This window comes from Aquirufa echingensis, from assembly GCF_042714525.1.
GTDB classification, from domain to species: Bacteria; Bacteroidota; Bacteroidia; order Cytophagales; family Spirosomataceae; genus Aquirufa; species Aquirufa echingensis.
Genome location: NZ_JBBKYA010000001.1, coordinates 1 through 57,442 on the forward strand (window position 1 = coordinate 1; position 57,442 = coordinate 57,442).

Annotated in this window: 58 protein-coding genes (1 of these 58 cut by a window edge); 21 read left to right on the top strand and 37 right to left on the bottom strand. The window is 42.8% G+C overall.

The features are described from left to right. Positions 1 to 824 (top strand): IS3 family transposase (locus SKC38_RS00005; protein ID WP_377974053.1); only part of this gene is annotated, 824 nt, incomplete at its 5' end. Between the two features lie 176 nt (positions 825 to 1,000). Here SKC38_RS00005 and SKC38_RS00010 read toward each other — a convergent pair. The 3 genes from SKC38_RS00010 to SKC38_RS00020 form a co-directional block, all read right to left on the bottom strand. Then, complete coding sequence (locus tag SKC38_RS00010; RefSeq protein WP_377974054.1) at positions 1,001 to 1,660, bottom strand: acetyltransferase; 660 nt, start codon at positions 1,658 to 1,660, stop codon at positions 1,001 to 1,003. Between the two features lie 98 nt (positions 1,661 to 1,758). Then, positions 1,759 to 3,279: a 2,3-bisphosphoglycerate-independent phosphoglycerate mutase gene (gene gpmI, locus SKC38_RS00015; RefSeq protein WP_377974055.1), complete on the bottom strand. Its 1,521-nt coding sequence runs from the start codon at positions 3,277 to 3,279 to the stop codon at positions 1,759 to 1,761. Positions 3,280 to 3,318: 39 nt separating this feature from the next. After that, positions 3,319 to 4,005, bottom strand: a complete 687-nt coding sequence (locus tag SKC38_RS00020) for a Rossmann-fold NAD(P)-binding domain-containing protein (protein WP_377974056.1) — start codon at positions 4,003 to 4,005, stop codon at positions 3,319 to 3,321. Between the two features lie 33 nt (positions 4,006 to 4,038). On the opposite strand from SKC38_RS00020, the gene SKC38_RS00025 reads away from it, so the two are divergent. From SKC38_RS00025 to SKC38_RS00035, 3 genes are all read left to right on the top strand, one after another. Beyond that, positions 4,039 to 4,431, top strand: a complete 393-nt coding sequence (locus SKC38_RS00025; RefSeq protein ID WP_377974057.1) for a Dabb family protein — start codon at positions 4,039 to 4,041, stop codon at positions 4,429 to 4,431. Positions 4,432 to 4,483: 52 nt separating this feature from the next. Then, on the top strand, positions 4,484 to 4,732 hold the full coding sequence (locus tag SKC38_RS00030; RefSeq protein ID WP_377974058.1) for a hypothetical protein: 249 nt from the start codon (positions 4,484 to 4,486) through the stop codon (positions 4,730 to 4,732). 62 nt (positions 4,733 to 4,794) lie between these two features. Further along, positions 4,795 to 5,079, top strand: a complete 285-nt coding sequence (locus SKC38_RS00035; RefSeq protein ID WP_377974059.1) for a hypothetical protein — start codon at positions 4,795 to 4,797, stop codon at positions 5,077 to 5,079. Here SKC38_RS00035 and SKC38_RS00040 read toward each other — a convergent pair. Further along, the gene (locus SKC38_RS00040) at positions 5,076 to 5,741 is read right to left on the bottom strand and encodes a TVP38/TMEM64 family protein (protein WP_377974060.1); all 666 of its coding nucleotides are present in this window, start codon (positions 5,739 to 5,741) and stop codon (positions 5,076 to 5,078) included. The two genes, SKC38_RS00035 and SKC38_RS00040, sit on opposite strands and share 4 nt — an antisense overlap. 85 nt (positions 5,742 to 5,826) lie before the next feature. Between SKC38_RS00040 and hisH the strand changes: the two genes are divergently transcribed. From hisH to SKC38_RS00065, 5 genes are read left to right on the top strand one after another with little or no spacing between them, the layout of a single operon-like run. Continuing rightward, positions 5,827 to 6,414 (top strand): imidazole glycerol phosphate synthase subunit HisH, encoded by a 588-nt coding sequence (gene hisH / locus SKC38_RS00045; protein ID WP_377974061.1) that lies wholly within the window; start codon positions 5,827 to 5,829, stop codon positions 6,412 to 6,414. 3 nt (positions 6,415 to 6,417) lie between these two features. Next, a complete protein-coding gene (hisA, locus tag SKC38_RS00050; protein WP_377974062.1) occupies positions 6,418 to 7,152 on the top strand; it encodes a 1-(5-phosphoribosyl)-5-[(5-phosphoribosylamino)methylideneamino]imidazole-4-carboxamide isomerase in 735 nt (244 codons plus the stop codon). Continuing rightward, a complete protein-coding gene (gene hisF, locus SKC38_RS00055) occupies positions 7,146 to 7,901 on the top strand; it encodes an imidazole glycerol phosphate synthase subunit HisF (RefSeq protein WP_377974063.1) in 756 nt (251 codons plus the stop codon). Before hisA ends, hisF begins: the two co-directional genes overlap by 7 nt. Positions 7,902 to 7,914: 13 nt before the next feature. Continuing rightward, positions 7,915 to 8,511 (top strand): bifunctional phosphoribosyl-AMP cyclohydrolase/phosphoribosyl-ATP diphosphatase HisIE, encoded by a 597-nt coding sequence (hisIE, locus tag SKC38_RS00060; RefSeq protein WP_377974064.1) that lies wholly within the window; start codon positions 7,915 to 7,917, stop codon positions 8,509 to 8,511. A gap of 1 nt (position 8,512) precedes the next feature. Further along, a complete protein-coding gene (locus SKC38_RS00065) occupies positions 8,513 to 8,851 on the top strand; it encodes a phage holin family protein (protein ID WP_377974065.1) in 339 nt (112 codons plus the stop codon). Between the two features lie 82 nt (positions 8,852 to 8,933). Here the strand turns inward: SKC38_RS00065 and SKC38_RS00070 are convergent, their stop codons facing one another. Genes SKC38_RS00070 through SKC38_RS00085 form a run of 4 tightly spaced genes read right to left on the bottom strand, consistent with a single transcriptional unit; the run spans position 8,934 to position 12,092 of the window. After that, positions 8,934 to 9,311, bottom strand: a complete 378-nt coding sequence (locus SKC38_RS00070) for a SpoIIAA family protein (protein WP_377974066.1) — start codon at positions 9,309 to 9,311, stop codon at positions 8,934 to 8,936. Positions 9,312 to 9,314: 3 nt separating this feature from the next. Further along, a complete protein-coding gene (locus SKC38_RS00075; RefSeq protein ID WP_377974067.1) occupies positions 9,315 to 10,484 on the bottom strand; it encodes an MFS transporter in 1,170 nt (389 codons plus the stop codon). After that, the gene (locus tag SKC38_RS00080) at positions 10,474 to 11,580 is read right to left on the bottom strand and encodes an alpha/beta hydrolase (RefSeq protein ID WP_377974068.1); all 1,107 of its coding nucleotides are present in this window, start codon (positions 11,578 to 11,580) and stop codon (positions 10,474 to 10,476) included. Before SKC38_RS00080 ends, SKC38_RS00075 begins: the two co-directional genes overlap by 11 nt. Next, a complete protein-coding gene (locus tag SKC38_RS00085) occupies positions 11,580 to 12,092 on the bottom strand; it encodes a DUF3237 domain-containing protein (RefSeq protein WP_377974069.1) in 513 nt (170 codons plus the stop codon). The genes SKC38_RS00080 and SKC38_RS00085 overlap by 1 nt, the downstream gene beginning before the upstream one ends. 189 nt (positions 12,093 to 12,281) lie before the next feature. Between SKC38_RS00085 and SKC38_RS00090 the strand changes: the two genes are divergently transcribed. Both SKC38_RS00090 and SKC38_RS00095 read left to right on the top strand, forming a co-directional pair. Continuing rightward, complete coding sequence (locus SKC38_RS00090) at positions 12,282 to 12,557, top strand: Rdx family protein (protein ID WP_377974070.1); 276 nt, start codon at positions 12,282 to 12,284, stop codon at positions 12,555 to 12,557. Then, entirely contained in the window at positions 12,554 to 13,129 is a 576-nt protein-coding gene (locus SKC38_RS00095) for a molybdenum cofactor guanylyltransferase (protein WP_377974853.1), read from the top strand. Before SKC38_RS00090 ends, SKC38_RS00095 begins: the two co-directional genes overlap by 4 nt. Here the strand turns inward: SKC38_RS00095 and SKC38_RS00100 are convergent. From SKC38_RS00100 to nirB, 7 genes are read right to left on the bottom strand one after another with little or no spacing between them, the layout of a single operon-like run. Continuing rightward, complete coding sequence (locus tag SKC38_RS00100; RefSeq protein WP_377974071.1) at positions 13,098 to 14,534, bottom strand: rubredoxin; 1,437 nt, start codon at positions 14,532 to 14,534, stop codon at positions 13,098 to 13,100. The two genes, SKC38_RS00095 and SKC38_RS00100, sit on opposite strands and share 32 nt — an antisense overlap. After that, positions 14,531 to 15,019 carry a nitrate reductase associated protein gene (locus tag SKC38_RS00105; RefSeq protein WP_377974072.1) on the bottom strand — a complete coding sequence of 163 codons (489 nt, stop codon included), beginning with the start codon at positions 15,017 to 15,019 and terminating at the stop codon, positions 14,531 to 14,533. The genes SKC38_RS00100 and SKC38_RS00105 overlap by 4 nt, the downstream gene beginning before the upstream one ends. A gap of 4 nt (positions 15,020 to 15,023) precedes the next feature. Beyond that, positions 15,024 to 18,542, bottom strand: a complete 3,519-nt coding sequence (locus SKC38_RS00110) for a molybdopterin-dependent oxidoreductase (protein WP_377974073.1) — start codon at positions 18,540 to 18,542, stop codon at positions 15,024 to 15,026. A 10-nt stretch (positions 18,543 to 18,552) separates the two neighbouring features. Continuing rightward, positions 18,553 to 19,833 carry an MFS transporter gene (locus SKC38_RS00115; RefSeq protein WP_377974074.1) on the bottom strand — a complete coding sequence of 427 codons (1,281 nt, stop codon included), beginning with the start codon at positions 19,831 to 19,833 and terminating at the stop codon, positions 18,553 to 18,555. A 20-nt stretch (positions 19,834 to 19,853) separates the two neighbouring features. Beyond that, complete coding sequence (locus tag SKC38_RS00120; RefSeq protein ID WP_377974075.1) at positions 19,854 to 21,344, bottom strand: alginate export family protein; 1,491 nt, start codon at positions 21,342 to 21,344, stop codon at positions 19,854 to 19,856. Further along, the gene (nirD, locus tag SKC38_RS00125; RefSeq protein WP_377974076.1) at positions 21,331 to 21,687 is read right to left on the bottom strand and encodes a nitrite reductase small subunit NirD; all 357 of its coding nucleotides are present in this window, start codon (positions 21,685 to 21,687) and stop codon (positions 21,331 to 21,333) included. The genes SKC38_RS00120 and nirD overlap by 14 nt, the downstream gene beginning before the upstream one ends. A 7-nt stretch (positions 21,688 to 21,694) precedes the next feature. Next, entirely contained in the window at positions 21,695 to 24,190 is a 2,496-nt protein-coding gene (gene nirB / locus SKC38_RS00130; RefSeq protein WP_377974077.1) for a nitrite reductase large subunit NirB, read from the bottom strand. A gap of 384 nt (positions 24,191 to 24,574) precedes the next feature. Here nirB and cobA point away from each other — a divergent pair, with 384 nt between their 5' ends. The 3 genes from cobA to SKC38_RS00145 all read left to right on the top strand — a co-directional run bounded on the left by cobA (position 24,575) and on the right by SKC38_RS00145 (position 27,481). Then, positions 24,575 to 25,336 carry a uroporphyrinogen-III C-methyltransferase gene (gene cobA / locus SKC38_RS00135; protein WP_377974078.1) on the top strand — a complete coding sequence of 254 codons (762 nt, stop codon included), beginning with the start codon at positions 24,575 to 24,577 and terminating at the stop codon, positions 25,334 to 25,336. A gap of 3 nt (positions 25,337 to 25,339) precedes the next feature. Further along, the gene (locus tag SKC38_RS00140) at positions 25,340 to 25,891 is read left to right on the top strand and encodes an acyl-CoA thioesterase (RefSeq protein ID WP_377974079.1); all 552 of its coding nucleotides are present in this window, start codon (positions 25,340 to 25,342) and stop codon (positions 25,889 to 25,891) included. Positions 25,892 to 25,990: 99 nt separating this feature from the next. Further along, positions 25,991 to 27,481 (top strand): DUF1593 domain-containing protein, encoded by a 1,491-nt coding sequence (locus tag SKC38_RS00145; RefSeq protein WP_377974080.1) that lies wholly within the window; start codon positions 25,991 to 25,993, stop codon positions 27,479 to 27,481. Here SKC38_RS00145 and SKC38_RS00150 read toward each other — a convergent pair. After that, on the bottom strand, positions 27,478 to 27,960 hold the full coding sequence (locus SKC38_RS00150) for an asparaginase domain-containing protein (RefSeq protein ID WP_377974081.1): 483 nt from the start codon (positions 27,958 to 27,960) through the stop codon (positions 27,478 to 27,480). The genes SKC38_RS00145 and SKC38_RS00150 overlap by 4 nt on opposite strands. Before the next feature lie 34 nt (positions 27,961 to 27,994). Here SKC38_RS00150 and SKC38_RS00155 point away from each other — a divergent pair, with 34 nt between their 5' ends. After that, positions 27,995 to 28,555 carry a GNAT family N-acetyltransferase gene (locus SKC38_RS00155; RefSeq protein ID WP_377974082.1) on the top strand — a complete coding sequence of 187 codons (561 nt, stop codon included), beginning with the start codon at positions 27,995 to 27,997 and terminating at the stop codon, positions 28,553 to 28,555. Between the two features lie 123 nt (positions 28,556 to 28,678). Here SKC38_RS00155 and SKC38_RS00160 read toward each other — a convergent pair whose 3' ends face one another. The 11 genes from SKC38_RS00160 to SKC38_RS00210 form a co-directional block, all read right to left on the bottom strand. Then, positions 28,679 to 31,237 (bottom strand): TonB-dependent receptor, encoded by a 2,559-nt coding sequence (locus SKC38_RS00160; protein WP_377974083.1) that lies wholly within the window; start codon positions 31,235 to 31,237, stop codon positions 28,679 to 28,681. A gap of 250 nt (positions 31,238 to 31,487) precedes the next feature. Then, positions 31,488 to 32,210, bottom strand: coding sequence for a DUF2490 domain-containing protein (locus SKC38_RS00165; RefSeq protein WP_377974084.1), 723 nt, complete (start codon positions 32,208 to 32,210; stop codon positions 31,488 to 31,490). A gap of 26 nt (positions 32,211 to 32,236) precedes the next feature. Beyond that, complete coding sequence (locus SKC38_RS00170) at positions 32,237 to 33,151, bottom strand: formylglycine-generating enzyme family protein (RefSeq protein WP_377974085.1); 915 nt, start codon at positions 33,149 to 33,151, stop codon at positions 32,237 to 32,239. Positions 33,152 to 33,281: 130 nt separating this feature from the next. After that, positions 33,282 to 34,535 (bottom strand): YeiH family protein, encoded by a 1,254-nt coding sequence (locus SKC38_RS00175; RefSeq protein WP_377974086.1) that lies wholly within the window; start codon positions 34,533 to 34,535, stop codon positions 33,282 to 33,284. 108 nt (positions 34,536 to 34,643) lie between these two features. Then, positions 34,644 to 35,579, bottom strand: coding sequence for a 3-keto-disaccharide hydrolase (locus tag SKC38_RS00180; protein WP_377974087.1), 936 nt, complete (start codon positions 35,577 to 35,579; stop codon positions 34,644 to 34,646). A gap of 4 nt (positions 35,580 to 35,583) precedes the next feature. Further along, complete coding sequence (locus SKC38_RS00185; protein ID WP_377974088.1) at positions 35,584 to 36,852, bottom strand: MFS transporter; 1,269 nt, start codon at positions 36,850 to 36,852, stop codon at positions 35,584 to 35,586. Next, a complete protein-coding gene (locus SKC38_RS00190; RefSeq protein WP_377974089.1) occupies positions 36,852 to 37,610 on the bottom strand; it encodes an SDR family NAD(P)-dependent oxidoreductase in 759 nt (252 codons plus the stop codon). The genes SKC38_RS00185 and SKC38_RS00190 overlap by 1 nt, the downstream gene beginning before the upstream one ends. A 1-nt stretch (position 37,611) precedes the next feature. Further along, positions 37,612 to 40,878: a mannonate dehydratase gene (gene uxuA, locus SKC38_RS00195; RefSeq protein WP_377974090.1), complete on the bottom strand. Its 3,267-nt coding sequence runs from the start codon at positions 40,876 to 40,878 to the stop codon at positions 37,612 to 37,614. A gap of 57 nt (positions 40,879 to 40,935) precedes the next feature. After that, complete coding sequence (locus SKC38_RS00200; RefSeq protein WP_377974091.1) at positions 40,936 to 42,015, bottom strand: Fic family protein; 1,080 nt, start codon at positions 42,013 to 42,015, stop codon at positions 40,936 to 40,938. Between the two features lie 78 nt (positions 42,016 to 42,093). After that, positions 42,094 to 43,449, bottom strand: a complete 1,356-nt coding sequence (gene hemN / locus SKC38_RS00205; protein ID WP_377974092.1) for an oxygen-independent coproporphyrinogen III oxidase — start codon at positions 43,447 to 43,449, stop codon at positions 42,094 to 42,096. A 200-nt stretch (positions 43,450 to 43,649) separates the two neighbouring features. Next, positions 43,650 to 45,044: an alpha-L-fucosidase gene (locus tag SKC38_RS00210; RefSeq protein ID WP_377974093.1), complete on the bottom strand. Its 1,395-nt coding sequence runs from the start codon at positions 45,042 to 45,044 to the stop codon at positions 43,650 to 43,652. Positions 45,045 to 45,115: 71 nt separating this feature from the next. On the opposite strand from SKC38_RS00210, the gene SKC38_RS00215 reads away from it, so the two are divergent. Continuing rightward, on the top strand, positions 45,116 to 46,078 hold the full coding sequence (locus SKC38_RS00215) for a zinc-binding alcohol dehydrogenase family protein (protein WP_377974094.1): 963 nt from the start codon (positions 45,116 to 45,118) through the stop codon (positions 46,076 to 46,078). 27 nt (positions 46,079 to 46,105) lie between these two features. On the opposite strand, the gene SKC38_RS00220 is transcribed toward SKC38_RS00215, so the two are convergent. Further along, positions 46,106 to 47,734 carry a carboxylesterase/lipase family protein gene (locus SKC38_RS00220; RefSeq protein ID WP_377974095.1) on the bottom strand — a complete coding sequence of 543 codons (1,629 nt, stop codon included), beginning with the start codon at positions 47,732 to 47,734 and terminating at the stop codon, positions 46,106 to 46,108. Between the two features lie 45 nt (positions 47,735 to 47,779). Beyond that, positions 47,780 to 48,079 carry a helix-hairpin-helix domain-containing protein gene (locus SKC38_RS00225; RefSeq protein ID WP_377974096.1) on the bottom strand — a complete coding sequence of 100 codons (300 nt, stop codon included), beginning with the start codon at positions 48,077 to 48,079 and terminating at the stop codon, positions 47,780 to 47,782. On the opposite strand from SKC38_RS00225, the gene SKC38_RS00230 reads away from it, so the two are divergent. Beyond that, positions 48,078 to 49,166, top strand: a complete 1,089-nt coding sequence (locus tag SKC38_RS00230; RefSeq protein ID WP_377974097.1) for a glycosyltransferase family 4 protein — start codon at positions 48,078 to 48,080, stop codon at positions 49,164 to 49,166. The genes SKC38_RS00225 and SKC38_RS00230 overlap by 2 nt on opposite strands. On the opposite strand, the gene SKC38_RS00235 is transcribed toward SKC38_RS00230, so the two are convergent. Next, positions 49,152 to 50,342, bottom strand: a complete 1,191-nt coding sequence (locus tag SKC38_RS00235) for a glycosyltransferase (RefSeq protein ID WP_377974098.1) — start codon at positions 50,340 to 50,342, stop codon at positions 49,152 to 49,154. The genes SKC38_RS00230 and SKC38_RS00235 overlap by 15 nt on opposite strands. Positions 50,343 to 50,575: 233 nt before the next feature. On the opposite strand from SKC38_RS00235, the gene SKC38_RS00240 reads away from it, so the two are divergent. Next, a complete protein-coding gene (locus tag SKC38_RS00240) occupies positions 50,576 to 51,304 on the top strand; it encodes a hypothetical protein (protein WP_377974099.1) in 729 nt (242 codons plus the stop codon). A 37-nt stretch (positions 51,305 to 51,341) separates the two neighbouring features. Here the strand turns inward: SKC38_RS00240 and SKC38_RS00245 are convergent, their stop codons facing one another. Together SKC38_RS00245 and SKC38_RS00250 are read right to left on the bottom strand one after the other, a co-directional pair. Next, the gene (locus tag SKC38_RS00245; RefSeq protein ID WP_377974100.1) at positions 51,342 to 51,617 is read right to left on the bottom strand and encodes a hypothetical protein; all 276 of its coding nucleotides are present in this window, start codon (positions 51,615 to 51,617) and stop codon (positions 51,342 to 51,344) included. Positions 51,618 to 51,759: 142 nt separating this feature from the next. Then, the gene (locus SKC38_RS00250) at positions 51,760 to 52,080 is read right to left on the bottom strand and encodes a DUF6370 family protein (RefSeq protein ID WP_377974101.1); all 321 of its coding nucleotides are present in this window, start codon (positions 52,078 to 52,080) and stop codon (positions 51,760 to 51,762) included. A 57-nt stretch (positions 52,081 to 52,137) separates the two neighbouring features. On the opposite strand from SKC38_RS00250, the gene mscL reads away from it, so the two are divergent. Then, positions 52,138 to 52,509 (top strand): large conductance mechanosensitive channel protein MscL, encoded by a 372-nt coding sequence (mscL, locus tag SKC38_RS00255; RefSeq protein ID WP_377974102.1) that lies wholly within the window; start codon positions 52,138 to 52,140, stop codon positions 52,507 to 52,509. Positions 52,510 to 52,511: 2 nt separating this feature from the next. On the opposite strand, the gene SKC38_RS00260 is transcribed toward mscL, so the two are convergent. Together SKC38_RS00260 and SKC38_RS00265 are read right to left on the bottom strand one after the other, a co-directional pair. After that, positions 52,512 to 54,020 carry a carboxylesterase/lipase family protein gene (locus SKC38_RS00260; protein WP_377974103.1) on the bottom strand — a complete coding sequence of 503 codons (1,509 nt, stop codon included), beginning with the start codon at positions 54,018 to 54,020 and terminating at the stop codon, positions 52,512 to 52,514. Continuing rightward, entirely contained in the window at positions 54,017 to 54,751 is a 735-nt protein-coding gene (locus SKC38_RS00265) for an LOG family protein (protein WP_377974104.1), read from the bottom strand. The genes SKC38_RS00260 and SKC38_RS00265 overlap by 4 nt, the downstream gene beginning before the upstream one ends. A gap of 100 nt (positions 54,752 to 54,851) precedes the next feature. Here SKC38_RS00265 and SKC38_RS00270 point away from each other — a divergent pair, with 100 nt between their 5' ends. Together SKC38_RS00270 and SKC38_RS00275 are read left to right on the top strand one after the other, a co-directional pair. Then, entirely contained in the window at positions 54,852 to 55,571 is a 720-nt protein-coding gene (locus SKC38_RS00270) for a pirin family protein (RefSeq protein ID WP_377974854.1), read from the top strand. Positions 55,572 to 55,576: 5 nt separating this feature from the next. Beyond that, positions 55,577 to 55,843 carry a hypothetical protein gene (locus SKC38_RS00275; RefSeq protein WP_377974105.1) on the top strand — a complete coding sequence of 89 codons (267 nt, stop codon included), beginning with the start codon at positions 55,577 to 55,579 and terminating at the stop codon, positions 55,841 to 55,843. On the opposite strand, the gene SKC38_RS00280 is transcribed toward SKC38_RS00275, so the two are convergent. From SKC38_RS00280 to SKC38_RS00290, 3 genes are all read right to left on the bottom strand, one after another. After that, positions 55,840 to 56,694: a ThuA domain-containing protein gene (locus SKC38_RS00280; RefSeq protein ID WP_377974106.1), complete on the bottom strand. Its 855-nt coding sequence runs from the start codon at positions 56,692 to 56,694 to the stop codon at positions 55,840 to 55,842. The two genes, SKC38_RS00275 and SKC38_RS00280, sit on opposite strands and share 4 nt — an antisense overlap. 86 nt (positions 56,695 to 56,780) lie before the next feature. Further along, positions 56,781 to 57,224 (bottom strand): DinB family protein, encoded by a 444-nt coding sequence (locus SKC38_RS00285; protein WP_377974107.1) that lies wholly within the window; start codon positions 57,222 to 57,224, stop codon positions 56,781 to 56,783. Between the two features lie 91 nt (positions 57,225 to 57,315). After that, on the bottom strand, positions 57,316 to 57,442 hold the 3' end of the coding sequence (locus SKC38_RS00290; protein WP_377974108.1) for a DUF2264 domain-containing protein. 1,130 nt of this gene lie beyond the right edge of the window; only the last 127 of its 1,257 coding nucleotides appear in the window; its start codon lies off the right edge, out of view; its stop codon occupies positions 57,316 to 57,318.

The window sequence follows — 57,442 nt, forward strand, 5'->3', positions numbered from 1 at the left end:
AATTGTCAGAATGGCTCATTGAAAATTATCGAATTTCTGTAAGCAGAGCTTGTATGTGTATGTTATTGGCTCGGTCGATATATTATTATACATCCAAACCTAGGGAAGATCGTTTGCTGAGAATGCGGATACATGAAATTGCCAATACACGTATTCGATTTGGTTTTAGAAGAATCTGCACAGTGCTTCGTCGCGAAGGATTTGCTGATAATCATAAGCGAATTTACCGCATCTATAAGGAGGAAGGCTTGAATTTAAGAAGAAAGCGTCCTCGCAGGAATAGATCAGGTGCTCATCGATTAGAACGAGTAGAAAACACAAGTATTAACAAGGTTTGGAGTATGGATTTTTTGCAAGATGCATTGTATAATGGAACGCGATTTAGAATTTTAAGTGTAGTGGACAACTACAGTAAAAAATGCTTGCAATTATTCGTAGGCAAATCGCTTAAGGGACAGGATGTGGCTGACCAATTGGAGCAAATAAAACAGGATGAAAATTGTATTCCAGATCGGATTCAATGTGACAACGGTAGTGAATTTATTTCCAAGGAGGTGGATAGATGGGCATATGAAAATAAGGTGACTATTGATTTTTCTAGACCAGGAAAACCCACAGACAATCCGTATATTGAGTCGTTTAATGGAAAATTTAGAGATGAGTGTCTTTCCATCAATTGGTTCTTAAATTTAGAGGATGCGAAAGAGAAAATTGAAGCATGGAAATGGGATTACAACCTTTTTCGACCACATAGTTCATTAAATAATTTAAGTCCGCAAGAATTTATTATATTACATGAAAATAACCCCGAAACTCCAGTTTAGGTTGTACATACCACGGGGAGCAGGTCAAATAACCCCGAAACTCCAGTTTAGGTTGTACATACCACGGGGAGCAGGTCAACGGAATGAGCCCGGTGCAATACCGAGCTCATCACAATAATAATTAATTACTAACTTTGTCCAACTTTTGGGGGCAGTCTACAAACGAAGGGCTTTTTTTATATCTTGATATCCTTACTGGAAATTGCGGCTTTCTCCGCAGGATTTCCTTTCCAAATACTCCATGGCTCTGTCTTCTGACGGGTTAAATTCGCCCCCATCGCAATCAAGGTTCCTTCACCCAAAACACTTTGGTCTCTAATTGTCGCATTCACACCGATGAAACAATAATCGCCTACTTGGCATCCACCCGAAAGTACGACATGGGATGTAAAGAATACGTGATCACCAATCGTACCGTGATGGCCTATATGATTTCCAGACCATAACACTACATCATTTCCAATCGTTACATAAGGCTGAATTGTATTATCTTCCAAAATGAAGCAATTGTCTCCAATTTTATCTGTTAAAACCGTGGCATGCGAACTGATGTAGGAAATGTAGGAATATCCTTTCTCTAATCCTTGTTCATATACGCGTGCACGAACCCGATTCATATTCTTTTCCGTCATGGGAGCAAAGAACTTATATTCCGAAGGTGGATAAATCGACTCAAGCGTCTCAAAGGGGACTAAAGGTAAGCCGTGAAACGTAGGTTCCTGAATGTAATCTTGCTCAACAGTAAACGCAACAACCTCATGATCGGAATCATTTTGCAAATAATAGAGTGCAAGTTCAGCAGTACGCGTATTACCAAAAATAATGACTTTAGCCATAGTTAAATTTAATGCAACAAAGGTAATTAGAGATTCTCCAATTACCGTGTAATTAATAATGGTTATTTATCCAATGGTCAAAACTCCTTTAGGAAAGATTAAAACAAAGGCACACCCGTCATTTCTTTCGGTTGAGCTACGCCCATCATTTTCAAGATTGTAGGAGACACATCGCCTAATTTTCCGTTTTGAAGCGTTGGATGAAAATCATTATCTACCAAAATACATGGCACCAAATTCGTCGAGTGAGCCGTATTAGGCGTTCCATCTTCGTTCATCATGACGTCAGCATTACCATGGTCCGCAATAATAATGAAAGAATAGCCATGCGCTAAACCTGCTTTGACAACAGCTTCCGCACAGGCATCCACAGTTTCAACAGCCTTCACAACGGCTTCAAAAACACCTGTATGCCCCACCATGTCTGGATTAGCGAAGTTCAAACAAACAAAATCAACCTCTTCCTTCTCTAATTCAGGAATCAAGGCATCACGTAAATCGGCTGCCGACATCTCCGGTTGCAAGTCATAGGTCGCTACCTTCGGTGAATTACGCAAGATGTTTTGTTGGCCTTCAAACAATTGCTCACGACCTCCTGAAAAGAAGAAAGTCACGTGTGGGTATTTCTCCGTTTCGGCGATACGAATTTGCTTTTTACCAGCTCCTTCTAACACCTCACCCATCGTCATCGGCAAATTGGAATCGTTGAAAATTACTTTCACATTTTGGAATTCCTTATCGTATTCCGTCATCGTCAAGTAATACAAATCCAATTTGTGCATATTCTCCTCGTGGAAATCACGTTGCGTAAGCGCTTGTGTAATTTCCCTTCCGCGGTCTGTACGGAAGTTGAAACAGATAACAACGTCACCTGAAGCAATTTTGGCCAAAGGCTTTCCTGCAGCATCTGTTGCAATGATTGGCTTAATAAATTCATCTGTTACGCCTGCATCATAACTTGCTTGGATAGAAGCCAATACATCTTGTGTAGGTGTTCCTTCTGCATCTACCATGGCGTGATAGGCTAAGGCAACACGTTCCCAACGGTTATCGCGGTCCATCGCAAAATATCGACCAGTTACGGAAGCTACGGCAGTACCTGTTTTCTTCGTATGGTTAACCAAATCCGTCATGAATTTCATCCCTGATTTAGGATCCGTATCACGGCCATCCGTAAATGCATGAACAAATACATTGGATAAACCTGCTTCAGAAGCAGATGTCAATAAAGATTTCAAGTGCTCGATGTGGGCATGTACACCACCATCAGAAACTAAGCCCATGAAATGGACCGATTTATTTTCTTTTTTTGCGTAGTCAAATGCTTTCGCTAATTCAGGCTCTTGCCCTAATGTATTTTCGCGAACGGCTTTATTGATACGTACTAGATTTTGATATACGACACGGCCAGCACCTAAATTCATGTGACCCACTTCGGAATTTCCCATTTGGCCTTCGGGAAGACCTACGGCCTCACCAGACGCTTCCAATTTTGAATGCGCATATTTCGTATATAACGAATCAATAAAGGGCGTTTTTGCAGCATCAATCGCTGAAACTTTTGGGTTGGTGGCAATTCCCCAACCGTCTAAAATCATGAGTACGACTTTCTTATTCACGGGAGTATATTTAATTATCTAACAAAAATAGCCAAAAAGCTATAAACGCGCACGCATTTGTTTGGCGAATGCCAAAATATCCTTTCCTTCAACTGTCTTAACTGGAGAGCCAAAAATACTTGCTTCCAACATGGCATACCCTAATTCTTGTAGGGTACAGGCTGAATTAGGCACGAATAATTTGAGAATCGGGAAAAGCCAATTGATGTATTTGTAAAAGGCCAAGGCATTTTTCAAGCCGGGCGTCGGCTGAATCATAGCCGGACGGAAGGAATAATAATCACCAAAACCCAGTTTAGACAAATCATTTTCCGTTTTTCCTTTGACACGCGCCCAGGCTAAACGACCCTGCTCGGTTGAATCAGTCCCGGCTCCTGAAATGTAACTGAATGACATATTCGGATTTTCATCATGCAAGACTTTGGCAAAGCCTAAGGTCAAATCATAGGTTTTTTGCTTGTATTCATCCGGCTTCATCCCCACGGAAGAAACCCCAAGACAAAATAGGCATGCATCATAACCCTTGATTGCATCCCGCATTTCTTCTGGTTTTAAAAAATCAGGAAGTAGATATTCTTTGACCTTGGGATGAGTCACACCACAGGGTTTGCGGTTAATGACTAAAATTTGGCTCACGAAGGGCGACTGAATGGCTTCATGTAAGACGCCTTCGCCTACCATGCCTGTAGCACCGGTTATGATTAATTGCTTTTGTAAAATTTCCATCGTAGACTTGAATAATATTTAAATACCTATTTAATGACTTCTAGAAGAAACTTCCTCCAACAAGCCGGCTTGGCAACTGCAGCTAGCAGCCTTTTACCCAATGCAAAATCCGCTATGACCTTTGTTCACCATGTCTTATTTTGGGCCAAAAACCCAGGTAATGAAGCCGAAAAAGCCCAATTATTAGCGGCGTTGAAACAATTAGGTACTCTGCCTATGATCCAGCAAGCGCACGTAGGCCGACCAATCATTACAGAATTTGACAAAGGTGCAACGGATGGAAGTTATACTTTTTCTGTCGTTTTAGTATTCGATAACGCGACAAAAGAATCGGAATACTTATATCATCCTTTGCACAAAAAGTTCATCGATGACAACAAGCACCTCTGGGGAAAAGTTCAAGTCATTGATTCTGAATTGTTATAAATTAGTCGAAAAACGAATTGACTCGCTTGATATGGGGCCCTACATTTAGGGCATGAAACCACACACTCGAAAATCATATCAATTAGTTCGAGCCAAATTGCATTTAGGCGAGCAAGATGGCATGAAATTTATCAATGGACTTCAGGCAGAAGTCAAGGAATCTACGCAGGAGTTTGTTATAAAGGATTTTGTACATCAAACTGTTTCAGAAGCAAAAAGCGAACTAATAAAATGGATGTTTATTTTTTGGGTGGGACAAGCAGCTGTGACGTATATGATTGTTTCCCTAATAAAAAACTGATAATTATTGGTCTATTCTTGTATCGAATTGACTCATCTAGCGTGTTTTTGTAGGTTTGAAACATGGAAGCGAAATCAATTCAACTGTATCAATTAGTGCATAAAAAACTCCACTTAGTGGAAAAAGATGCCATGGAATTTGTAGATGTCATTCAAGAAACCATCGAGGACCGAACTAAGAACTTCGTCACGAAGGAATACTTAGATGTTCGACTCATGGAACTGGAGTTGAAATTATTAACGAAAATAGCCGATACGAAAAAAAATATTCTTCGTTGGATGTTTACATTTTGGGTGGGTCAGCTCGTCGCGATGTTCGGTTTTATATACCTGTTTTTAAAACATTAGGCTTTTCGCTTTACGAGCACAAACATCCCGATGACGGAAATGAATAGCATTCCTAAGCTCGCGACATCTTGCCAACGAAGCATTTCGGGATGATTGAGTAAGTTTGCCCAGGAGGCCGCCTGTGTACCGGTCCACAAAGCAATCAGTGTTCGCGGAAGCATACCCAAAGTTCCACCTACAAAAAATTGACGCAAAGGAACACCCAAAAATGCCATTAATGCATTCGTGATAGCGAAAGGAAATATGGGAGATAAGCGGGCTAAAAACACCCAAGCAAAGGATTGCGCCTGTACATTTGCGAGAAAATCCCCTGCTTTAAACTTAACCCGAATCAGTTCGATCAGCGCATCTCCTTTCATTTTTCGAGCTAAGAAATAGCCCAACAAAGACGCGATGGCATAAGCGATAATCAATGGCCACAAGCCTGTCCAGCCCCAAACAAAGCCCGTAAACATGGCAAAAAAGGTCGTTGGACATAGAGCCAGCCCCATGATAAAAACAGCACTCACCCAAAATAACACATATTCCGTAGGTGAAAATTCTGTAAAAAATGTGGGATTCGACAAGGCAAAATAACCCAACAACACACTCGAAAGCACGGGTAACGCTCCCATCCAGAGAAGGTAAAGCGTTTCAAGAATGATGCGACGATTTTTTGGCATAAGGCCAACAAATATACGCTTCTTTTCATAATCCAAGCCCTTTTCCCTACCTTTGCAGGGCATTTTGCCCCATTAAAATTCATCCATGGAAATCGCAATCATCAAATACAACGCCGGAAATGTGCAATCGGTCATGTACGCCTTGGACAGAATCGGGATGAAATACCAATGGACAGATGACGAGCAAGTAATTCGTTCTGCAGATAAAGTCATCTTTCCTGGGGTTGGTGAGGCGAGTACGGCTATGGCCTACTTACGCGAAAAAGGCTTAGATCAATTGATTCCTTCGCTGAAACAACCCGTTTTAGCAACTTGCATCGGGATGCAATTGTTATGCCGGGATTCCGAAGAAAATAACACAACCTGCATGGGTGTTTTTGATGTGCCCGTGAAACGCTTTGTTAGCTCAGATCTAAAAATACCGCACGTTGGCTGGAATTCCATTCAAGCTCAAGGTGAAAATATCTTGATGGAAGGACTCAAAAAAGAAGAATACGTTTATTTCGTTCACTCCTTTTATGCGCCCGTAAATCCCTATACGACAGCCACTTGCGACTATGTGCAACCTTTTTCTGCCATGTTGCAAAAAGACAATTTCTATGCGGCACAATTCCACGCAGAAATATCGGGCATGGCCGGACAAAAAATCATTCAAAACTTCTTAGCGCTTTAATCTATGTTCCAACTCATTCCAGCCATCGATATTATTGGAGGACAATGCGTTCGATTAACGCAAGGGGATTACCAACAAAAGAAAGTTTACAGCTCTGACCCTTTAGAAATTGCAAAAGCATTCGAAGGGGCGGGCATTCAACGTTTGCATTTGGTGGATTTAGATGGAGCCAAAGCGAAAGAAATTGTCAATGCCGCTGTCTTGGAGCGCATTGCTTCAAATACTTCATTACACATTGATTTTGGTGGCGGAGTACAATCCGATGCCATGATCGACCGAGCATTTTCTGCCGGTGCAGCACAAATCACCGCAGGAAGTATTGCCGTTCGCAATCCTGAACTCGTACACGGTTGGTTCAAAAAATACGGAACAGATAAAATCATTTTAGGTGCCGATGCACACAACGAGCAAATCGCCGTATCGGGCTGGCAAGAAAATTCCAACATCTCCATTTTTGATTTCCTGACCGACTACCAAGGGGCAGGTGCGCAATACGTTATTTCGACGGATGTGGCGAAAGATGGATTGTTGCAAGGACCGAGTTTTGATTTATATGAAAAAATTCAGGCCAATAATCCCGGAATGAACATCATTGCGAGTGGCGGAGTGGCCAATATGCAAGATTTGGAACAATTACGTTCCATGAATTTATTCGGTGTGATTGTTGGAAAAGCCTTTTACGAAGGTCGCATTACGCTTGAAGATTTAGCCACATTTGCCAAAGAATCCCTATGCTAACGAAACGAATTATTCCCTGTTTGGATATAAAAGAAGGTCGGACTGTGAAGGGGACCAACTTTGTGGACTTGCGCGATGCGGGTGATCCCGTTGAATTGGGTGCACTCTATGCGGAACAGGGAGCAGATGAATTGGTTTTTTTAGATATCACAGCGACCGTTGACAACCGAAAGACTTTGGTCAACTTGGTTCGTGAAGTGGCACGTCATGTCAACATACCTTTTACCGTCGGTGGTGGAATCAGTAGCATCGAGGACGTTTCTGCCTTATTGAATGCGGGTGCTGATAAGGTGTCGATTAATTCATCGGCGGTTCGTCGGCCAGAATTAGTGGACGAATTAGCATTGCAATTCGGGTCGCAATGCATCATCGTGGCGATTGATACACGCTTTGTGGATGGCAATGATTGGGTACATACGCACGGAGGAAGAAAAATCACCGAAATTCAAACGATGGCATGGGCGAAAGAAGTCGAGTCACGTGGGGCGGGTGAAATATTATTAACATCCATGGATGCTGATGGAACCAAAGCTGGCTTCGCGAACGACTTGACGAGTCGGGTATCAGCGCAGTCTTCCATCCCCATTATTGCCTCAGGTGGTGCGGGAAGTATGGAGCATTTTTATGAGGTTTTTACGGAGGGAAAAGCGGATGCCGGATTGGCAGCGAGTATTTTCCACTTCAAGGAAATTGAGATTATCGAATTGAAAAAATACTTAGCGAACAAAGGAATTCCGATGCGGATTTAATAATTTAACCCTTATGAGTTTACAACCCGATTTTTCCAAAGGATTAGTACCTGCCATTATTCAAGATGTAAGCACCTTGAAAGTCTTGATGTTAGGTTACATGAATGAAGAGGCCTATGCCAAAACGATTGCTGAAAAACGGGTGACCTTTTTTTCCCGCTCCAAGAATCGTCTTTGGACCAAAGGAGAAACTTCAGAAAATTATCTAGATGTGGTCAGTGTGGCTATTGATTGCGATCAAGACACGATTTTGATTCAAGTAAAGCCTGCAGGGCCAACGTGCCATACGGGAGCTGACACTTGTTTCAACGAATCTAATGCGGACAATGCCGCATGGTTGGATCAATTGAAGCATGTGATTCGTTCACGTAAAAATGCCTCAGCAGACACATCTTACACAGCTTCATTATTCCAAAAGGGCACACACAAAGTTGCCCAAAAAGTGGGTGAAGAAGCCGTGGAATTGGTGATTGAGGCACTTATGAACAATGACGAATTATTCAAAGGCGAAGCGGCGGATTTAATCTTCCACCTTTTGGTTTTATTAGAGGATCGTGGAATCGGTTTGGAAGAAATCGTAAAGACATTACAAGCTAGACATCAGAAATAATATGATTGGATTTATCATTCGTTACATCATCATTGCTTGCGTGGTATTAATCATTCCACGTTATTTAAAAGGAATTACTGTCGATGGATTTACCGCAGCTTTAGTGGTTGCTCTAGCCATGGGATTTTTAAATTCCTTCGTGAAACCCATCTTAAAAATTATCAGTTTCCCGATCACTTTCATGACCTTGGGATTATTTTCTTTGGTGATTACGGTAGCGATGGTTTACATCGTGGAAGCCTACGTCGATGGCTTTAACGTGAATGGATTCATTGCACCTTTAATTTTCAGTTTTGTGGTGGGAATTACGAACTCTTTTGTAGGGCTATTTACGAAATAATCCCCCTTACCTTTGGCAAACCTTGGAGGATTGCCAAAGGTAGTGTTTGCATAAGCCAATTCAGTCAAACAAAAATCGATTATCAATTACTCGATAAACTTAACAACCATGCCTTTGCTGTTTCCTCATCTGTGAAAGATTTCATGGGAATGGGGGGCTTTTGAAAGGCAAAAAGAAGCTTCATAATCAAGGTAGACAGTCCGGGCTTTGACACCATAGCCATTGCCGAATAGATCTCGGGAAGAATCGATTTGGAATAATCCCGAGTAGTCTTGTCGGGCATCGGCGAGTTTTTTAAAAAGATTAATAAAGGCACCGGCTTATCTCCCGCAATGCTTTTGACCAATTCCTTATTCCTTTCCATCAAAGGAACTGTGCGCAAAACAGATTTGGAATAGGAATACAGAATTCCTGATTCATCTAAACGGTAATTGGCGATTTCCCCTTCTATAAGCTGCATAAATTAACTGATATCTTTCGAAGAAATACGAAAAGTCATTAATCCTGCAAAAGCGGCTGGGATCGCAAATACCCAAAAACTTTGCGTCATATCTAGGCCCCAAGCGACCAATAATCCCCCTAAAATCGGACCGATAATTCCGCCCAATCGGCCAGCACCAATCGCCCAGCCAACGCCCGTCGTGCGAATATACGTAGGATACATACTTGCGGCCACCGCATATAAACCCACAAATCCGCCTTGCACGCCAAAGCCCATCAAAAAGAATATCACTAACACATAAGGCGAATGCACGAAGAAGCCAAAAGACAACATAGTCACCGCCGTAAAAAGTAAAATCGTCCCAATCGTTTTCTTTAAGCCAAAACGCGACGAACAATAACCTTGCATCGGTATGCCCACAATGGCACCTAGGTTAAAAACGGTTCCGGCGTAAATGGCTGCCGACATGGAAAGCCCTGCATTCGTAGCTAATTTGGGAATCCAATTCAACATAAAATACAAGGTAGCGAAAGCTAAAAACAATGCGGCCCACAACTGAAACGTAGAAATTCGGTAAGGCTCTTTGACCAGAATTTGAACACTTGGCTTTTCTTCTGCGCTCTGTGAAGCTGCAAATGACTCTTTGATAAATAGCCCAACCAGCGGTAATGACAAAAATGTCGCTAAGCCTGCTAGTTCAAAGAGATGCTCCCAACCTGATGTTTTGATAACCGTCGCAGCAACTAAACCTGATAAAACGGCACCCACCGGATAACCCGCAACCACCGTACTCACCCAAAAATTTCGGGTCGAAACAGGTGAATTTTCAGCAGTTAAAGCCGCCGTCGTAGCCATCATCGCACCAATGCCCAAACCACTGATGAAGCGAAAAATCATCAACAAATTCACATCCGTGGCATAAGATGTCGCATAAATACAAGTAGCCATTAATAATCCCGCAATCAGCATCGTGGATTTCCTACCAATCCGGTCGGCAAACGGTGCTAAAAATATAGCCCCTACGGTCATACCCACAAGACCCGAAGAGAATACAACCCCCAAGTTGGCGGGACTAATACTCCAAGCTTTCGCAATAGCAGGAGCGGCATAGGAAATGATGAGCACGTCCATGCCATCCAACATATTCATTAAAAAACAAATGAAAATTGTGAGGTATTGCTTAGTTGACATATCCAAAAGAAGGCTTCACGCCCGTTTTAACCCAGTTACGCAAGGCATCAAAAGCCTCACCCGTTTGTTTATCTGTAAATTGGCAATGTGCCTGTCCATTCGTGTATTTGACCGTAAAATATTTCCCACGACCCTGCGCATGAATCATGTTTTCGAGATTCGTAACCGCATAAGAAACAGGAATCAATTGATCATAAATTGTGTGCATTAGCACGATTGGCTTATCGATTTTCCCAGTCCGATCGTAGCGCGCGAAAAGTTTCTGCGGATCCTGCGTGGATGCCAAACGCTCTGCTTTTCTGTTTACTTCCAGATTATCCGGAAATCCAGAATAGACCGTTTGCGTATTGTCAAATGGGTTACCATTGAATTTTAATGCCAAATCACGCAACACATTTTGGTTGAAAAATAAAGAACCTGGTAAATCAGCTAATTTCAAATCAAAGCGTTTCGCAAAAGCGACTGCTAGTACGGAATCTTTAGCTAAAATGGCTTGTTTGATGGCCGCCATGCGCGAACCTGCTTGAGCAAATGAAACAAATTGTATCGCGCTTGTTGGGTCAAAAATTTCCTTCAAGCTAGGAACGATCCCCGGAAAAAGCCCATTAAACGTCGCATACATGTCATATTCTTTGCGGCATTGTAGATAAGGTCTAGAAGCCAAAGGGCAAAGGGGTAAACCGCCTTGGTAATGCTGCCCAAAATTTTCCAATGTCGCAACCGTAATCCCGCCGCCCATCGAATGCCCCACCATAAACGTGGAATCCGGTTGGCCCACCTTTTTAACAAACGCTTGGCGCAATTCTTCCGTGGCATCAACACCCTCAGCCAGAGCGAACCCTTGAATGGGATAATCCGAGGCAGCAATCGCAAAACCGCGATCTAAAAAAGGTTTTAGTCGTTGGGCCAACTGAGCATTTGCGCTAGCTGGTGGGGTGCCCATGAACTGGTAACCATGTGCATACATGATTAGCTTTTTGTTCCAATTTGCTGGGATGTGTACTTGATAATCGCCACCCTTGAGAACGCCCAGGTCAACCGCCTTTTGTGCATGTAGCGAAAGGGCTAGCAGGCATAAAATTGCTATTTGCTTCATTAGAGTAATTTATAAATTCGGATTTTCACAGCATCAGGCATGCGTTCGCCGGTGCAAACAAAAATGGTATCATTGATCCAAGCATATTTGCTCGTTAAAGGAGCTTCTAATTTGGGAATCGCGCGGAAATAATATTGACTGGCATCCACTTTTTCACCTTTGGCAATACGCGCTGCGACTTCGGGAGTTGCAACACGAACACCAATGTTTTTCACATAAATGATGGATCCGTCATCTGCCTTGAATTGATAATGCGCTTCCAATTCCGCTACACCATCTTTCCGGACTATTTGCCAGTCGGCACCTCCATTAAAAATCTCTCCTTTAATTCCAGGGCCATCCACTGTCCCACCAATAATAGGAATAATCCGACGCGTTCCATGGGCCGTTTCACCTACGGTTAGTGCGGGACTAAGTTTTACTTGCAATTCGCAGAAAAATTCGAGTTTGGGGGCGTCTTGAGCAAAGACGGTAGTCATACTGAATATCAGCAAGATGATAATTTTTTTCATGGGTTTAGATTTATCTCCCTCACTTAGCTTTGGCAAACCTGGGAGGATTGCCAAAGCTACGGGGAAATAAGGAATTTTCGATGGCTAAAAAGCATTTTATCAAGAAATTGGAGGCTTAATTTCTCCGAAATCTGCTAACTTCGCGATACGCTGACGGGGTCGGTGACCACCGGCAGCGTATAAAACTCAATGAAAAAGAAACTACGTATTCGTTATTGTCCACAATGCCATTGGTTATTACGGGCAACGTATGTTGCTCAAGAACTCTTAACTACATTCGAAAAAGAACTTGGTGGCATTTGCCTCGAGCCGAGTGATACAGCTGGTGAATTCGCCATCCTTTGCGAAGACGATGTCCTCTTTGACCGAAAAACAAATGGGGGTTTTGAGGAAATCAAGATAATCAAACAACTTGTTCGGGATTATGTTTGTCCGGAAAAACCCTTAGGGCACAGCGACAAATGATAGGTCTCGTTTTAGCTGGCGGCAAGAGTTCTCGAATGGGACAAGACAAAGGCCTTATGCATGACGAATGCGGGAATTCCTGGGCTAAAAAAGCACAACAATTATTAATTGAATCCCAATTAACTTGCTACATTAGTATAAATACGAGACAAAGGAAATCATACTCAGAACTTTTCCCTCCAAAAGACTTGTTGGAGGATCTCGAAAATATCTATGTTGAGGGCCCACTAAAAGGTCTTTTGAGTGCACATGTCCGATTTCCAAGCGAAAATATTTTGGTAATTGCTTCTGATCTTCTTCACCTACAAGTTATGCAGATCTCACACCTCATTTCTTTTCAAGCAAATGATACAAAACATGAGATATGGGTGTATGGAAATCAAGCCAAACCAGAGCCCCTTTGTGCAATCTATTCAGCACATATTTTAGCCAAAATCATAGCGAATCCACCCGAAAAATTTAGTTTAATGAGTTTGCTTAAAAGGCACAAAACAGCATTTCTAAATATTCCGAAAGATGAAATTGCATGTTTTACCAACTTTAATTACCCACCAAGTGAAATGCTGACTTAGGCGATTCACATAATTCACAGCAATAATCCGAAGGCAAATCTTCAAAAAACGTACCCACCGTAATACCTTTGCCTATATCGCCATAGGCTGGATCGTACCGGCTTAAACAATTCTGACAAAAATACCTATCCTCTTTTAAATTTTCGTGTATACGTATATCGGGTAAAAGCGATTGTTGAACTTGGGAAGTTCGAAATTTATAAAATGACAAAATTGCACGACGCAATTGTTCTCCCAAAACAAATTTAGGTACTCCCTTGCAAAACAAAGAGCCCGTACGCTGATTTGGATTAAAATCATGTGCGCACATGATATCATAAACCTGAAATAATCCCCATAAAATGGGTCTAGATCGAATGACAATGCCACCAAATACCTCGCTTTTCGGTCGAGTTTTGATCCCAATGCTCAGGCCGAATGATCGTGTATCTTCGATACTCAATTGGCGGACCAAAAACTGTTTCAAATCCAAACCTGCAGGGCTATGATCTTCTAATTGAAAATTTAGCTCATTTGCGGCATGTCGCATATTAATTTGATGCTTTTCAAGCAATAAATTCCATGCGCCTTTATCCTTTTCCTCTATCCCCTTAATCATTAATGTTTTCCAGGGTGTAGATCCCATTTGGCCAACTTTTGTATCCAAACACAATTGACAAGCCTCCCTTAAAAAATCACAACTAAACAATTCTTTTCGCCTATAAATCCCTAACCAATATCGATTATTGTATCGATTCAAGCCCTCATAATAAGGCAAATTAAATGCTGGCAATTGAGCGGGCAAAATCGCCGAACGAATGACAAAATCTTTCAATTCCATTCGTGACATTAATTGCTCTCCATTTGCCTCTACCTGATCATAAAATGATTCACGATCAGCGAGTATTAATTCCTCTAAATTTTTCGAAAAGCTTGCTACATCCTGCGTATATACAATTGAGGTCCATTCATAAATCACATTAGTTTTGGGAAATCGAATAAACAAATGCCAAAAATGTGCTTCAGTTGCTGACGCTACCCAATTTATATTTCCAGTCAATAAAGGTGTAAAACTTTGATTACTATCTGAAATATTGATTTTCAAAGTGGGTAAATAATCAATTCCATCCAATATGTCTCGGTAAACACCTTCACTAAGCCAAGTATCCTGAATAAAAACTTCTTCAGCTGGATAAGAACTTACAATATTTGGATATAATTCCTCGTTGATTTCAAACCGAATTTCTGTTTGGTCTAAAATCGACACTAAATCTCCTACCATATCTGCTTCCAAAGGTATCAAAAGCTGCTGACGCAAACCAAAGCGAACCTGCCGAATTTTCAATCGATCCAGGATGTTTAATATTTCCAACAAATCCCCAGGCGAAATAATCCCCCCAAGAAAATTAATCTTTACATAGCTCATACTAATCCAAATTCATGCATCGCAATGGGAAAATTTTTATTTTCATGACTGGGATTTGTCAATTTTAATAAACTGAATCGTTGCAAATTACTCAAGCCATTCCAAGCACCTACCGATATTTCCCAACCGAACTCACGAGCTTTGGCAGCCATCCTGATAGGCACTTCGGGTCCTTGATGCCAAGCATCCAATATTTTTTCAGCTGGTAACTCTGCTGCTGCTTGACCCGTATATTTTTCAATCAACTGAGACAAGTAATGAGCATAAAGTGCTTGATCTGCTTTGGATTCACATGCGTACAAGGCCAATGCTAACTTTTCGTCCGAGCTAAACTTTGCCCAAGCGGCTAATTTCAACTTTATACGCACAGCGTCTAATTTAAAACGAACTGCCATGGGTATACAACGCATGTTCGCTTCCATGAAATCTTCTTCAAACATGAAATATTCTATACCTGATTTACCTAAGAAAATAGATGGTTCCATAAGATTACGATTGTTTCAAATTTCGTTGCAAAATTGATTTAACTTCAGGCCGACAACTTCCACAACCCATGCCCGCCCCACTTAACTGACATAATTGCAGATGATCCGTACATCCCGCTTCAATTTTAGCGATCAAATTCCCTTCCCCGACCCCATTGCAAGAGCAGATCAATTTTCCTATGACAGGCTCAGATGTTTCACCTGATCGCAATAAAAGTAACCGCTTTTCGCTTAACTCAATTTTCTGCTCAATCAAATTTCGAAATTCTAGGAACTCTCTTTTATCTCCTATCAAAATGGCTCCAATTAGTCGGTCGTTGTGAATGATACACTTCTTATAATATCGTTTCGCCTTATCCACAAAAATCACCTCCTCATAAGCCGGGTCTTTAGGACATTCAACTACCCCCATGGAACATAAATCCGTCCCCTGCATTTTCAAAATATTCATCAATAATGATCCCGAATATTGCTTTGAAATATCTCCACTGAGGTAACGAGCAACCACTTCTGCTTGTTGTTCTGCGGCCGCAGTAATCCCATACAACGAGCCTGCACATTCGGCAATTTCACCAATAGCAAAAATAGAAGGATCACTCGTCTGTAAATATTCATCCACACATACCCCACGTTGAGTAAGTAAATCCGCCTCTTTTGCCAATTCAATATTAGGAATTGTACCAATTGCAATTACAATTCCCTGAGCTTGTAATGTCAAGCCACTTTTTAGTCGGACACCTTCTACGGCATAGGTACCCAATACGCGTTCTATTTCGTCATTGTAATGGATAGATATCCCTCGATCTACTAATTCTTCATGCAACAATTGACTCCCCAATGGATCCAGTTGACGATCCATAAATCTTGAATTTCGGTGCACCAAAATTACAGGTATCCGCATTTCCTCCAATGAAGCGGCCAATTCAATACCCAGCAATCCCCCACCAACAATAATAACCGGGCCCTTCGTTGGATCTATATGCGCTCGAAAGCGGTCAGCATCCGGCCTACTACGCATCGTAAAAATTCCTTGTAAAGGTGGCAAATCCTTTAGTATTGCAGGCCGACTTCCTGTCGCTAATATCAGAATATCATATGCATGGATATCCCCGTTCGAGTCAGTTACTGATTTATTTTCGCGATTAATGGATTTGATTGCTAATCCCCGATGCAAGGTAATGGCATGCTCAACTTCCTCATCGTCCGACATCTTCACTAAATTCATCCATGGTAATGTCCCATTGATATAATCGGGTAATAAAACCCGGTTATAAAATGGCAAATCCTCTTTACTGAATACAACTATTTCGTCTTCCGAATTGGCTAATCGATACGACTTTACAAATCCGCATGCGCCAGCACCGGCACCTATAACGACTATTTTTTGCTTCTGTTTGATGAAGGCTTGAACCGAAACAGCCGAAAATTTAAAATCAGGCTCTTTACTTTTCGGATCCACAAGTGAAGATGTCAAGTTATTCACGCGATTATCATCTCGACCCGCAATTTTTCCCCAGTGCATAGGCATAAAGACACCTCCAGGTTTTATGTTCTGACTAAGCTTGGCTTTAACCCGAACAAATCCACGCTTATTTTTAACTTCCACTAAAGTCGCTTCTTGAATTCCAAGTCTAGCTGCATCCGATGGATGTATTTCCAAAAATGATTCAGATAGATGTTGTTTCAATTTATTCACTTTCCCAGTTTTTGACATCGTGTGCCACTGATCCCTTATCCGACCTGTATTTAAGATAAATGGATATTCATCACTACACTTTTCAGAAGTATTTTCATCTGATACGGCATGGATTTGGGCTTTACCAGAAGCAGTATAAAAGTGATGGTCTGTAAATAAACGAGGTGTTCCAACTCCTTTAGAACCGCTAGGGTATGGCCACTGTACTGTTCTTTTTTCTTTTAAGATTGTATAGTTCAAGCCACTTATATCGATGTGTGTCCCAGCAGTTAATTGAGCATGTTCATCATAAATCTCACGAGTTTGATTAAAGTTGAAACCAGCATAACCCATTTCTTGGGCAAATCGGCAAATAATGGTCGCATCTGGGAGTGCTTCCCCTGGTGCATCAACTAGTTTAGGTAAGTAGGAAATACGCCTTTCTGCATTAGTCATCGTTCCTTCTTTTTCGGCCCACGCAGCCGCAGGAAAAACTACATCAGCATATGCTAATGTTTCAGCACAATTCGATATTTCTTGTACAACAACAAATTTGGCTTTTTTCAAACCAGCCTCAACAAGATGCACATCAGGCATACTCGTCAAGGGATTAGTACATATAATCCAAACAGCCTTCAAGGTCCCCGCTTCTAAAGCACTGAACATTTCCGTTGCACTTAAACCTGGTTTCGATGCAATCCGACCTGAAGGTACGCCCCAAAATGCTTCTACCTCTTCCCTGTGAGCTGAATTCAATAAATCACGATGTGCAGGTAATAAATTCGATAAACCACCCACCTCTCGGCCACCCATCGCATTAGGCTGACCCGTCAATGAAAGTGGTCCAGCCCCGGGCCTGCCTATTTGCCCCGTAATTAAATTCAGATTAATCAACGAAAGATTTTTGTTCACCCCCACAGCACTTTGATTGAGGCCCATAGTCCACATACTCATATAAGCCTTTGCTCCAGCTATAAAACTTGCTGTCTGTTCTATAGCTGCTGTTGAAACTCCACAAATCAAAGCCGCCTCCTCAATAGTTCGCAAAAAAACAGATTCGCGATATGCTTCGAATCCTTCCGCATGTTGCTGGATAAAATGTTGATCAACCGCCCCCATTTCGATTATTAGTCTACCAATAGCATGATGCAAAACAATATCTGTTCCAGGATTGACCTGAAGGTGAATATCAGCTAGTTCACAAGTTTGCGTCTTGCGTGGATCACTGACAATGATTTTAAGTTGAGGATTTCGTTCCTTGGCCGCTTCAACGCGCCTCCAAAGTATGGGATGACACCAAGCAGGATTTGCCCCTGCAACAAATAGTACATCCGCGAAATCTAAATCCTCAAAAGAAACAGGCACAGAATCCTCTCCTAAACTCAACTTATACCCAACAACAGCAGAACTCATACAAAGGCGTGAGTTAGTATCAATATTATTACTACCGATATACCCCTTAATCAACTTATTAATCACATAATACTCCTCGGTAAGACATTGACCTGATGCATAAAATGCGACAGAATCAGGACCATATTGCTTAATCAGAGCCTTAAATACGGCAGCTGTGCGTTCCATGGCTTGATCCCAACTAACCCGCTTTCGGGCTTGGTTTTTGCCATATCGAATTTCTGGATAAAGTAATCGATCAGAGGAATCGTTAACGGTATAATGTAAATTCATTCCTTTACTGCACAGTTTGCCATCATTGACTGGATGACCTTTTTCCCCTTCTACGTGCAGCCGACCTAATGGATCTTTTTGAATAGATACACCACAGCCAACACCGCAATAACAACAAGTGCTTTGGTGCTGTGTAAAACCGGCTTTCAGGTGTTTCTCCATCGTTTTATATTTAAGCCAAATGTAATTCTACCGACTTTTTGGATTCCGAAAAACGGGTAATAAAAACAATCACCGAAACAGCTATAGCAATAAGACCGATGTACCCAAAGGCTTGCATATAAGTAATGGTTTCACTTTTAAATAAAAATCCAAATAACATACCTCCAACATTTCCGCCGGCCCCTACCACACCACTCACCAGTCCAACATTTTTTGTGTTAATAAAAGGAGTAATAGCATAGGTAGTTCCATTAGCCATTTTTAAGAACAAAGCAAAAGTGACCATTGACAAAATTGCTAATGTCATATTTCCTGAATTAGCAAAAAGTAGCAAACCTAGACCTTCCAACAATAAAACAGATGCTAACAACAAACCTTTTCCTCGCATTCCATAGCTTCGTCCCACCCGATCAGCAAATATGCCCCCAAGTGCGCGAGCAAAAATATTCATAAAACCGAAAGCCCCAGCCCAGAAACCAGCAGCACTTTGACTTAATTTATATTCTTGAACAAAATGCAATGCTGCCACATTATCAAATGTAATCTCCATACCAAAACAAACAGCATAGGATAATGCCAAAGCCCAAACTCGCCAATCCTTAAGTACGGAATAATCTGTTTTTGTTTTCGCTTGAACTTCGCGCTCAATCTCATCGTAATTCCCTGCTGGTGTATCTTTAGTGAAATAAAAATAAACAAAAGCCATGATAAGCATCATCACACCAGGCAAAATCATCGCATACCTCCAAGCATCCGCTTTCACAAATCCAAAGCCAACAATCACTGAAAAAACGATTGGCATTAACATGTTTGTCACCCCACCACCTAAATTTCCCCAACCACCAGCGACTGCATTTGCTGTTCCTTTCAATGCAGCTGAAAACATCATGGAAGTATGAAATTGCGTAATAACAAATGATGCGCCTATAATGCTTATGGCTAATCGAAACAATAAAAAACTCGTGTAGCTATCTGCTAATCCCACGCACATGACAGGGATAGACCCGATTAACAATAATGCAGTATAGGTTTTCCGAGGTCCCCATGTATCACATAACCGCCCTATTAGCAATCGTGCTATAATAGTTCCCGAAACTGAGGCAATGATGATATTTCCGATTTGAGGTTTCGTCAAATGCAAGGTTTCTTTGATTGTTGGCATCAATGGTGCTAAACCAAACCATCCAAAAAAACAAACAAAAAAAGTCATCCAAGTGATGTGAAACGTGCGCATTTGTACGCCACGGAAAGAAAAAATACTTAATTTTTCGAGAGGTTTAATCGTATTCATCTTGTATACATTTAGGTGGATTAAAAAATAACATTCAATTGTAGGTAGGCCCAAGAGGCCTTTTTCTGTGCGGTGCCAGGATTTAAGTCCTTCGCAAGGACCATAGAGTCACTAGCATGTAGGAACGAATAACCAAATTCGAGTGTACTGAATTTATTCAGGGAATAGGTACTTACCCAATCCATCTCAAACCCGAGATAAGGATCTATTTTCTGTCCATCCATGGCTTTTTGATCTGCCGCCAAAGCGAAATAATGGAGGTCGATTCCTGAATTAAATCGTTTATTCGAAGACTGGTATTTGACCTTTAAATATGCATCAGATAACCCTCCTTTGGGAGAACCTGTTCCTGCATAGAAATAATCCATCAATCCCCAAAACTTATGTGGAGTTCCGTACAATGGGTCAAATCTCCGATTCATTTTCGAGCTATCAAATGCATCATTACCCGAAACCAAATCCCAACCCGCTACATATGCTATCTGTTTTGGCTGATATGTGAGCGCGAAAGAAGAAGTGTACGCATTCAAATTAAGTCCATCCTTGTCATGACCCGTTTGATAATACATCGCAGCATAAAGCTGAATGACTTTTGATAATGGAATCGTTAATGTTGAACCCAATGTCCATCTGGCATGAAGGGTGTTCGAATGGTAACGTCGCCCATATATATATGCCGTATCCTTTCCTGCAATTGTACGTAATGAGTCCACTTGAAAAGCACCAAACTGGTCGCTAACGACTAGCCCAGACCACTTGGCTTTTGCAATATTTTTTGCCAAATATAAAAATTGAAGCGATTTATAATTTTGACCTAATGCATTTGTAGAAGGAGGATTTATTAACCCAGCAGAACCTGTCTTGCTAGATATACCATTGGCTGCAATCAATGGAACAAAACCCGACGGGGTTGGAACTAAATTACCTTTACTATCCTTGACATATGGCAAGACATTTCCTGGTACATAATAGGTGCCATCTGTTTGAAATGCATCAGTATTTTGATTATATGCAATACCAAAATCAACACGCCATCCTTTGTGAAGCATTTTGAAGACCATCGCATCATGTCGGCGAGCTTGTTGCAACCAATCCAGATTACCTAAAAGTCGGGAATCGTCATAGACTAATTCTTGCCGGCCAATCTTCAGACCCAAGTACTCTACGAATCCCGGCAAACTAGTGTCTTTTTTGTTCATCAAAGAAATTTCAGCCCATGCCTCATGGATACCTAAACGAGCACCTTCAGCAGTAGAAATTGTAGAGGCATCTTGACCCCATACACGCACGTCCTGAATTGATGCTTGAAATTGTACTCGATTACTTTTAAATGCACTTGTCACCCTAGCCCGCTGTGATATAAAAAAAGCCGGTTCATTCGTATTAAGGCGCAAAGTTCCAAACCCATCGCGGTATTCAGCACGGTTACGAAGTTGGCCCGACCAAGTTAGCTGTCCGAATGCCTGGCATCCGAAAAGCAGAAATATCCAAAGTAATTTATAGTTCATCATCCGTAATACTTAGGAAAACTTGATCATCATCCACACGTACTTGATAGGTTTTAATGGCGCATTCATCACCACTCAGACATTCTCCTGTTTTTAAAGAAAAGGTCTTTTTGTGAAAGGGGCATGCCACTTTGGGCTCATCTCCTTGGGATCCTATCATCCCTCGACTTAATGCCATTTGATGCCGGTGTGGACATTCATTTTGTGTTGCATACCATTCACCTCTTCGCTTAAAATGGAATAAAGCGATTTGTAAGTCAGCTACTTTAACACATACGCCTCCATTCTCAGGAACATCTTGTACCGAGCAAGCGTGAATCCACTTGTCATTCATTGTATCTACCATAGCTATATTATTTCCAGGCTTTCGCCATTTTTTGTTCACGTAATTCGTCAAATTGTACTGTGGGGTCTTTTTCTTCAGGTGCGTTCACAAAGTGACTGAAGCGTTTTCTGAATGCAGGATTTTCAACTGCGGCCTTCCATTCACAGACATAATTATCGACCAATGATTGCATCTCAGTTTCTAGTTCTGCCCCTAAGCCTAAGCTGTCATTGACTACTACGTTACGCAGATAATCCATTCCACCCTCTAGTTTATTTAACCAAGTAGCTGTTCGGGTAAGAGGGTCAGCCGTCTTAATGTAAAACATTAAGAATCGGTCGATGTAGCGAATGCACGTTTCACTATCCAAGTCACTCGCTAATAAAAGCGCATGTTGCGGCTTCGATCCGCCATTCCCACAAACATGTAAATTCCATCCTTTTTCTGTGGCGATGATTCCAAAATCTTTACTTTGCGCCTCAGCACATTCGCGAATGCAACCAGAAACACCTCCTTTAATTTTATGCGGAGCACGGATTCCTCTGTAACGCTCCTCAATTTGAATGGCGAAGGAAACGGAATCATGTAAGCCAAAACGACACCATGTACTCCCAACACAACTTTTTACGGTTCGCAAAGCCTTACCATAAGCATGTCCACTTTCAAAACCAGCAGCAATTAATTGTTCCCAGATTGTAGGCAAATCTGACAAGTGAGCACCAAATAAATCGATTCGCTGACCTCCTGTAATTTTGGTATATAAGTTAAATTCTTTGGCAACTTGACCTATGACAATCAACTTATCAGGCGTTATTTCACCACCAGGGATACGTGGAACTACGGAATAAGTGCCTCCTTTTTGAATATTGGCTAAGAAACGGTCATTACTATCTTGCGCAGTATCATTGCCTTTATCGAGTATTAATTCATTCCATAGGCTAGCGAGAATGGAAGCTACTAATGGCTTACACGTCTCGCAACCATCTCCTTGACCATGCACAGTTAATACTTCATCATAGGAACGAAGGTCATGTAAACGAATAAGATCCATTAATTCTTGCCGACTAAACTCAAAATGTTCACAGATCACATTTCGCACATATATTCCTTGCGCCTTCAAAGTATGATTAATAATATCTTTGACCATAGGAACACAACCACCGCAGCCGGTTCCTGCCTTACAACATTTTTTAATATCGTCTAACGTGGCAGCCCCTTCAAGCACATGACTGGAAATATCTCCTTTGCTCACAGCTTCACAGCTACAAATCACGGCCTCATCAGGCAAACTAGTAACACCTGCCCCTCCATCGTGCTCTCCCCCACGCGCCCCCAAAAGAATATCCTCCGGATTAGGAGGCAAAACCACTTTGTTTTTACATGTTTGTAACAACATGTTATATTGGTCTGCATCTCCGATTAATATACCACCTAACAATTCTTTCCCATCAGGACTAATATTGACACGCTTATAAATACCTTTATTTCTATCTTCAAAAACAATGGTGTGAGCATCATTACCCGTTACAAAAGGATCACCAAAACTGGCCACATCTACTCCAATCAGTTTAAGTTTTGTACTCATATCAAAACCCTGGAATGTCTTTTCTAAGCCCAACAAGGTTGAAACTGCGGCTTCAGCCATATCATATCCTGGGGCAACCAAGCCGTAAATCATCCCTTCATACAAAGCACATTCGCCTATTGCTAATATATGATGATCAGACGTTTGCATATATTGATTAACAACAATTCCTCCTCTAGGCCCCACTTCCAGCCCGCATGCACGAGCTAGCTCATCACGGGGTTTGATCCCAGCTGAAATCACGAGCATGTCCACAGGAAGAATACTTTCATCCTGAAATTGCATACCAGAAATAGCGGATTCCCCTAAAATTTCTTGGGTATTTTTAGACGTATGAATGGTTAAACCGAGTGATTCCAGCTTACCCTGCAACAGAGAAGAGCCCGCATCGTCGATTTGCCTAGGCATTAATCGAGGGGCAAATTCAATCACGTGCGTATCGCAAACACCCAAGTCAATCATAGCTTTTGCTGCCTCTAACCCTAATAATCCACCTCCTATCACTGCCCCAGTTTTTGCTTTAGGAGCCCATGATTGCATCAATACTAAATCTTCGATAGTACGATAGATAAAGACACCCGCTTTTTCAATACCGGGAATCGGTGGAACGAAAGCTGCGGAACCAGTCGCAAGGATCAAATAATCATAATATGCAACTCGACCTAGATATGAGCGCACACTTTTTGCTTTCCGATCAATTTCTAAAATAGGATCTCCAATAATTAATTCGATGCCCTTATCTGCATACCAAGAGGAAGGAGCCAGTTGGAGTTCTTCAGCTGACTTTCCATTAAAAAATTCACTGAGGTGAACTCGATCATAAGCAGGCCTCATTTCTTCTCCAAAGACAATAAGATCTAGTGATTTTGTGGATTTCGCAACCAACTTTTCACAAAGTTTAAAGCCAACCATGCCATTTCCAACGATGATAATTTTCATAATGCTAAATTTTAGGAACAATAATTGTACTATTCAAATATATATTTCAATCGCACAAATAAATTCAAGCTAAATGCAAAATGATAACAACAAGAATGACTCCTGATTTTGCTCCAATAATGTATTTATATGCTTGATTACGGAACAAATATCTATGACAAAAATTTTACAAACAAGAAATATTTGCTTTATTTTAAACCTATTTTTATCGATTTTGCAAAATTTATTGCAAATCAACTTAATTTTTAAACCTAAAAATGAAAGTTTTTTAAAAAATTTCAAAATATATTACAATAATCAATCTTCAATGTTTAGATTTGCTCGACACCAAAAAAATCGACTTAAATAAAATTGAACAATACCAAGATTAGTCCAATAACCATCATGAAGAAATCACTATTAACCTTGGTCGGAGCAGGTCCAGGAGACCCTGAATTAATCACATTAAAAGCTATTCGCGCAATCGGTGCAGCGGATGTAATCTTACATGACGCACTGGCAAATGTCGAATTACTAGAATATGCTAAAGCTGATTGTATTATTGAATTTGTTGGAAAACGATTTGGTTGCCACTACCTATCTCAAGCCGAAATCAATGATCGCATTGTTGAGTTAAGTAAGCAAAATAAAAACATAGTTCGACTTAAAGGAGGGGACCCCTTCGTTTTTGGTCGAGCGCAAGAAGAAATTGAAGCTGCCGAGTCCGCGGGGATGGAAGTCCGAATTGTACCTGGCATCTCAAGTGCACTAGCTGTAGCTGCATCAAATCGAATACCATTGACATGCCGCGGAATAAATGAAAGCTTTTGGGTGACAACTGGAACTACTGCCAATGGTGACATATCGACAGATATTCAATGGGCTGCACGTTCCACAGCAACCGTTGTTATATTAATGGCGATGAGTAAACTTGAAGGAATCATGGATATCTTTCGGTCTTGTGGAAAGCAAGATACCCCCGTGGCCATTATTCAAAATGGTACGAGGCCGAATGAAAAAATGGTCATTGGAACTGTGAAAGATATTCTTTTTCGCAGTGAAGCTGAAGGCTTAAGCAATCCTGCCATCATACTCATAGGCGATGTCGTATCCTTGTATCCAGAAAAATTAAGCCGCATAGTCCAACAAGAAATAGCCTCAATTTAAGCCATGGAGATTAACCAAAAAAGTGCCCTAGATTCAGAGACAGAATACACGGAATTAATGATTCCAAGTTATGCTAATTTTGGCGGCAAAATTCATGGTGGAATCTTGCTTTCATTAATGGATAAAGTCGCGTTTATTTGTGCTTCTAAACATAGCGGACAATATTGCGTTACCGTAGCAGTCGAAGGTGTTGAATTCAAACAAGCTGTCGAAGTGGGTGAGCTCGTAACAATTAAAGCGTCCGTTATTTTTGTGGGCAAAACAACGATGATTGTAGGCATGAGGGTGGAATCATTTAAACCAACTGAAGGCATTATTCGTCACACAAATTCATGCTACTTTACAATGGCAGCCAAAGATTCAGAAGGAAACCTAGCTGTTGTTCCAGGTTTGATTTTGAAAACAGATGAGCAGTTACGACGCTATTGCAAAGGTAAAATTATTCGCAAATTGTCATTGGAAAAACGAGAACTACTGAAAAGCGCAGTCAAAGATCAACTTATTCAGGATTTACGCCAAGAATGCCAAGAAGTGGATAAGTGCTTCATAGCCTAGGTAAAATATCAAATACCTAAAGACTAGTTTTCTCCGAAATCCACTAACTTCGCGATACGCTGACGGGGTCGGTGACCACCGGCAGCGTATAACCTAACTATGAAAAAACTGATTTTCGGAGCGATGCTCCTCTGCCTATCGTTAACTGGGTTTGCGAAAGGTAATCTCCCACGAACCATCGTAACAACCGACGGCGAAATTGACGACGTGGATACATTTATTCGCATGTTGATGTATTCCAACGAATACCAAGTCGAAGGACTCATCTATTCCAGTTCGATGTGGCATTACAAAGGCGATGGGAAGGGGACCAAATTCACCTCGGAAATGGAGATGACCCGGAAAATGTATGGCGCTAAAACGGATTTGCGCTGGCCGGGCGTTCAGTGGATTCAAGACCTTCTGAAAGCTTATGTACAGGTTCATCCCAATCTAATCTTGCACGACAAAAACTACCCATCGCCCGCTTACCTCAACAGCATAGTTAAAGTAGGAAATATTGATTTCGAAGGCGAAATGGAACAAATCACGGAGGGTTCCGAATGGATAAAAGCTAAGTTATTGGACAAGAATCCCGAACCGATTTATTTGCAAGCATGGGGAGGGACGAACACCATTGCGCGCGCTTTAAAATCGATTGAAGAACAATATGGTGCCGACAAAAATTGGCCTGCCATCAAAGCAAAAATTTCGAAAAAGGCCATCATTTATACAGTGATGGATCAGGACGCAACCTATAAGAAGTACATTGGAGGTCATTGGCCTGAAATTCGGGTTTTCTACAATGCCCATCAGTTTGCGAGTTTCGCCTACCCTTGGAAACGCATCATGCCAAAAGCAACACAGCCCTATTTCGAAGGCGCTTACATGGCAAATAAGATTATTTTGGACCACGGACCTCTTTTAAAAATGTATTATTCTTACGGGGATGGCCAAAAACAGGCTGGCGACGATGAACACATACACGGGGACATCACCAAAATAAAAAATGCGCAATGGGGTGATTTCACTCAATACGATTTCATTTCCGAGGGAGATTCCCCAGCCTTTTTACACCTCGTTGACGTAGGCTTAAACAACTTGAACAACCCTTCGTTTGGCGGATGGGGCGGTCGATTTGTGCAAGCGAAAGACAATCCATTCCGATTCGAAGACAATGAACAAGCCGCTGATTTCAATCCGGAAACAGGAAAAATGGACATCAATTATTCGCAAACACGCTGGCTAGTTGCGGCCCAGGAGGATTTCGCGGCACGTGCCGACTGGTGTGTAAAATCCTATGCGGATGCAAATCACGCTCCTCAAATTACGGTAAAAGAAGGCATGAATTTGACGGCTAAGGCAGGCCAAGAACTCTTATTAACGATAGAAACACGTGACCCAGACCGGAATGGCATTCAATTGAAAGCTTGGGCCTATCCAGAAACGGGATCCGGAAAAGCAGGGGTTAATATTGGGGGAAAGCAAGCCATCGTTTCCATCCCAGATTCAGCGAAAAAAGGGGACACTTTTCACGTCGTAATTGAAGGAACAGACAATGGAATTCCGGCCTTAACTCGCTATCGTCGGGTAGTGATTAGCATCCGCTAAATAGCTTCAAATTCGCCGCGTTCGAGGTTTTTACGAACTTCTCCGGCCTTAAAATATTTGCCATTCATGGAAATGTACACTCCTGGGGAGAGCACTTGCACAAAAGCGAGGGCACTCCCTAGGTTGAACATTCCATCAGAAGAACCAAATTTATAGGGAATCATCGCACCCATTAACACGATGGTTTTATCGGAAATTTTTCCTGCCAAATATTCAGCCGTTTGGGTCATCGTATCTGTTCCATGAGTAATTAAGATTCGATCAGCATCAGTTGAAAGGCAGGAATCGCAAATTTGAATTCGGTCAGTATCCGAAAATTCGAGGCTATCTTTCATAAAGAGCGTATCCGTTTTGACATCGAGTCGGTTCCGACCTTTTGTCAACATTTCCTGCAAATGCGTCTCTTTGAAATAGAGGGAACCATTTAATTCGTTGTACTCTTTATCAAATGTTCCTCCGGTAACATAAATCTGAATCATATTTTTTAATTTGTCGATGAATGATTAAAACTACATGGTCCAAATACAATTAGCAAAAACAAGCGAAGAATTAATTGGTGTATTGGCACTTCAACAAGCCAATCTACGGAAAAACATCAGTGATGAAGAGGCGACGACACAAGGATTTTTAATGGCAGAATACGACCTGGATTACCTCACATTTTTGCAAGAAAGTAGCCCTGGCATCATTGCCAAAGATGGAGATAAGGTTGTAGGCTACAGTTTAGTCGCATTACCCGAAACGGCACGCCAACATCCTTTGTTGGCCGATTTAGTTGCCAACATTGAACGATGCATATACGACGGCAAGCCAGTTACTAATTACGCGATTGTCGCACAATTATGTGTTTCAAAGGATTATCGTGGCCAAGATTTAGTCCAAAAACTCTATGGGGGATTTCAAGAGCACTATTCCTCACGTTTTGACTTTTGTGTAACCGATGTCGCACAGGCAAATGGCCGCTCACTCAAGGCGCATCAAAAACGCGGATTTCAAGTCATCGACACCCTCTCGTACGGCGGAATCGGCTGGGACATCGTTTTATGGGATTGGAACAAAAAATCAGCTTCTTGATAGGTCAATCCGTGCCAGAATAGGCGCTGGACTGATTTTATCAAAAAACTGATTGAAAAAATGCGTAAATCGGTAGACGCTGCCGGGGTTAGAAACCCCGGCAGCGTCACCAAAAAAAATGATTTAAAGTGCGTGGCGCAAAGTGAGGCCATACGTTCTTGGATCGCCCAAAACAGCGGCATATTGCCCAACACCCCCTGCTCCAAGTAATAGTTGCTCAAAATAGTTTTGATTCAAGACATTTCGTCCCCACACCGAGATGCTAACTCCCTTCACAGATCGGAAGCCAATGCGCGCATTGAAAAGCGAATATCCCTCAATGTTCAAGTATTTCGATGGTGATGGGCTCGACGAAAATCCGGAACGGAAATAATCATCTACGGCAATATAAAACTCCCCTGTTTGGCCTAGAACTTTCGCGACAGAAGTAAATTCTGCTCCAAATGAGCCTGCCCATTTGGATACGCCTGGCAAATCTCCTCCAGAAATATCTTTAAATGAGGCACCACCCGTTTCTTCCAAAGGTACCGGTGCATTTTTGAACGACGTATATATCGCGTCCGTATAGGCTAAATTTCCATAAAACGAGAAATGTTTCGTCAAACTCCATGTTCCATCTGCCTCAATACCACGCACCCGAACACCCTCCGCATTCGCTAAATATCCACGATTTACCCCCAAATCCGCCGTCTGCACATTTGTTTGGTAGTCGGCAATTTCTGTCTGATACGCCGTGATATTAAAAGTTGTATTAATCGTAGGACGTGATTTCAACCCAATTTCCACATGTTTGGTCGCCTCTGGTTTAACCGTCGCGAGCTCCAACATCGGTTTCCCGCCCGAAGATGGCAAACCACCTAAATTAATCCCTACCGGCTTATAGCCCGTAGAAAACGTTGCGAACGAATTGAAATTCTTCGAAGCCTTATAGGCCAAAGTCACTTGTCCCGAAAAATTACGGTCATTCACATCCGCCGTAAAGGCCTGATTTGTATAAATCAAATTCTTCAAGGCTAATAATGCCGGATCTGTCGTTTGAAGACCACCATAAGTCGTCCGACTGAATTCAATATCTTTGGAATCATAATTGTAACGAACTCCGGGCATCAAGCTCAAGCGATTTGTTAAGGCAATGTCCAGCTGCCCAAAAACAGCGGCAGATAATGTATTTAAGTTTTGACGCGTTTTGATACCATAACCTTCGAATAATCCCGGCGTTTTCCATAAAGTACTAGTTGTACTTTGCGAGAACCTCCAAGTTGCAGAACCAGACTCCTCGGTTTGATCAGGAGAAGATTTCAAATTTTGGCCAAATACAAAAACACCAAATACCGCACTCAATTTAGATGAGAATGTTCCAGCCCAACGAATTTCCTGAGACCATTGCTGGTGTTTAGAAGGCGCCTGCGATAATTTCAAGGCCTGTAAACCCGTGAAATCACGGTCACTCGATGGATCCCAATTCCAATATCGCCATGCAGAAGTCGCTGTCAACGTGCCAGGTCCCAACTGAATATCCGCATTTAAAGAAAGACCTCCCAGGTCCTGATTCGAACGCCATTGCGTATCCGTATCGATCAAACGATCGAATGGATTACGACTTGGCAGCGTATAATTCAAGTCCTTGATGATGTTCTCAAATTGTCGGTATGATGCGCGTAAAGTTGGCACCACTCCCGCAAAAACCTGAGCATATCCATTCGGTCTTTGTTCCGTAAAATCCCCAATCAAGGTAAATTTCACATGCTCCGAAGGAACGTATAACAATTGCCCGCGAACACCTAAATTATTCAAGTCATTCACTTTTTGTTGGGAAACAACATTGTACAATAAACCATCCCGCTGCGTTCCAGAGAAAGAAATTCGAGCAGCTAAGGTTTTGGCAAGTGGACCCGTAATACTCGCCTTTGCTTGAATGTAACCGTAATTTCCATAGCTCATTTCGAAATTGGCACCCGGAGTAAAGCTTGCTTTTTTCGTTGTTACATTAAAGTTACCCGCCGTTGTATTTTTACCAAAAAGCGTTCCTTGTGGCCCACGCAAAACCTCCACTTGTTCAATATCCACAAAATCCATCGTGGTGGCAGCGGGTCTCGCATAATAAACCCCATCCACATAGAATCCTACGCCTGGGTCAATACCGTCATTCGTTAAACCAAATGTTGTCCCCAAACCGCGAATACTTAAAGATGTATTACGTGGATTCGAAGAATATAATTGGACCGAAGGAATGAATTCCTTTAAACGGTTTACGTTAAAAGAACCCGTCTCCGCAACTTTAGAACCACCTATCACTGTAATGGGGATGGGAACATCTTGTACGGTTTCTTTTCGGCGGCGAGATGTTACGACGATTTCCTCTAATTCTTTCGCCTCTTCATTTAAGTAAATCGTCACCGGCGTTCCTTCCGCGATGTAATCTTGTTTTTGATAACCTACAAAGCTTACGACCAAGGTATAAGGAAACTTTTGGCCAGTCTGAAAATAGAAATGCCCTTCCACATCCGTAATAACTCCGTGCGTTGTACCCTTGATGTACAAAGAAACACCCGGGATCGGCTCCTTGGTTTTTGCATCCAAGACTTGACCACTTAAGGTAGAATTGATTGTCGATTTAATTTGTTGGCCAAAAGCCGTGCCCGAATTAGCGAAAATCAAGAGAATGGCAATAAACTTATTCATATTTAGCGGATTATATTTTGAATTACACTATAAACTCTACCGATTTGATAGATTATAAGACAAAAGTATGCCGCATATTATTTAAATGCAAATTCGCATTTGAAAATATTTTTCAGCTATTGGGATTTACTGTCGAAAATAGGCCAAATTTTAACATATACGCAGATTAATAAATATCTATAAATATTATAGACTTTATAGGAAATCAATTCATCTATGATAAAAATGCTATTAAATTTGAGCGTCTTGTTTACTTGAGACGGTGATATATCATCAAGCTAATGATGCTTCGGTCGTAATAATCCAAATTGGGACGCTGCTGAAAAGCATGTAAATAACCCATATCTACAGTCAAATTGGACCTTATGGGGATACTAATTCCAGCAAACATGCGATGTTGGTCCAATACATTTTCTGGATTTTCTTGAGCGGCATTGAGCAAAATCTCTGTATTTATTTTGCCTTGCACTTTTTTAAACAAGGGAAATAAAGCCTGAATACGATAGCGAAACCGGTAATTACTAAAATTTACGGCATCAATTAAATGTGTTTTAGCGGCATCCGTTCCTCGATTAAAGCGCATTTCAGCGCGAAATCGGTGATCTAAGCGAAAAATAGACGCGCGTTGTTTGTAAACTATATCAACATGCGGTCTATATTCTGGAATCGAAAGACGATTACTAGCGAAAGGATCATTAGGCGTATTTAAAAAAAGCGCTGCTCCTGCTGAAATATCCCATTTTTCGCCGAATGTCCGATGTATATGGGACCGAAACGCACTTTGATGATGCAAGATTGGATCTAAAAAATGACGCTCGTGTGCTTCGCCCTGTAAATACCAATTTGTATTGATTGGATAGGTCAAAAAGTATCCGTACCAAACGATGTTTTGATGCTCAATCTTAGATTGGCTTGAGGCTGAAAAAAATAAAAAAATAAAAAATAACAGGTAGCACTTTCTTAATAAATACATACTACAAATGTATTCAATTATCCTTTCTAATCCCTCACACAGCGAAAACCCGTGTGTTGCAAGCCAGAGTCGGGGCTTGACTTCATCCGCGCGGAGCTGCGGTAACTCGAACAATAACCATCGTTACATAGAAAAGAGCCGCCTCGCATGACACGTTTGGCGACACCCGGTTCATCGGGATCGTAACTGGAAGTAGGCCCTGTAGGATTCAGAACAGGACTCTTTTTGTAATAATCATTTCGATACCAATCCGCACACCACTCCCACACATTTCCAGCCATATCATATAAGCCAAAGCCATTCGCTGGAAAAGATTTCACAGGCGCTGTAGTCGTTTTGTATCCATCCAAGGCCTGGTCATCATCAGGAAAATGGCCTTGAAAACTGTTGGCTTTGTAGGGCGCTTGATTCACCGACTCATCTCCCCAGGGGTAAATTTTATCCTTCAATCCCCCACGTGTAGCCCATTCCCATTCCGCTTCCGTAGGCAATCGTTTGCCCGCCCAGCGCGCATAAGCGGCCGCATCGTCCCAGGAAACATGAACGACGGGGTGGTTTTGCCGACCGCGTATATCGGAGCCTGGACCTTCTGGGTGTCGCCAATCCGCGCCTCGTTTAAATGCCCACCATTGCGAGTAATCATTCAAATCAACGGGGCCTGAAGTAGGAACAAATACCAAAGAACTGGGTGCCAAAAGGGAGTCGGCAGGCTTAGGCGTTCCCTTCGGAACTTGTTTAGCCAATTCCGCCCAATCGATCGCCTTCTCCGCTGTGGTGACATAGCCCGTGGCCTTAACAAATGCAGCAAATGCCGCATTCGTCACCTCGGTTTCATCCATCCAAAAAGCCTTCACCTGAACTCTGTGCACCGGATACTCATCCGGGCGACCCTGGGCATCATGCGAACCCATCGCAAAGCTTCCGGCGGGGATGCGTGTCATGCCGACATACGATTTAATGACCGCTTTTGGCTTAAATGAGCTGACCCGTTGGAGTCGATTAGGTGTAGGAACGTGACAAATCGGGATTTTGGCCTGACTGAAAACAGACAGACTAAAAAGCAGAAAAAGGCTAATTAAATAATACATAGGCCACCGCCAACGTCACAAACACGTTAAATAATTGCGCAATCAGGAAGGCATATAAAGGTTTTTTCCCCTCTTTGGAAAACAAGTCAGAAAACTTCGTTTCCAATCCAATGCTCGTAAATGCTAACGCAAACCATAGGCCCTGCAAGGATTTAAACCCTCCTTTTACCGTGTCGATGGTCTCTGAAGAAACGACAAAAGAGAAGAGTAAAGAAGCGGCAATAAAGCCCAACACGAATTTCGGGAAACGCTCCCAAATGACAGATACCGTGGGTTTGGCTTCTTTCGCCGTTGCCGACTGGTTATTCGTCACCGTCCAATAGATCGAGATCGCAAATGCGGCGAAACCGAGCAAGACATTTTGAGAAAATTTGACAATCGTTGAAATCTTCAATGCCTCTTCGCCCACCATCGTTCCTGAGGCGATGACCGCTCCCGTCGTATCGATGGTACCTCCCAACCAAGCGCCCGTAACGGCCTGCGAAAGACCCAATGCATTCGCTATAAAAGGTAGAAAAATGATCATCGGAATCGCGGTAATCAGCACAACCGAAATCACATAAGATAATTTTTTCGAATCCCCCTTGATCGCTCCAGCCGTTGCAATCGCCGCCGAAACGCCACAAATAGACACAGCACTCGAAATCATAATGGCAAACTCCTCGTCGACACCCAGTTTTTTGGAAACCCAAAACGCAAAATACCAAACAGAAACGACCACGACTAAGGCCTGAATTAAGCCCAATGAACCTGCCTTCAAAATATCACCGAAAATCACACTCGTTCCTAAAAGTATAAGGCCAATTTTCACAAAAAGCTCGGTGGACAGCGATTCCGTTACCCACCCCGGCAGCGTGAAAAAATTACTCAACAAAAGACCTATCGTCAAGCTAAAAATCACCGCCTCTATATTCCAATTTTTCAAAAATGCATTCCCCGCTAAAATCAACGCAAAGGACGTCAGCACGAAAACAATGGGAAATCCTTGCGCAGTGGCCTTTATTGACTTGCCGAGCAGTCGGGCGGCGAATATCGCTATGACATATGTGAAGGCAAAAACTTGCGCCAACTTCAACAAATTATTGCTCGAAAAAACCTTTTCTACTAAATCTATTTGACTTTCCCAAGCAAAACTGGGGGTGGGGATCAGAATACCTAGAAGTGCGGTAATGATGAGTAAAAATCCAAGAAAAACGACCGTCCAGTCTTCTGAGAGCACTTGTTTATTATTTATCATGTAATTGGTATAGAAAGGTGGTGGAGGTGACGCTGCCGGGGTCTGCGACCCCGGCAGCGTCTACCCCGGAGCAATTTCCAATTTTTTTCTAAAAGTTTCCTGATAAAATTACTTCGCTGGTGTCAGCACAATATTTCGATATTCCACCGCACCATGATCGCCTTGAAACATAATTGGACCCGGCTCGCCTTCATCGCTATCCATCGCGCCTCCTGTAACACCCGGAATGTTTTGTTCCACAATCACTTTTTGGCCATTCAAGGTCACAGAAACCTTACGTCCCACCAAGGTAATATCATAACTTTGCCATTCACCAGACGGTTTTGCCGCTTGGAATAATGGATCGATAAATCCATAAATACCTCCTAAATAGATACTAAATGGTTCCTTACCAAAACTGTCTTCCACCTGCACCTCGTAACGACCTCGCAAATAAATACCACTATTACTCGATGGCGGCAAACGGAATTCAATATGTAATTTGAAATCCGTGAATTTTTGTTCTGTGCATAAATTCGCTCCAGACGCAGGGCTTTTTAACACCTCTCCCTCAACGAACCATTGATTTTTAGGCCCTAAGGCCTTCCAACCCGTTAAATCTTTTCCATTGAATAATTTGATGGGCTTTCCCCAAACCGGTTCCGCAGATCTCCACAAAGAAGGTGCACGAACTCCCGTAAAGGCCATCGACTTACCATTGGGTTTAACAATCGTTCCCGACAATTTACCCTCTTTCAAATCACCCTCAAAGCTCAAATATGCCTCTTCCTTTTCCCATTGTGGCGGAATCTTGAACGACACATGGCCATCCTTAAAAAACACCTCAGCAATCGGACGCGAACTGCCTCCATCACCCACAAAATGTCCCGTTAACGTCTTCAATCCCGAATGGCGAACTTCCAACCACGATGGCGCTGCAGATACACCTCCATTGCGATTTTCCATCGCTACCGTTAAATCCCAAGCACCTTCCAACGGATGATGCGATTCTTGAGCGAATACGCTCGAAGATAAAGCTACTAGTGCAATCAATAATTTTTTCATAGGTCTACGATTTAACCGCCTCCATTTTTGGCGAAATAAAATGAATCAATAACCACGCAAACAAATACGCGCAGCCACAAGCAACAAATATAACATTATATCCGGCCGACAAAGCCTGGTCTGCCTTGTATGCATCCAAAACAACTCCGATTATGTAAGGAAAAATCACGCCGCCCAGCGAACCCGCCAAACCACCAATCCCCACCACCGAGGAAACCGCATGCTTCGGAAACATATCGGAAACGGTGGTAAAAATATTCGCCGACCACGCCTGATGCGCCGATGCCGCAATACTGATTAAAAATACGGCCTGCCAAATGTCCGTCGCCCAACGCGCCCCGATAATCGGCACCGCGCATAGCGCAAAAAAGAACATCGAATACTTCCGTGCCTTGTACACTGGCCAACCTTTCTTAATGAAATAACCCGAAATATAGCCTCCGCCAATACTCCCGATCGACGTGCAGGTAAACAAGATCGCCAAATGTAAACTCGGCTTTTTCAAGTCCAAAGCAAAAGTCGTCGAAAAATAAGACGGCAACCAAAACAAGAAAAACCACCAAATTGGGTCCGTGAAAAACTTACCCACGATAAAAACCCAAGTTTGGCGGTAGCCAAATAATTTTCCCCATGCAATCGGCGCAACTTCAGTTGCCTCCTCTTCCTCCGACTGAATATAAACCAATTCCTCAGCCGAAACCGACGGATGTTTAGAAGGAATCTCATAAAAAACCCACCACAAAATCAACCACACAAATCCGATTCCCCCCGTAATGATAAAGGCCTCTTGCCAACCAAAGGCCCCCAAAATCCAAGGTACCATAATGGGCGCCACCATGGCCCCAATGTTTGCACCGGAATTAAATATCCCCGTAGCTAAAGCTCTTTCTCTTTTCGGAAACCACTCGGCTACAGTCTTGATCGCCGCCGGAAAATTCCCCGCCTCGCCTGCTCCCAATGCCGCGCGAGCCGCACCAAAACCAAAGGAAGTCTTCGCCAAAGCATGCGCCATCGCCGCAAAAGACCAAATCACAATCGAAATGGCGTAACCCATTTTGGAACCGATCTTATCGATTACCTTCCCGAAGGCCATCAAGCCAATCGCATAGGAAGCCGTGAAACACATGACGATGAAACTGTAATCGGTCTCCGACCAGTTCAATTCTTTTTCCAGCGTGGGCTTCAACAAACCAATCACCTGGCGATCCAAATAATTAATCGTTGTCGCAAAAAACAAAAGAGCCACTACGACCCAGCGGTAATTTCCTTTCATTAGAATCCGATTGAATTCCCGCCGTCAACCGGGATTGAGACGCCTGTCACATAATTTGCTGCATCCGAAGCTAAATACACCGCAGCCCAACCGATATCCTCCGGCTTCCCGAAATAGCCCATCGGCGTGCGATCCATCGCCTTATGTTTACGATCCGGATCCGAATTCATCGCGGTTCTACTCATCGCCGTTTCGATAAATCCAGGTGCAATCGCATTCACGCGAATGCCTTTGCCTGACCACTCGGAAGCGAGCACACGCACTAACCCATAAATACCTGTTTTGGAGGACGCATAAGCTGCCACGCGATCGATTCCGTAGTATGCCGCCATCGAAGAAATCATGATGATGGATCCTTTTCCGCGTTCCAACATGTGTTTGCCCACCTCGCGTGTCAGCGCAAAAACAGCATTCAAATTCACGTTGATTATGTTCGCAAAATCTTCATCCGAAACTTCTACGGCTGGGCGTTTCATGTTGATGCCCGCGTTATTGACGAGGATATCGATGGCGCCGTGCTTTGCGGAGACTTCCGCAACCAACATACTCGTACGACTCAAATCAGCTACATCATTCACCGCATAATGCGCACCAGCTCCTAGGTTTGCAACTGCCTCTTTCAGCACCTCTTCCCGCCGACCTGTGATTACGACCGTGGCGCCGGAGGCTAAAAAACATTTGGCAATATCGAATCCGATTCCGGTTCCGCCGCCCGTGATGAGCGCCACGCGCCCTTGCAATGAAAATGGTTGTTGCATCTTATTTCAGTTGGTATATACGTACAATTTCTTTTATCTCTGCCAAAGTCCGCGCAGGCGTCCCATAGCTAATCGGCAATTTCGAATAGGTTTGGAAGTACAATAAATGAGCATCGCGCCACAAAACAGACTCCCGTTGTTGCGCGGCCAAACGTCCGCGAACATCCGCAAAAATCTCCGGATCCACCTTACCTTGAAGCGAATCCCAATCCTTTTGCAAATCTTTCACTTCCTGCACACCCGTGTTAGAACGGTAACAGAATTCATCCCAAAGCGTGCGGCCCGTGGACAATTTCTCCTGCCAGCCCACATGGTGAAACCACAGTAAATAATTCAAATCTGTTTTCGCTGGATCCAGCCACTGTTGCGCAACCGACGGATGGTATAAACTCAAGGCATTACTCCCCGATGCTTTTCGGTCAAAACCCAATCCCACCGAATCCGCCCGATGATAATAAATCGATGTCCAGTCGGGACGTTGACTGCGTTCCAACCAAGGTTCCGGTCCCCAGTGAATACTTTGGCCCATCACATGGTGCAGTCCTAAAGGTGTCGTAAATTTCACATAGGTATCGCGGGATTTCATCAGGATATCCGAAGCGGTTTTCGCGGCCTTTTCGTCGCGGGTCAACGTCTGTTTCACCCACTCATCCGCAATCTGCTCGGAACTCAAGGTGTGATCCCAAGCCAAACGTCCGAACGCATACCAGTTGGCCTGCGATAGTAAATGTCCTGTCCAGTTTCTGTCAGAACCCGTATTTGCAACACCCGCCATCATGGTAATTTGCTCGTTTCCGAGGCTGCCGTCGATGACTTTGGCCACGGTAGAACCCTTTCCGTTTTGGTAGGTATCTGAATCTAAACATTCCTTAAACAGGATCGATTGATAAAAAACGTTCGTGCTGAAACCCGTGTATTCCTGAGTGATTTGAAATTCTAAGGCCAAAGGTGTCTTAGGCATCGCCCCAAATAACGGGTGGAAAGGTTCCCGTGGTTGGAAGTCGATGGGACCATTCTTCACTTGAACGATCACGTTTTTCGCGAAGGTTCCGTCCAAGGGTTTGAAGTCATTATATGCTTCTTTGAAACGATCTCCATTCGGATTTGGGGCGTAAACAAAGGCTCGCCAGATGACAATGCCGTTGAAAGGTTTCACTGCCTCCGCCAACATGTTCGCACCGTCGGCATGCGTGCGACCGAACTCTTGTGGACCCGGTTCCCCCTCCGAATTTGCTTTCACTAAGAATCCGCCAAAATCCGGAATCTGCGCATAGATTTCTTTCGTTTTTGCGGTCCACCAAGCGCGCACTTGAGGATCCAAAGGATCCGAGGTTTTCAATTTGCCTACCAGTTTTGGTGATGCGAAATTCACGGATAAAAATAACTTAATGCCATAAGGACGAAACACGTCGGCAAGCACTTTCACCTTCGCCAAATACTCCGGCGTCATGAATCGAGCTGAGGCATTCACGTTGTTCACGGAGACCGCGTTGATCCCGATGGAGGCGTTTGCCCGGGCGTAATCCGTGTAACGCGGGTCGACCGTTTCCGGCAATTCGTACCATTTCCACAGCGATGCACCAGCATAACCACGTTCGATCGTGCCCATGACGTTGTCCCAATGGTTCAACATGCGGAATTTGACTTTGGGAGAGGAGCTGAGGTTAGCCAAAGGCTTCTCCTGTTGGATCATGCGCAATAATTCGAAAACGCCGTATAGAATTCCGCGGTCGGAGCTGGCTATGATTCGGATGTATTTACGGCCAACAATACTTGCGCCTTCGACACTGATTTTGGATTTTTGATCGACCTGAATTTCGAATCCTTCCTCCGGAATTTTCGAATCCTTCATCAATTGAATGCTGCCATTTTGCGTGAGGCTGATCGGCGCAACGCCTGTCAAACCCTTCAACCCATTGGTTAATTCTTTCTTCGCCGTCTCTAAAATGGGCGTCGAAGCAAACTCGGACGAAATCGATTTCGCATAGGGTGCATAGCGCGCCGCAGATGCTACCTTGTCAAATTTCAACCACAAACGGTAGCCATCATCTGCCTTCAACGCAAAACTACAAACCACAAAAAACATGGCTAAAAATGAGCGAATCGCTAATTCAAGTCCACGTATTTCGGCCAATCCACGCAGTCGGCCAATGGCCGAATAACCTGGATAGGTTTTCTTATTTAAATCGTCCAACATTTGATGTCCGTGATCTGGGCGCATCGGAATCTCCGCGCCTCCGCGTCTTTTTTCTTCTTCGACGACCGCTTTGACCACTTCAAACATATCCACGTCGCCTGTCAAATGCGGCGCCTCATGGAAAATCAGTGGGTCATTTTGTTCCCGGAAAGTTGCCCGTAAATGCAAGAAATGAATGCGATCTGCGAAACGACGAATCATCTTGGGCAAATCATTATCAGCTCGAACGCCTAAAGAACCCGTGCAAAAAGTGATTCCATTTGCGCGTTCCGGGGAGGCATCCATTAATAATGCCAAATCCGATTCCGTACTCACCACGCGTGGCAAACCTAATAAAGGAAACGGGGGATCATCCGGATGGATGCACAAATTAATGCCTAATTCTTGTGCCAAAGGCGCAATGGAACGAACAAAATAGTGCAAGTTCTCCCGCAATTGATCGGCAGAAATAGCCTTGTATTCGTCTAAAAGACTTTGGAAATTCTCTAAATGAAAGGCCTCCTCGGAACCCGGTAGACCTAATAGCGCGGTGTTTTTTAATTCCTCTTTTTCTTCGGAAGACATTGTCGCGAAACGCTGAGCAGCCGCAGCTTGAACAGCTTCCGTGTAATCCGCTGCAGCCCCTGGCCGCTGTAAAATATGTAGATCGAATACGGCAAAATCTGTCCAAACAAAACGTAAAGCCCGTGCGCCATCCGGCATCTCAAAGTTTAATTTGGTCCGCGACCAATCGAGTACGGGCATGAAATTATAGCAAACGGTTTTGATCCCGCAAGCCGCTAGATTTCGTAAAGAAGTCTTGTAATTTTCAATGAGCTGGGCGCGTGAAGGCAAAGCTTTCTTAATTCCCTCGTGAACTGGCAAAGATTCTACCACTGACCAATGCAAGGGCGTCCAATCTTGATTGCCCGCTTCGATGATGGAAATACGCTCTTTGATGGCTTCTATCGGCCAAACCTCCCCTACGGGAATTTGGTGCAATGCGGTTACGACTCCTGTGCAACCGGCTTGACGGATATCCATCAAAGAAACCGGATCGTTTGGACCGAACCAACGCATCGTATGTATCATGTAAATTTGTTTAGAGGCTTACGCTTTGTAAAGCGCAAAATGCACAAAATTTACTAATTAAAAAACCAACTCGTATCGCGCTGATCTACCCGCACCTACTGGCGTAAATATCTGCATAGAAACGAGCTCTTGAAGATCACGCGATGCAGTGGCTCTGGAGGTTCCTGATATGCCCACATATTTTCGCACATTCATGCCCCCAAGAAATGAATCTGGTCCATCGAGCAACATTCGATTAATGACCTTACTCTGACGATTATTTAGTTTGTGTTCAAATACGGCGAAAAAATGCCATTTGGAAATAGTAAACTGAATCATTTTGTCGGCATAAGTTTGCGCCTCCAACAACATCGTTATAAACCAAGTAACCCAATCCGTAATATTTAGACTCTTTTCTGCTTGTTGGAGTCTCTGATAATATGCCTTTTTATTTGCCTCAATAGCCTTTGAAACACTAAAAGGCAAAGGGCATTGCAAACCCTGAGAAAGTGCTTTCTCTACGATGGCCCGACCGATTCGCCCATTCCCATCTTCGAATGGATGAATTGCCTCAAAATACAAATGGGCCACAGCCGCCTTAACAGGTGCAGCTGTAATATTGCATTCGTTAAACCAAGCAATAAACTGTTTCATTTCTTTGGGGACACGAATGGAAGGAGGTGCTTCGTAGTGAACCTTGGGCTGGGCAACAGATCCCGAAACGATTTGCATGGGCGCTTCATCTGTTCTCCACGCTCCAGCTTGAATTGATGAAACATTTCCCATCAAGAAACGATGCCAATGTTTTAAATGAGCTTCCGTCAATGGTTCATTGTAGGTATTTCGCACATCCAACAGCATTGCACTAAGTCCGATACTTTGTTTGTTTTTTATTGTGTGATGTGTAGCCAAGCCCAAATTTCGGCGAACTGAAGACATGATATCCAATTGGCTGTAATATTCCCCCTCAATCTCAGAAGTCTTCAGAGCCTCTGAAACCATTAATTGTATCATCATCTCTGTCCGATCCACTAGAGGTAAGGCAGCTAATTTACCACTCAATTCGCCCGATTTCTGCATAAACGCGAAGATTTGCGACTCGATAGCAGTCGTGTCAAATTCAAAATGAGGCCAGGAATCTCGTTGCCAGTTGTACATCGTGAGGCGATTAATAAGTATAATCGACTCAAATATAGTTAAATTTTGAGGCGATTAGCTAAATTAATCGCCTCATTTTTACACCGCCTGACTGAAAGTCTTTTTCTGAACTTCGGCTGTGAGTAATTTGAGGTCAAAGGCCTTACAAATATTTCGAATAAAATGTTTCCCTAATTCCGTGACGATTAGGCCATGCTCGCCCCAAGTCACGAGCTCATCCAAGGCCAATTCATCGAGTTCATGAAAAGTATATTGGCGGAGTAATGCCAAATCCTCTTTAGCAAAATGAGTCTTGCCACGGCAGGCCACATCAAGAATATAGTGCCGCATTTTTTGATCAACTTCATCCAAGAAATAGCCCTTAAATACCGCTAACTCGCCCTGATTAATTTGTTCGTAATATTCCTGAATCGTCTTTTTATTTTGGGCAAATCCATAATAGATATCGCTGATACTCGAGACACCTAAACCTAACAGCATGCCGGTTTGTTGGACCGTATAGCCCATGAAATTGCGATGCAAATTTCCTGCTTCATGTGCCTGAACCATTAAGTCGCCGGGCAAGGCAAAATGATCCATCCCAATATCCGTATAACCCGCTTCCATGAAACGTTTTTTTCCCTTTTGATACAGTTGCATTTTTTCATCCGCCGATGGCAAGTCGTTTTCATCAAAGAGCCGCTGGGCCTTACTCGTCCAGGGCACATGCGCATACGAATAGAAAGCAATACGATCAGGCTTGATTTCCAAAGCATCTTGAATCGTTTTTTCCAAACGCGGCAAGGTCTGCAAAGGCAAGCCGTAGACCAAATCTAAATTCACGGATTCATAGCCAATCTCACGTGCCCATTGAACCACTTGGACGACATGCGCGTGCGGCTGAATTCGATTAATTACTTTTTGGACTTCCGGATTACTGTCCTGCATGCCAAAGCTCACCCGATTAAATCCGAGATCAAATAAGGTTTGTAAGTGTTCGCGGGTCGTGTTATTCGGATGGCCTTCAAATCCAAACTCATGATCCGACGGGACCACGGCATCCGCCAAAATACATTCAATCAAATGCTTTAAATTCTCAGGCGAAAAGAAGGTAGGCGTACCACCGCCTAAATGTAATTCACGAATCACAGGTTTATGAGGCATCATTCCTCGGTAAATTTCCCATTCCTTCAACAAGGCTAACATATACGTTTCCTCGACCGAATGATTCGTGGTAATTCGCTTATTACACCCACAAAAAGTGCATAAACTTTCACAAAAAGGAAGATGCAGATATAGGCTTATCTCGCCGCTTTCTTCAAAGCGTTGGGTAAATAAGGATTTCCAAGTTGGGACATCTATCGTCTCATCCCAATACGGAACCGTCGGATAGGACGTATACCGCGGGATGGGGACATTGTATTTTTGAAGTAAGTCGAGAGATACCTGTTGCATAGTTTGCAAAGGTAAAAGCTAGCGTGGCGGGCAAAAATGATATACGTCAGCTAAACTGGTAGAGACGCATACCTCGCGTCTATTTTCACCGATGGGTTACGAATGCCCTCAAACAAATACTTCAAAAAATCGGCGCGATAATGCGCCTTAAACTTTGGTAAACCTTAAAGGATTGCCAAAGGGGCTTCGCGTCACTACAATTAAATCCCTCCCGAAATCTTAAACACCCAGGCATATTGACACGGACTATTTCCCGGCGTAATCGCTGGAGGTACAATGCTTAACGTGCCATTTTTAAAGCTCGATTTGATTGCAACATGAGAACCCAACAAACTCACGGAGGCAGGTTTTTTAATTCCTGCTACCTGCAATGCGGCCGTTGGGAATTCCGTCGAAATCAGATATAAATCCTTGCCTTTTTGCGTGAAATATTGTTTGCTCGCAGGCGTAACTTTCGGTGCGTTCGCCCATTTGCGTGTGCCGTAAATCCCTTCCCCATTCACCTTTAACCAAGATCCAATATCGGTCAAACGTTGTTGCATAATCACCGGAATCCGACCATCGGCCGTTGGCCCAATGTTCAACAATAAATTCCCGCCACGAGCCACTTTATTAATCAACATGTGTACCAACTGCTCCGAACTCGAATAGTCTTCCAAATTTTCATTTCGGTTATAGCCAAAAGAGCCCGCGATACCTCGGCATTCCTCCCAAGGTTTGGCGAATTCGATTCCATTTGACGTATCTTCTCCGTGTACAAAATCATATTCTGTCGTGTAAAATCCGCCATGTTTAGAGCGGGTTTCTTTACCCCAACGGTCATTCACGACAACATTTTGCCGAACCGGAGAGTCTGTATAAAGCCAAGATAAAAACTCCGTACTACGCAATTTATCTGACGTATAATCCCATTCGCCATCCGTCCAAACCAAATCCGGATGGTAAGTATTCACCAAATCCTTCAATTGTGGAAACATGTGTTGGTCTATGTATTCATTCAACGTCTCCTTTTTATACAAGGGATTGTACCATTCGAGCAGCGAATAATAATAACCCATTTTGATGTTTTTGCTTTTGACAGATTTGGTCAGATCGCCCAACAAATCTCGGTGCGGACCCACATCTACGGCATTCCAATTCCAAGATTGCTTTGAGGGCCAAAGAGTAAAACCCTCATGGTGTTTGGAAGTCAAGACCACATACTTCGCACCGGCATTTTCGAATAATTGAGCCCACTCATCTGGCTGAAACATTTCGGCTTTAAAATGTTGGGTAAAGTCTTGGTATTTCACATTGGGACCAAAGGCCTTGTTATGAAAATCAGTAAAAAAATGCTGCGTTTTATTCGGCTCCTGCCAGCGGCGCCAATACCATTCCGCATAGCGATCATAGACTCCTACTTTATCGCGTGCTGAGGGACTATAAGCCGGCACAGAATACAAACCCCAGTGGATAAATATGCCAAATTTGGCATCTTCGAACCAAGCAGGAACCGGTCGGCTATCAATGGATTCCCAATTTGCCTGATAGGCTTTTTGACCAAAAAGACTCCCAGAAATCAGACAAAGGCACAAAAATAAGTATTTGATTTTCATATGGTTTAGCATAAAGAAGGGTAAGTTAATTAAAATTGCTAAATTCAAAAATCTAAACCTTTGGAAACCTGATGCAACAATGGATCTGTACCCAACCGGGAAGTTTTGAATTACAAGAAGCAGAAATTCCCCACCGCCCTGTCGGGTTTTCTCTTTTACGCACGCAGGCGATAGGGATTTGTGGGACCGACATCCATGCGTTTGCGGGGAACCAACCCTTCTTTCAATATCCAAGGATTCTAGGACATGAATTAGCCTTGGAGGTGGTGGAGTCGGAACAATTTCAAACGGGCGAGTTCGTGACAATCATCCCCTATTTTCATTGTGAAGAATGCGGAGCATGTCGACAGGGGAAAACAAACTGCTGTGAAAAAATGCAAGTATTTGGGGTGCATGTTGATGGAGGCATGCGCGAATACATCGTCGTGGAAGACCGCTATATTTTAGCTGGGAATGGGCTTTCGACTGAGGAACTTGCACTGGTAGAACCCTTGTCCATCGCTGCCCATGGACTGCGGCGTGGAAAAATTCAAGCGGGCGAAAAGCTACTCGTTATGGGTGCTGGGCCGATTGGTTTATTCACCATTTTGCTCGCCAAAATCCAAGGGGCACAGGTTGAAGTGGCGGAACCGAATGCGGCGCGTTTGGCATTTTGTGAAGAGCATCTAGGCGTCCATTCGTCCACTCAAACGCATTACCAAACGGTCATCGATGCGACGGGCAATAAAGCTGCCATCGAGTCGGGATTTGCAAAAATAGCCCACGGTGGGCAATACATTTTGATCGGTTTACAAAAGGAGGCTATCTCATTCATTCACCCAGAATTTCACAAACGCGAAGCGACCCTAATGAGCAGTAGGAACGCCACGACCGAGGACTTTAGCTATGTCATGGACATATTACGATCGAAGCAAATTGATATAAAACCCTTTATCACGCATCGCTTTGAATGGCAAAAGGTAGGTGAAGAGTTCACGAGCGTTCATGACCCGGCCAGAAAAGTCGTTAAAGCCGTCATTCATGTAAAAAATTAGGGCGAACCTTTCGATTCGCCCTAAACCTTATTTCATGTATTCTTTATCCAAGAACAGGTAGCGCGCATCGTTTTGCGCTTTTTCTGCTTTGGAATTCGTATCCAGAATCATCACGGGAGGCGTTGCATCTCCCGCTTTGGCAGCTGGCCATTCTGGCAATTTTTCGCCATTGGGATTAAATGTTTTAACAAAATTTGTAAAGTAATTAAACATAGTGTCAGAAACCTTAAAGTCCTCAGAAGTCCAAGCATATTCTTTCACTAAATGCAAATTGCCCATCGCATATTCAATCTCACATGCGTGTGGCGCTCCTACCGCTGGCGGAGGCGTTTGCGCTGGGCCTTCACGTCTAACCGTACCTCCGGCTAAAGCCGAAACGGTATTTTGATCAACCAAAGGAGGACGCAATTTGCTATATAAGTAACGGTAAACCGGTTGGCTACTATTATTGCGGTGTAGATCAAACCATTTCCATGTCGAATAAACGATGAAACGGTCTGCGGCTAAGGCAGTTGCCGACAACTCTACTTCTTTTTCAGAATGTGCAGGGTAAAGACTTAAGACTTTATCCACATCGTTAGGATATTCCTTTTTCACACGTTCGATGTAATTTTCAACCGTGTAAGGTTTGCCTTGCATGAAAGCGCCACCTGGGATTTCAGCTGAGTTCCAACCAACCAAAAGAGGAATTTGATGTTGTTCTTTAGATGCAAAAATTTCAGGTAATTTCTTTGGTAGGAAGTTGCCGTCAACAACGACAGGGAAACCGAAACGCTTTGAATCTTGGTAAAGCTCGAAAATATCTTTCGTCGACATAGCACGCAATTCCTTGATGGATTTAACACCCGCCTTTTGCAAGAATTCAGCGCCATTTTTCTCTGCATCTGCTAATGAAACAGGCGCCATGGTTGGATTAATGCCGCCACCACTTTCGCCAATCGCAGCATGGATCAACCCTTTAGAAAGTGGAGAAGACATTTGATAACTCACGGCAATCGAACCTGCTGATTCACCTGCAATGGTTACGTGATTAGGATCACCACCAAAAGCCGCAATGTTCTTTTGAACCCATTGCAAAGCCGCTAATTGGTCATAATATCCATAGTTTCCAGATCCTTTGTATGAAGTTTCCGCGCTCAATTCCGAATGCGCCATGTTACCGAAAATATTCAAACGGTAGTTGCAAGTCACAACGACTACGCCTTTTTTCGACATGCTTTCGCCATCATAACGTGGCTCAGAACCGTCCCCAGCAACATTACCCCCACCATAGAAATAAACTAATACGGGTAGATTTTTGGTATTTCGCTTTGCCGGCGTCCAAACATTTAGGTATAAACAATCCTCGCTCAAGCCTTCTGAACGAGACATCATATCTCCAAATACAATACCCTGCATCGGACGAGGACCGAATTTCTTCGTTTCCTTCACACCTTTCCAAGGAGCTAAAGGCTGAGGCGCCTTCCATCGCAACTCACCCACCGGTGGTTTCGCAAAGGGAATCCCGAAATACTTTTGAACACCCGTTTTGGTATCAAAATTTCCTTCGATCACGCCATGTTGGATCGTCGTTTGAACCGGGAATAAATTGATTGATTGAGCAGACGCCCAAGAACACAATAGGCCCAAGCCCACTGATAATAATGTTTTTTTCATGTGTAATAGGTTTATATTGTCACAGTTTGATACAATAATACAAGATTAGCGGAGTGTTTCCAATTTTTTTAGTGCATTTGGGCCTATGCCGTGGCTATTACGCAAGGTTTGTTCATCCTCAGCGTTCAACTCCTCCACCGTATAGATTGATAAATTGATCAGCGCGCGAAGAGCCGGCTGACTCAAGCCGAGTGCCAATATCGCAGGATCACATTTACGAATCTGTTCCTGATACCAGGCTTGCGATTGAACATCTGCATGCAAAGGACAAGTCGCCATGATTTTTTGATTTTGTACGAATTTAGCCAAAAAGCCCGTAGCTTTGCAAACGACTCTTGCCAGCATGCGGATATTAATCTTACATAATTTATTGTGGTCACAATACAAGTCGGTGGTTTTCGAAAAAATCGCTCAGACCTGTTCCCCAGATGACGAAGTATTGGTCGTGCAAACCGCCATTACCGAAAAGGGGAGGGAAGATTTAGTGGATTTTGATGTGTCAACTTTTCCTTATCAATATCCATTTCAACTACTAAACACAATTCCACTCCAACAGGCATCCCCGGTTAAAACAGCCATTTCCTGGTTAAAGATTGTCTTTCAATTTAAGCCCAATATTATAAATCTTACAGGCTATAATGAATTAGGAACCTTGCCAGTTTTATTATTCGCGAAATTCCTGGGTATCAAAACAATTATTACGATTGAGTCTGTGGCTCACCTAGGAGGTCGATTTAGTGCATTAAAAGGAATTTATAAGAAACTCGTTTACTTCCTGATTGATGGAGTATATTCATACGGCTTAAATACAAATCGGTTCCTTTTTGAACAAGGCGTTCCTAAATCCAAAATACTTGCTTTCTTGAATGCGTTTGATCAAGCCAATTTTAAATTAAGTGGACATCCGAAAAAAGATGAGAAGCCATATTTACTTTATGTAGGAAGATTGTCTCCCGAAAAAAATATCGATGCTTTAGTTGAGTTGATGAATGAAATCGATCAAGAATTAATCATCATTGGAGATGGGCCTGAACGTAAAAGGCTTGAAAAAATAAGTGGCAAAAATATCCAATTTCTAGGTGCAATAGCGTGGTCTAAACTTCCCAACTACTATGCCGAGGCAGCATGTTTATTACTACCATCTACATACGAACCTTGGGGAATGGTAGCAAATGAAGCGCAAGCCTTGGGAAAACCTATCATATGTACAGCAGCTTGTGGATGTGCAAACGACTTAGTCATTAGTGGATTTAACGGACTTGTAGTCTCTGATTTTAGGGCTGAAAAAAAACAAATCATTGATTTTATACATCAGCTTCCTGAAAATAAGTTGGCCTATGAGCAATTCGCCCATCGAAACAATCAGGTGTTTGCTGTTGACCGACTTAGCTTGGAAATGCTAGCAGGGATGCGAAAATTAGTTAACCATTAAAAAGGGTCGTAACTGCCCGCGAACAACTTCTTCCGAATAATTATCTTTCGCAAATTTTGCACCAGCCAAACCCAAAGTGAGCCTTAATTTCTCATCATTCAATAAGGACTTTAATCCATTTAAAAGACCGTCTGTTTCGGAAGAAAAAACATGTGCACATTTTGCCGCTTGTAATTCTGAGGAAATTCCTACTTGGTCTGAAATTAGAACCGCTGTTTCACATAGCATTGCCTCAACAACAGCCATGCCAAAATTCTCGGAGAGCGAGGGTAACACGAATACATCTGCATCTCGCATAAGTGAAATCCCATCTTCCTGATTCAAAAGGCCCGTAAAAATTACATGCGCACCTAAGCCTTTTTCATTGATCGTATCACGTAATAGTTTGGCATATTCAGCATCCTCTCCTCCTGCAATAACATAAATAAGCGATGGATATTCCGAGACTAATTTGGGCAAACAGGAGAGGACAAAGTGGATTCCCTTTTTGGGGCTAACCCGACCATAATGAACAAGTAGCGGCGCATCCTGTTTTATTTGATATTTACTTCTAAATAACCCTTTTTCAGGAAGTTGTAGAAAAGGTTTTATATCGACAATGTTGGGCAATATGGCTGCACGCAAAGGCAACTTTAAGAATGCGACAACTTTTTCTTTTTCATCGTAGGTACTAAATAGCACGTGAGATGCACGCTGCAGCATTTTTCGAACGTATACGGCTAAAAAGATTCGTTTGATTTTAGACGATTTAAGACCTATCGTTTCTGGATATATACTACCATGGGGTATTACAACGAAGGGTTTGTTGTACAAGACACATATCAGATAACTTATCCAAATTGGAAAGTTCCAAACGGCTTGCAACACCACCAAATCAAATCGCTTGATGTGCTTTAATAACCAAAATATATGTCCGGGAGCAAAGGTAAAATGCGAATAACCAAAATATCGAAATCGCCATATAGGGTAAGAAAATTCTGATTGATCAGATATTCCTAAAAGCATATCCGCAATTTGAGCGGGTTCCAAGCCCTGGGTTGTTGTTAGCACTTCTACATCACAACCCAAATCTACAAGTGCCTTTGAAAAAGTAAGATTGGTAAAAATAGGTCCGCCAATAGATATTGCTGGATAATAAGCGGGCGAAACCTGAAGTACCTTTTTGGCCATTTTCATAGCCTAAAATTAGTTTTAATTTAGGATATTTCAATTCGCTTAATTTTAGTGGCCATATTAATTTTAAATACCAAAAACAAGAGCTCCCTTACGCAATGCTTTCAATTTAGCTCATAAAATCAACAAAAGCATAGAAATGAAGCTTGATGCTATTTTTTGATTAATCAGTAGATTTGACTTATTTACTTTAAAGCTTTGTAGATTTGCAAAGAAACAAAACCGCTAAAAATCACATGTATAATTCATTCAAATGGATAGGCATTTGCTTATTCCTTTCTTTCGCAGCTGTAGGCCAACAAAATTTCTTCAACGTTCCAAGCTCAGATATCACGCCGCGTAACAGAGTATTTTTCCAACAACAATTAAACTTTATTCCCAATGGCGTCCAGTCGGGAAGTACCTTTTGTTACGGGCTTGGTCATAACGCTGAAATTGGATTTAATGTAATGGGCGTTAATTATGACTACCAACAAAAATTTGTCGCCAATCATACCGAACAACCCTATAATCCTTTTTTCACCCTCAATGCGCAAAAAAGTTTCCAATTACATGAAGACTTCAAAATTGGACTCGGAGCTCAAGCAGGCTTTACGCAAGTTGGCCAAGGGGGCACCTATCTTTACGGAAATGGAGTATATGTAAACGAACATACGCATACCAAATGGGTAAGTGGACTTTACTATACCACTGATAATTATTTTGGACCGGAATCACGCAATTTTGCAGAAGATGGCGCACTGAAATCGCTAGGAATCCAACTGGGTGTAGAGCAAAATATTTGGGAGGAACGACTATTGTTTCAGGCCGACTTTATCAGCGGGAAACACAGTTTGGGGGAAGTGGTGATTGGAGGGGCGTATTATATGAGCAAGCACTGGGTGCTATCCGTGGGGATTCAGATTCCCACATTCAATAGTCAATCTCAACCAGCTTCTGTATTTGAGTTAACCTTCGTGCCTTAAATGTAAGCCTTGCTGGTCTCCCAACAAGGCTGTAAAATTACTTTTTCTTTTGAACTGCCGAAGGAGCGGGTGTTGCTACAGCGCTATCCAAACGTGCATTTTTCGCCATATCTTTTTGAAGACTATCGATTGACGCGATGATGAATTTTACTTGCGCATGTGGCAAATTACTTTGATCAGCAATGGCCTTGATGTTATTCAAATTATTCCAGTGGTAATTCACGGTTGGTTCTGGAATGCGCATCGTGATGAATTTATCTGCGGCAAACGAAAACAATGCTACCGAAGCAGCCAATACTAAAATCTTTTTCATAAAATTTTTTAACTAGGATGAACTTTCAAATGTACTAAATTACTTGAGTAAAATAATGCTTTTAAAGCCTTTAGGACATGTTATTTAGTTTGTTGATGAAGTTTAATACTGAAACGCCACCCGATATTCGCGTGGTGTTTTTTTATTTCAATAATTCGAAATACGTAGCAACAAAGAAGCCATTTTCAACTTTGCCTTGAACGCGAGCCTTACGGACAGCCATGCAAAAACCATCGGCTGCATGGGCATCACCATGGTCGTCTAATCCTGTCCCCTTCACCTCATAGGCAATATCATCTTTTTTGACCGCTAAAAAACATCCTTTTTTTGCCATCTTGAAATTACAAGAACCGCAAGAAGCCGCTAAGGTATCAACAGGTAAACTCGGATTAATTTTTCCGAAAGGCTTTTGAGCCATGCTCGCAAACGAGAGTAGTAAAAATGCGACTAAATAGTTTTTCATGATGTGTATTTTTGTGCAAAATAAGCGATTATCTTTGAGTGATAAATGATTTCTCGCATGAATTGGATAAAAGAGTTTAGGGCCTTCGCCATCAAAGGAAATGTCATTGAATTGTCAGTCGCCGTCGTTATCGGAGCTGCATTCTCTAGCATCATTAATTCCCTCGTTTCTGACATCATCACGCCGTTAATCTTAACGCCTGCGATTGAAGCTGCGGGCGTTGCCGACATCGACAAACTGTCTTGGGGTGCCGTAAAATATGGCAAATCCCTCGCAGCCATCATTCAATTTGTCTTAATTTCCCTCGTTCTTTTCGCCATCATCAAGGCCATCAACAAAGTCAATTTAGTTGATGTACCCAAAGAGGAAAAGAAAAAAGACCCCCAAGTGGAACTGCTCAAAGAAATTCGCGATTTGCTGAAAAAGTAAACCTATTGAGCAATTAATTCAAGCGCTTTAGCATTTTTCAATGTTGTAGCCCTTGTTTCCACATCCAATTGCATCATGTTATTCTCGGCTTGAAACCGTGGCCAAACTGGCAAACCTTTTCCATTTGGATTCCCCGTTTTGGCAAAATTGACCCAATAGTTCGACATGTAGTTGGCAAGTTGGCGATCAATCGCCTGATATGGCCTCCGCACTTTCGCTAGATTATCATAAGCATAGGGAACCTCGCCCGTATGGAATGCACCATTCTGAGTTTCTGGCGTATCGCCAGGAATCTGCCGATTGAAATTATAGAGGTAAACGGGAGATTTCCCATGTTTCATTTGTGTTTTGGCCCAGAAAAATACGCCTGCCCCGAAGGTCTCATCCCGACTCAAATTTCGCTGAGAAATCGCTGCCTCTGCGTCCGTGGATGCGGGATAATAAGTCAACATTTCTGTCGCTTTAGCGCCATATTTTTTCGCTAGTATTTGTTGGTATTCCTGCGCAGGCAACCACCGATTACTAACAACATCCTCCGAATTCCACCCTATAAGTAAATCCACATCATTCGCTTGTTGGCTCTCATATGCCTGAACCATATTCAAGGGCTCTACATAGCCATCCAAATAAGGGGACGATAAACCACCTAGAGCTGCTAATATTTCACTGGCCGATTTAGCTCGCATGGCTTGGAGATTTTCTGCTCCTAATTTGGTTGCAAACGCTCCGCCAGTCGCCTCCGCTGCTGCTTGGTTCGTCGCAGGACGCAAAGGACTCGAAAGCATGGCGCTTCCGCTCTCCGCAATAGCGCGCTTGAAAAGCCCTTTGGCCAAAGGTGATGCGCATAAATAGTTCACGGCAAAGGCACCGGCAGATTGCCCCGCAATGGTCACCTGATTCGGATCTCCACCAAAAGCGGCGATGTTCGCTTGGATCCATTTCAGCGCCGAAATCATATCTAAAAGACCATAATTTCCTGATACGCCAGCTGCTGACTCCTTGCTAAGCTCCGGATGCGCTAGGAAACCAAAGGTTCCCACTCGGTAATTGATACTAACAAAAACGACACCTTTCTCGGCAGTTGCAGCACCATCATAAATAGGACAAGCAGCACCTCCGCTACGGAAACCTCCTCCGTAGATATAAACCAGAACCGGCTTGGGTCCCTTTTCTTTTGAATCGTTCCAAACATTTAAATACAAGCAATCTTCGCTAATGGGTTCCTTCGGAATTAAATATTCCTCCGACCAAACCATAAAAGGTTTTGGCTCCGCTTGCATGGGACTTGGTCCATAAGCTTTCACGGATTTTACTCCTTGCCAATTCGCTAAATCCTGCGGGGCTTTCCAGCGTAAATCTCCCACAGGTGGCTGCGCAAATGGAATACCCAAAAAGCGATGGATAGATCCGAATTTTTCCCCTTCCACAACACCTTTTTGGGTCTTCACTTGAACCGACTGCGCCACACCGCTCACAGCGAAAAGGCAAACAAAAATCAGACTTAGTTTCATTTTCTTCGTTTTATTTTTCTTTCTCCTAAAATCCACAAAGGTTTATCTAAATGAGCATGTTTTTCGGGTGCTCGCTCGGTAAAATTTCGGATATGCTCCACCGCCTCTGCAATATCATCCGTGAATAAGATATGTTGGAAATCCGTTGACCCAACCGTCGCTTCTTTAATCAACGACTCGAAATAACGCATCAATTGTTCGTGGTATTCCAGCCCCATCACCACGACAGGGAAGTTTTTCATCTTACCCGTTTGAATTAAAGTAATCACTTCAAAAAACTCATCCAAAGTACCTAGGCCGCCCGGCATGATGACAAAACCAGACGAATATTTTCGTAGCAATTCCTTTCGCACAAAGAAGTAACGAATATTGACCATGCGGTCCAAATACGGATTAGGATGTTGTTCAAAGGGAAGTTCAATGTTACAACCGAGTGACAAGGTTCCCGCATTTTTGGCACCTTTATTCGCCGCCTCCATAATACCAGGGCCACCACCCGTCATGATTGCAAAACCCTCATTTCCCAGCAGCCCAGCAAGTTCCTCTGTTGTTTGATAATAAACATCATCTGGCCCAAATCGAGCTGAACCGAAAATGGTGATGCAGGGGCCAACAAAATGTAGGTTTCGAAAACCTTTGATAAATTGAAATAAAACTTCCAATGAGAATAAAAATTCTTTCCAGCGGGAACGCGGACCGGCTAAAAAAGCGTTTTCAGAATTGTTGTTCATTTGTTAAAATAAGTTTCCTTCAAAACTACGCCTAAATTCCACATTTTAACCGCAACCAATTTAAATTAATACTAGCTTTACTAAAATTAATCCGTCAATGATGAAATCTTATGAGTTACATGCAGCTGATTCCCGCGGAGCCGCGAATCATGGCTGGCTTCAAAGTTATCACACCTTTAGTTTTGCCAACTACCATAATCCTTCTCGAATTCATTTCGGGGCATTGCGCGTGCTAAATGACGATACCGTTTCGGGCGGAATGGGTTTTGGCCAACATCCCCATGACAACATGGAGATTATCAGTATCCCGCTTGAGGGAGATTTGGAACATCAGGATAGCATGGGGAATAAGGCGGTGATCCGTCACGGGGATATCCAAGTAATGAGTGCCGGAACAGGAATTTACCACAGCGAATACAATCGAAACAAAGACGCAACTGTTAAATTTTTGCAGATTTGGGTATTCCCAAACAAGAAAAATGTGACGCCGCGGTATGATCAAATTACGCTGAATGTTGCCGACCGCCATAATCAATTGCAACAAATTTTATCCCCGAATGCAGAAGATGCGGGCGTTTGGATTCACCAAGATGCTTGGTTTCACATGGGAAAATTTGACCAAGGGATTGAGACGAACTACGCAATCAAAAAAGCAGGGAATGGGATCTATGCCTTTGTGCTTTCAGGAAGTTTTGAAATCGATGGCCAAACTTTATCGCCACGCGATGGATTAGGTATTCGCGGGGCTGAATCGTTTGAACTCAAAGCCTTGACAGCCGACGCAGAAATTTTGTTGATGGAAGTACCGATGCAAATTTAATAAATATGAAAACTGTCGCAGTCTTCGGGGGAAATGCAGATATCGTCGCCATATTGGTCCGATTAATTAATCAGTATGATGCGGCGGAAGCGGTGTCTTTTCCGACAGTCGAAGAACTGTTAATCGGCAACTTTGATTTGCTCCTATTAAGTTCCAGTGTTTCGGAAACTGACGAGGCATTGATCCGCGCGCAAGTAAGCCAACCGATCATCCAACATTATGGAGGCGGAAGTGGATTATTGCGCGCGGAGTTATTGCCTTATTTGGACTAGTTCTTTTGGATGCTCCAGGCGATGCCTTCTTCAATAAGTTTCAGGTAATCTGGATTTTTCCAAACGGCCGCCGAGTGACCCATGGAAGTGTAAAATGTTTTTCCTTTCCCCACTTCACGGTACCAAGCCACGGGGTGATTTGCGCCCATGCCAAAGTTCTTATCAGTCGTCCAAAGAATATTTCCATTCGGAATAATCTTGTCTCCATTGATGGAATATAGGACTTTCACATCTTTGGGTTGATTAAAAAAGACATACCATTCGTCGGTATTGCTCCATTGTTTCACCAAGTTTTTCGAAAACAAGGAATCGACATTTTCCGACATGCGCACATCGGCTTGTTGGAACTGCGGATTCAAAGGATGATGGGAAAATTTAGCCCCTAAGAGATTATTTTCATACCATTCCCAGCGGTGAGAATCATCGCCCGCTCCATGAATACCCATCAACGAACCACCTTCTTCCACATATTTTTCCAGCGCGGTTTGTTGGTCGTCATTCAACACACGTCCCGTGGAATTATCAAAAATCACCAAACTGAATTGCTTCAATTGTTCGGGATTAAAGACCCCGCCATCGGCCGTTTCATAGATAAAATAGTTGTGCGATTTCCCAAGCTCTTTCAAGAGAGGAATGGAGGCGTCGATAGATTCTGCGTGACGGAAGCCTGTGGTTTTGGTGAAGACCAAAATGGCAGGCTGATTTGCAGGAAATTGAATCGCGGGTTTTTCTGTTTCGTAGCTGACCGGGAATCCATATTTCACTTTATACATAAAGGTTCCCATGGCAACGGAAAGCAAGAGGATGATGCTGAGGAAAGTCCAGCCGAGAATTTTAAAGAATTTTTTCATGTGTTTATCAGTTTAGTTTTCAATCATGTCATTTTTCCCCTTTACCTTTGGCAAACCTCCAAGGTTTGCCAAAGGTAGTAGAGGCATTAGGTATTTAGTAGCCTACGATGGTAATTTATTTGGCCTAAATGATACGCTAAGTGTGTCTCCAAATGGATAAAAATATAACCGTTCGTTTTGTCTTCATCAAAGATTCGAATCGGGTAAGTATCTCTTAATTTTTCCACTGGGAAATCCCGCAACACCTGAAGTACGATGGGATGAATTTCATCCAACATCTTCAATAATGTCGTTCGAGGGATATCTCGCGCGGTGAACTCCAACGGTCGGTCGCGGACATAGCCCGTGTTCGCATAAACTGCGCCAAAAAACGTATTGAGATTCCCCATCAGGTGCAAGAATACATTTCCTCCCGGATTATTGATACCGTCTGCTATTTGCCAAATACGGGCTTCTTCACTATATGATTCAATCTCTTTTCGAAGGGCTTTTAAATCCCGATCGTATAAGGCAATAAGTTCTTGTAGCATATTTTTTATCAGTTTATTAGTATGGATTTTATTCCCGCACCACTACCTTTGGCAATCCTCCAAGGTTTGCCAAAGGTAAGGGGGGTGAAGCTTAATAGTCGACCGCATAATCTTTCGGAAATACCTGTCCCGTCCACGCCTTTTTCTGTGTCCAATCCGCATCAGGATCCGCCCAAAATGCATGATTTGCTGGTAATCCCAAAGGCAAAAAGGCCGCA

Coding starts and splice junctions, on each gene's coding strand:
- SKC38_RS00100 (WP_377974071.1), bottom strand. CDS start 14,534: ATGAGCTATGTAAAGATTAATTTTCTTGGGGGGATTATTTCGCCTGGG.
- SKC38_RS00105 (WP_377974072.1), bottom strand. CDS start 15,019: ATGGAACCATCTATTTTCTTAGGTAAATCAGGTATAGAATATTTCATG.
- SKC38_RS00200 (WP_377974091.1), bottom strand. CDS start 42,015: ATGTACAACTGGCAACGAGATTCCTGGCCTCATTTTGAATTTGACACG.
- SKC38_RS00025 (WP_377974057.1), top strand. CDS start 4,039: ATGACTTCTAGAAGAAACTTCCTCCAACAAGCCGGCTTGGCAACTGCA.
- SKC38_RS00230 (WP_377974097.1), top strand. CDS start 48,078: ATGCGGATATTAATCTTACATAATTTATTGTGGTCACAATACAAGTCG.
- SKC38_RS00090 (WP_377974070.1), top strand. CDS start 12,282: ATGAAAAAGAAACTACGTATTCGTTATTGTCCACAATGCCATTGGTTA.
- cobA (WP_377974078.1), top strand. CDS start 24,575: ATGAAGAAATCACTATTAACCTTGGTCGGAGCAGGTCCAGGAGACCCT.
- hisA (WP_377974062.1), top strand. CDS start 6,418: ATGTTCCAACTCATTCCAGCCATCGATATTATTGGAGGACAATGCGTT.
- SKC38_RS00160 (WP_377974083.1), bottom strand. CDS start 31,237: ATGAATAAGTTTATTGCCATTCTCTTGATTTTCGCTAATTCGGGCACG.
- SKC38_RS00265 (WP_377974104.1), bottom strand. CDS start 54,751: ATGAACAACAATTCTGAAAACGCTTTTTTAGCCGGTCCGCGTTCCCGC.
- uxuA (WP_377974090.1), bottom strand. CDS start 40,878: ATGATACATACGATGCGTTGGTTCGGTCCAAACGATCCGGTTTCTTTG.
- SKC38_RS00150 (WP_377974081.1), bottom strand. CDS start 27,960: ATGATTCAGATTTATGTTACCGGAGGAACATTTGATAAAGAGTACAAC.
- SKC38_RS00215 (WP_377974094.1), top strand. CDS start 45,116: ATGCAACAATGGATCTGTACCCAACCGGGAAGTTTTGAATTACAAGAA.
- SKC38_RS00275 (WP_377974105.1), top strand. CDS start 55,577: ATGAAAACTGTCGCAGTCTTCGGGGGAAATGCAGATATCGTCGCCATA.
- SKC38_RS00065 (WP_377974065.1), top strand. CDS start 8,513: ATGATTGGATTTATCATTCGTTACATCATCATTGCTTGCGTGGTATTA.
- SKC38_RS00140 (WP_377974079.1), top strand. CDS start 25,340: ATGGAGATTAACCAAAAAAGTGCCCTAGATTCAGAGACAGAATACACG.
- SKC38_RS00070 (WP_377974066.1), bottom strand. CDS start 9,311: ATGCAGCTTATAGAAGGGGAAATCGCCAATTACCGTTTAGATGAATCA.
- SKC38_RS00035 (WP_377974059.1), top strand. CDS start 4,795: ATGGAAGCGAAATCAATTCAACTGTATCAATTAGTGCATAAAAAACTC.
- SKC38_RS00075 (WP_377974067.1), bottom strand. CDS start 10,484: ATGTCAACTAAGCAATACCTCACAATTTTCATTTGTTTTTTAATGAAT.
- SKC38_RS00270 (WP_377974854.1), top strand. CDS start 54,852: ATGAAATCTTATGAGTTACATGCAGCTGATTCCCGCGGAGCCGCGAAT.
- SKC38_RS00040 (WP_377974060.1), bottom strand. CDS start 5,741: ATGCCAAAAAATCGTCGCATCATTCTTGAAACGCTTTACCTTCTCTGG.
- SKC38_RS00170 (WP_377974085.1), bottom strand. CDS start 33,151: ATGACACGCATCCCCGCCGGAAGCTTTGCGATGGGTTCGCATGATGCC.
- SKC38_RS00145 (WP_377974080.1), top strand. CDS start 25,991: ATGAAAAAACTGATTTTCGGAGCGATGCTCCTCTGCCTATCGTTAACT.
- hemN (WP_377974092.1), bottom strand. CDS start 43,449: ATGCAACAGGTATCTCTCGACTTACTTCAAAAATACAATGTCCCCATC.
- SKC38_RS00115 (WP_377974074.1), bottom strand. CDS start 19,833: ATGAATACGATTAAACCTCTCGAAAAATTAAGTATTTTTTCTTTCCGT.
- SKC38_RS00110 (WP_377974073.1), bottom strand. CDS start 18,542: ATGGAGAAACACCTGAAAGCCGGTTTTACACAGCACCAAAGCACTTGT.
- hisIE (WP_377974064.1), top strand. CDS start 7,915: ATGAGTTTACAACCCGATTTTTCCAAAGGATTAGTACCTGCCATTATT.
- SKC38_RS00185 (WP_377974088.1), bottom strand. CDS start 36,852: ATGAAAGGAAATTACCGCTGGGTCGTAGTGGCTCTTTTGTTTTTTGCG.
- SKC38_RS00010 (WP_377974054.1), bottom strand. CDS start 1,660: ATGGCTAAAGTCATTATTTTTGGTAATACGCGTACTGCTGAACTTGCA.
- SKC38_RS00240 (WP_377974099.1), top strand. CDS start 50,576: ATGTATAATTCATTCAAATGGATAGGCATTTGCTTATTCCTTTCTTTC.
- SKC38_RS00225 (WP_377974096.1), bottom strand. CDS start 48,079: ATGCTGGCAAGAGTCGTTTGCAAAGCTACGGGCTTTTTGGCTAAATTC.
- SKC38_RS00260 (WP_377974103.1), bottom strand. CDS start 54,020: ATGAAACTAAGTCTGATTTTTGTTTGCCTTTTCGCTGTGAGCGGTGTG.
- hisH (WP_377974061.1), top strand. CDS start 5,827: ATGGAAATCGCAATCATCAAATACAACGCCGGAAATGTGCAATCGGTC.
- SKC38_RS00085 (WP_377974069.1), bottom strand. CDS start 12,092: ATGAAAAAAATTATCATCTTGCTGATATTCAGTATGACTACCGTCTTT.
- SKC38_RS00030 (WP_377974058.1), top strand. CDS start 4,484: ATGAAACCACACACTCGAAAATCATATCAATTAGTTCGAGCCAAATTG.
- nirD (WP_377974076.1), bottom strand. CDS start 21,687: ATGGTAGATACAATGAATGACAAGTGGATTCACGCTTGCTCGGTACAA.
- SKC38_RS00280 (WP_377974106.1), bottom strand. CDS start 56,694: ATGAAAAAATTCTTTAAAATTCTCGGCTGGACTTTCCTCAGCATCATC.
- mscL (WP_377974102.1), top strand. CDS start 52,138: ATGAATTGGATAAAAGAGTTTAGGGCCTTCGCCATCAAAGGAAATGTC.
- SKC38_RS00250 (WP_377974101.1), bottom strand. CDS start 52,080: ATGAAAAACTATTTAGTCGCATTTTTACTACTCTCGTTTGCGAGCATG.
- SKC38_RS00155 (WP_377974082.1), top strand. CDS start 27,995: ATGGTCCAAATACAATTAGCAAAAACAAGCGAAGAATTAATTGGTGTA.
- SKC38_RS00180 (WP_377974087.1), bottom strand. CDS start 35,579: ATGAAAAAATTATTGATTGCACTAGTAGCTTTATCTTCGAGCGTATTC.
- nirB (WP_377974077.1), bottom strand. CDS start 24,190: ATGAAAATTATCATCGTTGGAAATGGCATGGTTGGCTTTAAACTTTGT.
- SKC38_RS00175 (WP_377974086.1), bottom strand. CDS start 34,535: ATGATAAATAATAAACAAGTGCTCTCAGAAGACTGGACGGTCGTTTTT.
- SKC38_RS00245 (WP_377974100.1), bottom strand. CDS start 51,617: ATGAAAAAGATTTTAGTATTGGCTGCTTCGGTAGCATTGTTTTCGTTT.
- SKC38_RS00190 (WP_377974089.1), bottom strand. CDS start 37,610: ATGCAACAACCATTTTCATTGCAAGGGCGCGTGGCGCTCATCACGGGC.
- SKC38_RS00235 (WP_377974098.1), bottom strand. CDS start 50,342: ATGAAAATGGCCAAAAAGGTACTTCAGGTTTCGCCCGCTTATTATCCA.
- SKC38_RS00020 (WP_377974056.1), bottom strand. CDS start 4,005: ATGGAAATTTTACAAAAGCAATTAATCATAACCGGTGCTACAGGCATG.
- hisF (WP_377974063.1), top strand. CDS start 7,146: ATGCTAACGAAACGAATTATTCCCTGTTTGGATATAAAAGAAGGTCGG.
- SKC38_RS00285 (WP_377974107.1), bottom strand. CDS start 57,224: ATGCTACAAGAACTTATTGCCTTATACGATCGGGATTTAAAAGCCCTT.
- SKC38_RS00220 (WP_377974095.1), bottom strand. CDS start 47,734: ATGAAAAAAACATTATTATCAGTGGGCTTGGGCCTATTGTGTTCTTGG.
- SKC38_RS00080 (WP_377974068.1), bottom strand. CDS start 11,580: ATGAAGCAAATAGCAATTTTATGCCTGCTAGCCCTTTCGCTACATGCA.
- SKC38_RS00120 (WP_377974075.1), bottom strand. CDS start 21,344: ATGATGAACTATAAATTACTTTGGATATTTCTGCTTTTCGGATGCCAG.
- SKC38_RS00165 (WP_377974084.1), bottom strand. CDS start 32,210: ATGTATTTATTAAGAAAGTGCTACCTGTTATTTTTTATTTTTTTATTT.
- SKC38_RS00095 (WP_377974853.1), top strand. CDS start 12,554: ATGATAGGTCTCGTTTTAGCTGGCGGCAAGAGTTCTCGAATGGGACAA.
- SKC38_RS00210 (WP_377974093.1), bottom strand. CDS start 45,044: ATGAAAATCAAATACTTATTTTTGTGCCTTTGTCTGATTTCTGGGAGT.